50 protein-coding genes and 4 pseudogenes (2 of these 54 only partly in view) are annotated in these 56,021 nt (G+C 73.8%); 36 read left to right on the top strand and 18 right to left on the bottom strand.

Annotated features, from left to right (window positions below; translation table 11 throughout):
• Positions 1–114, bottom strand: the start of a protein-coding gene (locus tag ACQP26_RS27365; RefSeq protein ID WP_433494345.1) for a potassium channel family protein. It extends 555 nt beyond the left edge of the window; 114 of the gene's 669 nt are visible here — the first part of the coding sequence; it begins with the start codon at positions 112–114; the stop codon falls past the left edge of the window.
• A complete protein-coding gene (locus ACQP26_RS27360; protein ID WP_433494344.1) occupies positions 104–1,438 on the bottom strand; it encodes a TrkH family potassium uptake protein in 1,335 nt (444 codons plus the stop codon). The genes ACQP26_RS27365 and ACQP26_RS27360 overlap by 11 nt, the downstream gene beginning before the upstream one ends.
• Positions 1,439–1,544: 106 nt before the next feature.
• Here ACQP26_RS27360 and ACQP26_RS27355 point away from each other — a divergent pair, with 106 nt between their 5' ends.
• Positions 1,545–2,666 carry a glycerophosphodiester phosphodiesterase gene (locus ACQP26_RS27355; protein WP_433494343.1) on the top strand — a complete coding sequence of 374 codons (1,122 nt, stop codon included), beginning with the start codon at positions 1,545–1,547 and terminating at the stop codon, positions 2,664–2,666.
• Positions 2,667–3,096: 430 nt separating this feature from the next.
• Here ACQP26_RS27355 and ACQP26_RS27350 read toward each other — a convergent pair whose 3' ends face one another.
• Complete coding sequence (locus ACQP26_RS27350; RefSeq protein ID WP_433494342.1) at positions 3,097–3,324, bottom strand: GntR family transcriptional regulator; 228 nt, start codon at positions 3,322–3,324, stop codon at positions 3,097–3,099.
• Positions 3,325–3,600: 276 nt separating this feature from the next.
• Here ACQP26_RS27350 and ACQP26_RS27345 point away from each other — a divergent pair, with 276 nt between their 5' ends.
• From ACQP26_RS27345 to ACQP26_RS27320, 6 genes and pseudogenes are all read left to right on the top strand, one after another.
• Positions 3,601–4,803, top strand: a complete 1,203-nt coding sequence (locus tag ACQP26_RS27345) for a substrate-binding domain-containing protein (RefSeq protein ID WP_128136766.1) — start codon at positions 3,601–3,603, stop codon at positions 4,801–4,803.
• 3 nt (positions 4,804–4,806) lie between these two features.
• Positions 4,807–5,550, top strand: a complete 744-nt coding sequence (locus tag ACQP26_RS27340; protein ID WP_269703935.1) for an ABC transporter ATP-binding protein — start codon at positions 4,807–4,809, stop codon at positions 5,548–5,550.
• Complete coding sequence (locus ACQP26_RS27335) at positions 5,551–6,285, top strand: ABC transporter ATP-binding protein (protein ID WP_433494341.1); 735 nt, start codon at positions 5,551–5,553, stop codon at positions 6,283–6,285.
• Entirely contained in the window at positions 6,282–7,172 is an 891-nt protein-coding gene (locus ACQP26_RS27330; RefSeq protein WP_433494340.1) for a branched-chain amino acid ABC transporter permease, read from the top strand. Before ACQP26_RS27335 ends, ACQP26_RS27330 begins: the two co-directional genes overlap by 4 nt.
• Positions 7,169–8,277: pseudogene (locus ACQP26_RS27325) on the top strand (branched-chain amino acid ABC transporter permease). Before ACQP26_RS27330 ends, ACQP26_RS27325 begins: the two are co-directional and overlap by 4 nt.
• A gap of 131 nt (positions 8,278–8,408) precedes the next feature.
• A complete protein-coding gene (locus ACQP26_RS27320) occupies positions 8,409–9,164 on the top strand; it encodes an SDR family NAD(P)-dependent oxidoreductase (protein ID WP_433494339.1) in 756 nt (251 codons plus the stop codon).
• A 57-nt stretch (positions 9,165–9,221) separates the two neighbouring features.
• On the opposite strand, the gene ACQP26_RS27315 is transcribed toward ACQP26_RS27320, so the two are convergent.
• A complete protein-coding gene (locus tag ACQP26_RS27315) occupies positions 9,222–10,040 on the bottom strand; it encodes a hypothetical protein (protein WP_433494338.1) in 819 nt (272 codons plus the stop codon).
• Positions 10,041–10,181: 141 nt separating this feature from the next.
• On the opposite strand from ACQP26_RS27315, the gene ACQP26_RS27310 reads away from it, so the two are divergent.
• The 4 genes from ACQP26_RS27310 (at position 10,182) to ACQP26_RS27295 (ending at position 15,412) form a co-directional block, all read left to right on the top strand.
• Entirely contained in the window at positions 10,182–11,912 is a 1,731-nt protein-coding gene (locus ACQP26_RS27310) for a BTAD domain-containing putative transcriptional regulator (protein ID WP_433494337.1), read from the top strand.
• Positions 11,909–14,029, top strand: a complete 2,121-nt coding sequence (locus tag ACQP26_RS27305; protein WP_433494336.1) for a DEAD/DEAH box helicase — start codon at positions 11,909–11,911, stop codon at positions 14,027–14,029. The genes ACQP26_RS27310 and ACQP26_RS27305 overlap by 4 nt, the downstream gene beginning before the upstream one ends.
• A 107-nt stretch (positions 14,030–14,136) precedes the next feature.
• Positions 14,137–14,367, top strand: coding sequence for a heavy-metal-associated domain-containing protein (locus tag ACQP26_RS27300; RefSeq protein ID WP_269703944.1), 231 nt, complete (start codon positions 14,137–14,139; stop codon positions 14,365–14,367).
• On the top strand, positions 14,360–15,412 hold the full coding sequence (locus ACQP26_RS27295; RefSeq protein ID WP_433494335.1) for a hypothetical protein: 1,053 nt from the start codon (positions 14,360–14,362) through the stop codon (positions 15,410–15,412). The genes ACQP26_RS27300 and ACQP26_RS27295 overlap by 8 nt, the downstream gene beginning before the upstream one ends.
• Before the next feature lie 20 nt (positions 15,413–15,432).
• Here ACQP26_RS27295 and ACQP26_RS27290 read toward each other — a convergent pair whose 3' ends face one another.
• On the bottom strand, positions 15,433–15,852 hold the full coding sequence (locus ACQP26_RS27290) for a helix-turn-helix domain-containing protein (RefSeq protein ID WP_026268433.1): 420 nt from the start codon (positions 15,850–15,852) through the stop codon (positions 15,433–15,435).
• A 189-nt stretch (positions 15,853–16,041) separates the two neighbouring features.
• Here ACQP26_RS27290 and ACQP26_RS27285 point away from each other — a divergent pair, with 189 nt between their 5' ends.
• On the top strand, positions 16,042–16,473 hold the full coding sequence (locus tag ACQP26_RS27285; RefSeq protein ID WP_433494334.1) for a hypothetical protein: 432 nt from the start codon (positions 16,042–16,044) through the stop codon (positions 16,471–16,473).
• 20 nt (positions 16,474–16,493) lie between these two features.
• Here the strand turns inward: ACQP26_RS27285 and ACQP26_RS27280 are convergent, their stop codons facing one another.
• Together ACQP26_RS27280 and ACQP26_RS27275 are read right to left on the bottom strand one after the other, a co-directional pair.
• Entirely contained in the window at positions 16,494–17,642 is a 1,149-nt protein-coding gene (locus tag ACQP26_RS27280; protein WP_433494333.1) for a class I SAM-dependent methyltransferase, read from the bottom strand.
• Positions 17,643–17,829: 187 nt separating this feature from the next.
• Positions 17,830–19,494, bottom strand: coding sequence for a DEAD/DEAH box helicase (locus ACQP26_RS27275; RefSeq protein ID WP_433494332.1), 1,665 nt, complete (start codon positions 19,492–19,494; stop codon positions 17,830–17,832).
• Positions 19,495–19,776: 282 nt separating this feature from the next.
• On the opposite strand from ACQP26_RS27275, the gene ACQP26_RS27270 reads away from it, so the two are divergent.
• The gene (locus ACQP26_RS27270) at positions 19,777–20,442 is read left to right on the top strand and encodes a ferritin-like fold-containing protein (RefSeq protein ID WP_433494331.1); all 666 of its coding nucleotides are present in this window, start codon (positions 19,777–19,779) and stop codon (positions 20,440–20,442) included.
• Between the two features lie 46 nt (positions 20,443–20,488).
• Here the strand turns inward: ACQP26_RS27270 and ACQP26_RS27265 are convergent, their stop codons facing one another.
• The 3 genes from ACQP26_RS27265 to ACQP26_RS27255 all read right to left on the bottom strand — a co-directional run bounded on the left by ACQP26_RS27265 (position 20,489) and on the right by ACQP26_RS27255 (position 22,534).
• Entirely contained in the window at positions 20,489–20,716 is a 228-nt protein-coding gene (locus tag ACQP26_RS27265) for a DUF3107 domain-containing protein (protein WP_013288692.1), read from the bottom strand.
• Between the two features lie 65 nt (positions 20,717–20,781).
• Positions 20,782–21,420: a TetR/AcrR family transcriptional regulator gene (locus ACQP26_RS27260; RefSeq protein ID WP_013288691.1), complete on the bottom strand. Its 639-nt coding sequence runs from the start codon at positions 21,418–21,420 to the stop codon at positions 20,782–20,784.
• Between the two features lie 298 nt (positions 21,421–21,718).
• A complete protein-coding gene (locus ACQP26_RS27255) occupies positions 21,719–22,534 on the bottom strand; it encodes a hypothetical protein (RefSeq protein ID WP_433494330.1) in 816 nt (271 codons plus the stop codon).
• Positions 22,535–22,945: 411 nt separating this feature from the next.
• Here ACQP26_RS27255 and ACQP26_RS27250 point away from each other — a divergent pair.
• The 6 genes and pseudogenes from ACQP26_RS27250 to ACQP26_RS27225 all read left to right on the top strand — a co-directional run.
• Positions 22,946–24,469 (top strand): annotated as a pseudogene (locus tag ACQP26_RS27250) (hypothetical protein); the annotation flags it as partial.
• A 44-nt stretch (positions 24,470–24,513) separates the two neighbouring features.
• Entirely contained in the window at positions 24,514–25,512 is a 999-nt protein-coding gene (locus ACQP26_RS27245) for an alpha/beta fold hydrolase (RefSeq protein WP_269703951.1), read from the top strand.
• Between the two features lie 5 nt (positions 25,513–25,517).
• Complete coding sequence (locus ACQP26_RS27240) at positions 25,518–26,381, top strand: DUF3152 domain-containing protein (protein ID WP_269703952.1); 864 nt, start codon at positions 25,518–25,520, stop codon at positions 26,379–26,381.
• Between the two features lie 78 nt (positions 26,382–26,459).
• Positions 26,460–27,284 carry a DUF3152 domain-containing protein gene (locus ACQP26_RS27235; RefSeq protein WP_433494329.1) on the top strand — a complete coding sequence of 275 codons (825 nt, stop codon included), beginning with the start codon at positions 26,460–26,462 and terminating at the stop codon, positions 27,282–27,284.
• 41 nt (positions 27,285–27,325) lie between these two features.
• Positions 27,326–28,573 (top strand): adenylyltransferase/sulfurtransferase MoeZ, encoded by a 1,248-nt coding sequence (gene moeZ, locus ACQP26_RS27230; protein WP_269703954.1) that lies wholly within the window; start codon positions 27,326–27,328, stop codon positions 28,571–28,573.
• Positions 28,574–28,664: 91 nt separating this feature from the next.
• A pseudogene (locus ACQP26_RS27225) lies at positions 28,665–29,549 on the top strand (hypothetical protein); the annotation flags it as partial.
• Positions 29,550–29,825: 276 nt separating this feature from the next.
• On the opposite strand, the gene ACQP26_RS27220 reads toward ACQP26_RS27225, so the two are convergent.
• The gene (locus tag ACQP26_RS27220) at positions 29,826–31,067 is read right to left on the bottom strand and encodes a glutamate-5-semialdehyde dehydrogenase (RefSeq protein WP_433494328.1); all 1,242 of its coding nucleotides are present in this window, start codon (positions 31,065–31,067) and stop codon (positions 29,826–29,828) included.
• Between the two features lie 43 nt (positions 31,068–31,110).
• Positions 31,111–32,220: a glutamate 5-kinase gene (gene proB, locus ACQP26_RS27215; protein WP_433494327.1), complete on the bottom strand. Its 1,110-nt coding sequence runs from the start codon at positions 32,218–32,220 to the stop codon at positions 31,111–31,113.
• A gap of 193 nt (positions 32,221–32,413) precedes the next feature.
• On the opposite strand from proB, the gene ACQP26_RS27210 reads away from it, so the two are divergent.
• Together ACQP26_RS27210 and ACQP26_RS27205 are read left to right on the top strand one after the other, a co-directional pair.
• A complete protein-coding gene (locus ACQP26_RS27210) occupies positions 32,414–33,856 on the top strand; it encodes a D-glucuronyl C5-epimerase family protein (RefSeq protein WP_433494326.1) in 1,443 nt (480 codons plus the stop codon).
• Positions 33,857–33,877: 21 nt separating this feature from the next.
• Positions 33,878–34,189 carry an MGMT family protein gene (locus ACQP26_RS27205; RefSeq protein WP_433494325.1) on the top strand — a complete coding sequence of 104 codons (312 nt, stop codon included), beginning with the start codon at positions 33,878–33,880 and terminating at the stop codon, positions 34,187–34,189.
• Between the two features lie 57 nt (positions 34,190–34,246).
• Here the strand turns inward: ACQP26_RS27205 and ACQP26_RS27200 are convergent, their stop codons facing one another.
• Together ACQP26_RS27200 and ACQP26_RS27195 are read right to left on the bottom strand one after the other, a co-directional pair.
• Positions 34,247–34,903 (bottom strand): nucleotidyl transferase AbiEii/AbiGii toxin family protein, encoded by a 657-nt coding sequence (locus tag ACQP26_RS27200; RefSeq protein ID WP_281579715.1) that lies wholly within the window; start codon positions 34,901–34,903, stop codon positions 34,247–34,249.
• Entirely contained in the window at positions 34,903–35,259 is a 357-nt protein-coding gene (locus ACQP26_RS27195) for a hypothetical protein (RefSeq protein WP_269703961.1), read from the bottom strand. The genes ACQP26_RS27200 and ACQP26_RS27195 overlap by 1 nt, the downstream gene beginning before the upstream one ends.
• A gap of 124 nt (positions 35,260–35,383) precedes the next feature.
• Here ACQP26_RS27195 and ACQP26_RS27190 point away from each other — a divergent pair, with 124 nt between their 5' ends.
• The 3 genes from ACQP26_RS27190 (at position 35,384) to ACQP26_RS27180 (ending at position 39,944) form a co-directional block, all read left to right on the top strand.
• Complete coding sequence (locus ACQP26_RS27190; RefSeq protein WP_433494324.1) at positions 35,384–36,751, top strand: MFS transporter; 1,368 nt, start codon at positions 35,384–35,386, stop codon at positions 36,749–36,751.
• Positions 36,752–36,782: 31 nt separating this feature from the next.
• Positions 36,783–38,261, top strand: coding sequence for a pyridoxal phosphate-dependent decarboxylase family protein (locus ACQP26_RS27185; protein WP_433494323.1), 1,479 nt, complete (start codon positions 36,783–36,785; stop codon positions 38,259–38,261).
• 105 nt (positions 38,262–38,366) lie between these two features.
• Positions 38,367–39,944 carry a D-glucuronyl C5-epimerase family protein gene (locus ACQP26_RS27180; protein ID WP_433494322.1) on the top strand — a complete coding sequence of 526 codons (1,578 nt, stop codon included), beginning with the start codon at positions 38,367–38,369 and terminating at the stop codon, positions 39,942–39,944.
• A gap of 49 nt (positions 39,945–39,993) precedes the next feature.
• On the opposite strand, the gene ACQP26_RS27175 is transcribed toward ACQP26_RS27180, so the two are convergent.
• Positions 39,994–40,914: a hypothetical protein gene (locus tag ACQP26_RS27175; RefSeq protein WP_433494321.1), complete on the bottom strand. Its 921-nt coding sequence runs from the start codon at positions 40,912–40,914 to the stop codon at positions 39,994–39,996.
• Positions 40,915–41,079: 165 nt separating this feature from the next.
• On the opposite strand from ACQP26_RS27175, the gene ACQP26_RS27170 reads away from it, so the two are divergent.
• Together ACQP26_RS27170 and ACQP26_RS27165 are read left to right on the top strand one after the other, a co-directional pair.
• A complete protein-coding gene (locus ACQP26_RS27170) occupies positions 41,080–41,640 on the top strand; it encodes an NADH-quinone oxidoreductase subunit B (protein WP_269703966.1) in 561 nt (186 codons plus the stop codon).
• A 36-nt stretch (positions 41,641–41,676) separates the two neighbouring features.
• Entirely contained in the window at positions 41,677–42,993 is a 1,317-nt protein-coding gene (locus ACQP26_RS27165) for a DUF2252 domain-containing protein (protein WP_433494320.1), read from the top strand.
• Positions 42,994–43,023: 30 nt separating this feature from the next.
• Here ACQP26_RS27165 and ACQP26_RS27160 read toward each other — a convergent pair whose 3' ends face one another.
• Positions 43,024–44,070 (bottom strand): glucose 1-dehydrogenase, encoded by a 1,047-nt coding sequence (locus ACQP26_RS27160; RefSeq protein ID WP_269703968.1) that lies wholly within the window; start codon positions 44,068–44,070, stop codon positions 43,024–43,026.
• Between the two features lie 103 nt (positions 44,071–44,173).
• Between ACQP26_RS27160 and ACQP26_RS27155 the strand changes: the two are divergent.
• Positions 44,174–44,773 (top strand): annotated as a pseudogene (locus ACQP26_RS27155) (NADH-quinone oxidoreductase subunit C); the annotation flags it as partial.
• 337 nt (positions 44,774–45,110) lie between these two features.
• Positions 45,111–46,073: an NADH-quinone oxidoreductase subunit NuoH gene (gene nuoH / locus ACQP26_RS27150; RefSeq protein WP_433494319.1), complete on the top strand. Its 963-nt coding sequence runs from the start codon at positions 45,111–45,113 to the stop codon at positions 46,071–46,073.
• Positions 46,074–46,201: 128 nt separating this feature from the next.
• On the opposite strand, the gene ACQP26_RS27145 is transcribed toward nuoH, so the two are convergent.
• A complete protein-coding gene (locus ACQP26_RS27145) occupies positions 46,202–47,245 on the bottom strand; it encodes a glutathione S-transferase family protein (protein ID WP_281579722.1) in 1,044 nt (347 codons plus the stop codon).
• Between the two features lie 118 nt (positions 47,246–47,363).
• Between ACQP26_RS27145 and ACQP26_RS27140 the strand changes: the two genes are divergently transcribed.
• The 8 genes from ACQP26_RS27140 (at position 47,364) to htpX (ending at position 55,327) form a co-directional block, all read left to right on the top strand.
• Positions 47,364–47,786 (top strand): ester cyclase, encoded by a 423-nt coding sequence (locus ACQP26_RS27140; RefSeq protein ID WP_269703971.1) that lies wholly within the window; start codon positions 47,364–47,366, stop codon positions 47,784–47,786.
• A 74-nt stretch (positions 47,787–47,860) separates the two neighbouring features.
• Positions 47,861–48,451 carry a NuoI/complex I 23 kDa subunit family protein gene (locus ACQP26_RS27135; protein ID WP_269703973.1) on the top strand — a complete coding sequence of 197 codons (591 nt, stop codon included), beginning with the start codon at positions 47,861–47,863 and terminating at the stop codon, positions 48,449–48,451.
• On the top strand, positions 48,448–49,035 hold the full coding sequence (locus ACQP26_RS27130; protein WP_269703974.1) for an NADH-quinone oxidoreductase subunit J family protein: 588 nt from the start codon (positions 48,448–48,450) through the stop codon (positions 49,033–49,035). Before ACQP26_RS27135 ends, ACQP26_RS27130 begins: the two co-directional genes overlap by 4 nt.
• On the top strand, positions 49,032–49,412 hold the full coding sequence (nuoK, locus tag ACQP26_RS27125; RefSeq protein ID WP_269703975.1) for an NADH-quinone oxidoreductase subunit NuoK: 381 nt from the start codon (positions 49,032–49,034) through the stop codon (positions 49,410–49,412). The genes ACQP26_RS27130 and nuoK overlap by 4 nt, the downstream gene beginning before the upstream one ends.
• The gene (locus ACQP26_RS27120) at positions 49,409–51,334 is read left to right on the top strand and encodes an NADH-quinone oxidoreductase subunit 5 family protein (protein WP_433494318.1); all 1,926 of its coding nucleotides are present in this window, start codon (positions 49,409–49,411) and stop codon (positions 51,332–51,334) included. Before nuoK ends, ACQP26_RS27120 begins: the two co-directional genes overlap by 4 nt.
• Positions 51,331–52,836, top strand: coding sequence for a complex I subunit 4 family protein (locus ACQP26_RS27115; protein WP_433494317.1), 1,506 nt, complete (start codon positions 51,331–51,333; stop codon positions 52,834–52,836). Before ACQP26_RS27120 ends, ACQP26_RS27115 begins: the two co-directional genes overlap by 4 nt.
• Positions 52,833–54,299 (top strand): NADH-quinone oxidoreductase subunit N, encoded by a 1,467-nt coding sequence (locus ACQP26_RS27110; protein WP_433494316.1) that lies wholly within the window; start codon positions 52,833–52,835, stop codon positions 54,297–54,299. Before ACQP26_RS27115 ends, ACQP26_RS27110 begins: the two co-directional genes overlap by 4 nt.
• A 149-nt stretch (positions 54,300–54,448) precedes the next feature.
• Complete coding sequence (gene htpX, locus ACQP26_RS27105; RefSeq protein ID WP_269703979.1) at positions 54,449–55,327, top strand: zinc metalloprotease HtpX; 879 nt, start codon at positions 54,449–54,451, stop codon at positions 55,325–55,327.
• Between the two features lie 103 nt (positions 55,328–55,430).
• On the opposite strand, the gene ACQP26_RS27100 is transcribed toward htpX, so the two are convergent.
• Positions 55,431–56,021, bottom strand: partial view of an MFS transporter gene (locus ACQP26_RS27100; protein WP_269703980.1) — the end only. It continues 600 nt past the right edge of the window; only the last 591 of its 1,191 coding nucleotides appear in the window; its start codon lies off the right edge, out of view; the stop codon is at positions 55,431–55,433.

The following is a 56,021-nucleotide window of genomic DNA, read 5'->3' as shown; positions in this document are numbered from 1 at the left end:
GTCGATCGCCAGCACCTCGTAGCCGAGGCGGGACAGGGAGTCCGCCAGGCGCGAGCCGAACCGGCCCAGGCCGATCACTGCGATGCCGGTCTCCTCCGGATGTCTAGCCGACAATGGGTTGCTCCTCCGGGTAGCGGTACAGCCGTCGACGGGTGTTCAACGCGATGGCCGAGCCGAGGGTGAGCGGCCCGATCCGTCCGATGTACATGAGCGCGGTCAGCACGTACTGGCCCGGTGGCGAGAGCTGCCCGGACACGCCGACGGTCAGGCCGGTGGTGCTGAACGCGGAGGTGACCTCGAACAACGCGGCCGAGAACGATATGTGCGAGGTCAGCGCGATCAGGCCGACCGTCCCGCCGGCCACGAGCGCCACGCTCAGCAGCGCCACCGTCAGTGCCTGCCGCTGGCTCGCCGTCGCCACCCGGCGGTGCCCGACTGTGGTGTCCGGCTCGCCCCGCAGCTCGGCCCAGATGGCGTAGCCGAGCAGGAAGAACGTGGAGACCTTGATGCCGCCCGCGGTGCTGGCGCTGCCGCCACCGATGAACATCAGGCCGATCAGCATGGGGTAGCTCTCGTCGGTGAGCCGCCCGACGTTGACGACGTCGAAGCCGCCGGTACGGCTCAACGCGATCTGGGTGAACGACGCCAGCAACTTGCCCGGCACGTCGAAGGTGCCGATCGTGAACGGGTTGCCCCACTCGGCCAGCAGCAGGTACGCGACGCCGAAGACGGTCAGCACCACGCTGCCCCAGACGGTCAGCTTCGTGGCGACCGCCCAGCGCGCCGGCTGGCGCCACTCGCGTACCGCCTCGAACAGCGCCGGGAAACCCAGCCCGCCGATGATCGCGCCGACGCTGAGCGGCAGCGCCACCCAGCCGTCCCGGGAGAACGCGATCAGGCCGTCCGAGTAGAGCGCGAACCCGCCGTTGTTGAACGCCTGCACCGAGTGGAACACCGCCGACCAGAGCGCCCGGCCCGGCCGGTAGTCGTACGCCAGGAACAGGCGCGCGGCGATCACCGCCGTCATCAGCGCCTCGGTGACGAAGACGGTCGCCGCGATGCGCAGCAGCAGCCGGCGTACGTCCCCGAGGCCGAACTCGGCGGTCTCCGCCTGCACGAGCAGCCGGTTACGCAGACCGAGCTGGCGGGACACCGCCAGGATCACCAGCGACGCCCCGGTCAGGATGCCCAGACCACCGAGCTGCGTCAGCACGGTGATCATCACGAGCCCGAAGCCGTTCCAGTAGTTCGGCGTGTCGGTCACCGCCATCCCGGTCACCGACACCGCCGAGGTGGAGGTGAACAGCGCGGTGACGAACGGGGTGTACCGCTGCTCGCTCGTCGCCCAGGGCAGCATGAGCAGGCCGGTGCCGACCAGGATCACCGCCAGGAACCCCAACGGCACCAGCCGTACGGGCTTCCGGAGCAGGCGGCGCACCCCGTCATCTTCCGTCCGGAGATTCACCGGCAGGTCAGGAACCGACCAACTGGCGGTCAACCACACCCGGTCTGCTGTGCGTACCCATCGACGACAGGAGACGGCGTTGCGACGTACCCTTTCCGCCCTCGGCGTGGCCGGCGCGCTGCTCGCGGCGGCCGCTGTGGTGGTGCCGGCCGTGGCCGCCCAGGCCGGCCCGGACCACCGCGCCGCCGAGCAGGCCCGCTCGGCCCAGCGGCCGATCGTGATCGGCCACCGCGGCGCGAGCGGCTACCGCCCCGAGCACACCCTGGAGGCATACCGGCTCGCCATCCGCCAGGGCGCCGACTTCATCGAACCGGACCTGGTCGCGACCAGGGACGGCGTCCTGGTCGCGCGGCACGAGAACGAGATCTCCGGTACGACGGACGTGGCCGCCCACCCCGAGTTCGCCGCCCGCAAGGCGACGAAGACCATCGACGGGGTGACAGTCACCGGCTGGTTCACCGAGGACTTCACGCTGGCCGAGCTGAAGACGCTGCGGGCCAAGGAGCGGCTGCCGCAGGTGCGGGTCGCCAACACCGCGTTCGACGGCAGGTTCGAGATCCCGACGTTCCAGGAGGTCATCGACCTGGCGCGGACCGAGTCGAAGGCCCGCGGCCGGACCATCGGCGTCTACCCGGAGACCAAGCACCCGACCTTCTTCGCGTCGATCGGCCGTCCACTGGAGGAGCCGCTGGTGGCGGTGCTGCGCCGCAACCGGCTCACCCACCGCGCCGACCCGGTGTTCGTCCAGAGCTTCGAGACCGCCAACCTGCGCAAGCTCGACACGATGATCGACGTACGGCTGGTGCAGCTCATGGACGCGTCCGGCGCGCCCTACGACTTCGTCGCGGGCGGCGACAAGCGGACCTACGCGGACCTGGCGACGCCCGCGGGACTGGCCTGGATCTCCCGGTACGCCGACGGCGTCGGCCTGAACAAGAACCTGATCGTGCCCCGGGACCCGGCCGGACGACTGCTCGCGCCGACAGCGGTGATCCGGGACGCGCACCGGCGGAAGCTGGTGGTGCACGCGTGGACGTTCCGGGCCGAGAACCAGTTCCTGCCGGTGGACTTCCGGATCGGCACCGACCCGAACGCGCGTGGTGACATCACGTCGGAATACGAGCTGTTCTTCGACCTGGGCCTGGACGGCGTGTTCAGCGATCATCCCGATACGGCGGTGGCCGCCCGAGCCGGCCGCTGACCCTGCTCCCCTGTGACGGGGTGCCCGCCGCAAGTGGCGGGCACCCCGTCCGCTTGCCCAGGTCCGTCCCGGGCCCCCCGGCTCCCCGGCTCCGAGAGATCTTGGTACCAAACGGCCCTCATAGGGGCCCTTTCCTACCAAGATCTCCACCGATCCCACCTCGCGGAACGCCAGTCTCGCCCGATGGACGGCGCTCGACGCAGCAACAAGCCGAACGGGGAGCTCCCGCCCGCGCCGCCCCGAAACCTCTGCGATCTTGGAGTTGTGGCGCCTGATAAGTCGGGCTAACCGGGCATCCGAGGCGCCACAACTCCAAGATCGACGGTGGTGGGCGGTGGCGGGCGGGCTTGTCGCGCGGGGCGGGTACCACTTCGGGGAAGTGGCTGATTCCGGGCGGGATGATGCCGCCACTTCGGCGTAGTGGAGTTGATCAGGCCGGAGGGTCGGCTACGTAGGTGCCTCGGCCGGGCTGGCCGGTGATCAACTCGCGATCGTGCAGTAGTGAGAGAGCGCGGGACGCCGTGTTCATGTGGACGCCATAGGCTTCGGCGAGTTCACGGGTCGAGGGCAACTTGTCGCCGGGCTTCAACTCGCCACTCTTGATCTTCGCGGCGATGTCGTTGGCGATACGGCGGAACGGTGCTTCTGCTGTGGGCATGGTGGGACTCCGGTTGGTCCGGCGAATCCGATCCCGTCCTGCCTACACGGGCACTGCAACACGGCGCGCGATGGCGTGGGGCGACATTCCCGGCGAGGTGCGCGTGGTGGGTGTGGCCATCCCGGGTCGGTGCGGTTACGTGTCGATGTCCGCCGTTGTAACGTGCGGCCATCCCGTCACGGGTACTTGTGTGCGCCGACCACATAGCCCGTGGGTGACGTCACTTCTAGCGTGAGCCGACAACTGACATTCCCCCTGTCCTCACCTGGAGTCGCAATGACGATCCGGCACACGCGACGGGTGTTCCTTACCGCCGCCACCTCGGTGGCGGTCGCTCTGGCCGCCACGGCCTGTGGCAGCCCGCAGGACACCGCATCCGGCGGCGGCGACGCCGCCCCGGTCAAGGTCGGTCTGGTCTACTCCCAGTCCGGGCCGCTCGCCAGCTACGGCAAGCAGTACATCGAGGGTTTCAAGGCGGGCCTCGACTTCGCCACGAAGGGCACCGGCAAGGTCGGTGACCGCACGATCGAGGTGACCGAGGCCGACGACGCGGGCGACCCGGCCAAGGCCGTGTCCGCCGCGAAGGACCTGATCGGCAAGGGTACGAAGATCATCGCCGGGTCCACCTCCTCCGGGGTGGCGCTCCAGGTCGCGCCGATCGCCGCGCAGAACAAGGTGCTGTTCATCTCCGGCCCGGCCGCCACGGACGCGGTGACCGGCGCGAACAAGTACACGTTCCGCTCCGGCCGGCAGTCGTGGCAGGACGTGGTGACCGCCCGGTCGTTCATCGGCGACGCGGGCGGCAAGAAGGTCGTGGTGTTCGCGCAGGACGGCGCGTTCGGTGACGCGAACGAGGCCGCCGTCAAGGCCGTCATCGGCGGCGCCGGTGCGAACGTGAGCAGCGTACGGGCCCCGGCCAGCGCCACCGAGTTCACGCCGTTCGCCAGCCAGATCAAGGCCGCCAAGCCGGACCTGCTCTTCGTCGCCTGGGCCGGCACCACCGCCGGCGCCATGTGGCAGACGCTCGACCAGCAGGGCGTCCTCGCCTCCACCACCGTCGTCACCGGCCTGGACATCCGCGCCTCGTGGCCGACGTTCGGCGCGGCCGGCAGCAAGATCTCGTTCCTGTCGCACTACTTCGACGGCGCCAGCGACACCGAGGCCGCCAAGGCCGCGAAGGCGAAGGTGCCGGGCGGCACGCTCGACCTGTTCCACCCGGACGGGTTCGCCGCCGCGCAGATGGTCGTCCGTGCCGTGCAGGAGGGCGGCGACGACGTGGAGAAGATGGTCAAGGCGCTGGAGGGCTGGGAGTTCGAGGGCGTCAAGGGCACCATGAAGATCCGCGCCGAGGACCACGCCCTGCTCCAGCCGATGTACCAGGCGAAGCTCTCCGGCAGCGGAACCGCCTTCACGGCGACCGCGCAGAAGTCGCTCACCGGTGACGAGAGCGCGCCGCCGGTCGCGCAGATGAAGGGCTGACCCGTGCTCGCCACCCGCGGTCTGACCTGGCGGATCGGTGAGGTCGCCATCGTCGACTCCGTCTACCTCGATCTGGCGCCGGGGGAGTTCCTCGGCGTGATCGGGCCCAACGGCGCCGGCAAGACCTCCCTGTTCAACCTGATCACCGGCCTGCGCCGGCCCACCGAGGGCACGGTCCTGCTGGACGGCGCGGACATCACCGCGCTTCCGCCGTACCGGCGTGCCCGGCTCGGCCTGGGGCGTACCTTCCAGGCGTCCTCGGTCTTCGGCTCGCTGAGCGTGCGGGAGAACGTCCGGCTCGCCGTCCAGGCACACCGGGGTGGCTCGATGAAGCTGTGGCGGCGGGCGGCGGCCGACCGGGAGGTGGCCGCCGCCGCCGACGCGGCGCTCGACCGGGTCGGCCTGCACCACAGGGGTACGGCGCTCGCCGGCACCCTGGCCCACGGCGAGAAGCGCAAGCTGGAGATCGCGCTGCTGCTCGCCGGTGAGCCCCGGGTGATGCTGCTGGACGAGCCGATGGCCGGGGTGAGCGCCGAGGACGTACCCGAGCTGGTCAGCGTGATCAAGTCGTTGACCGGCGACAGCGGCCGGGCGGTGCTCATGGTGGAACACCACATGGACGTGATCCTGGAGCTGGCCGACCGGATCGCCGTGATGCACCACGGCGCGCTGCTGGCGTGCGACACCCCGGACACGGTGATGGCGAACGCCACCGTGCAGGAGGCGTACCTGGGGGAGGCGCTCTAAATGACCGAACCTGTCCTGTCCGTGGCGGACCTGTCCGTGCGGATCGCCGGACTGCACATCCTCCAGGGGGTGTCGTTCGAGGTCGCGCCCACAGGCGTGACGGTGCTGCTCGGGCGCAACGGCGTCGGCAAGACCACCACGCTGCGCGCGATCGTCGGGCTGACGCCGCGCGGCGGCGAGGTGCGCGGCAGCGTACGCATGGGTGCCCGCAGCCTGCTCGCCCGCCCCACCCACCGGCTGGTCCGCGACGGCCTCGGCTACGTGCCGGAGGACCGCTGCGTCTTCGCCGGGCTCACCGTCGCGGAGAACCTGCGGCTTGCCGAACGGCGGGGCGTCGCGCCCGCGTACGACAAGGTCTTCGCGCTTTTCCCGGAGCTGGAGCGGCGCGGACGGCAACGGGCCGGTTCGCTGTCCGGCGGGCAGCAGCAGATGCTCGCGATCGGCCGGGTGCTGCTGAACGACAACCGGCTGCTGCTGGTCGACGAGCCGACGAAAGGGCTGGCGCCGAAGGTGGTGACCGAGGTGGCCGAGGTGCTGGAACGGGTGGCGGAATCCGTGCCGGTGCTGCTGGTCGAGCAGAACCTGGCGGTGGTGCGGCGGCTGGCGACCGACGCGGTGGTGCTCTCCGCCGGCAAGGTCGCCTGGACCGGCGACGCCCGGGAGCTGCTGCTGGAGACGGCGCTGACGAAGTCGTTGCTCGGTGTGGGTTCTGGCTCCGGGGAGGTGCACGCGTGAACACCGTGGTCCTGCTGACGCTGACCGGGCTCGGCCTGGCGGCGCTGTACTTCCTCGTGGCCTCCGGCCTGTCCCTCGTGTTCGGCCTCGCCGACGTGCTCAACTTCGCGCACGGCCTGTTCCTCGGCGTCGGCGCGTACGCGACCTGGTGGGCCTCGGGCAACCTGCCCGGCGCCGGACCGGACGGGTTCGGGTTCGTGCTCGCCGTCGTCATCGGTGTGCTGGCCGGTTCGCTCGTCGCGGTGCTGGTGGAGCTGGTGCTGATCCGGCCGCTCTACTCCCGCACCATCGAGCAGGTGCTCGTCACCGTCGGCCTGTCGCTCGCCGGGGTGGCGCTGCTCCAGGCCACCTGGGGCGCCGACCCGCGACCGTTCCCGCGTCCGGACTGGAGCCGGGGCGTCACATCGGTGCTCGGCGCGCAGGTGCCGAACGCCGGGCTGCTGCTGATCGTCGCCGCCGCGGTGGTGCTCGGCGCGCTGCTGGCGTTCCTGCGCTGGACCCGGTACGGCCTGATCATCCGGGCCGGCGTGGAGAACCGGGAGATGGTGACGGCGCTCGGCATCGACGTGCGCAAGGCGTTCACGCTGGTCTTCGCGATCGGCGGGGCCGCCGCCGCGCTGGCCGGTGCGCTCGGCGGCGTCTACTTCGGCACCGTGTCGCCGGGCCAGGGCGGGTCGCTGCTGATCTTCGCCTTCATCGTGGTGGTGATCGGCGGGATGGGCTCGGTGGTCGGGTCCGCGTACGCGGCGGTCGCGGTGGGGCTGCTGCAACAGTTCGTCAACTACTACGGCACGTCCGGGCTGGGCGACCTGTGCGTGGTCGGTCTGCTCGCCGTGGTGCTGCTGCTGCGTCCGCAGGGCCTGGCCGGAAAGGTGGCTCACGCATGACCAACTCGGTGGTCGACGCGCCTCCGGCGCAGGTGCCCGACGAACTGACCCCCGGGCGTTCCCGCTGGCACGGCCTGCGTCCGTACCTGCCGTTGGTGGCCCTGGTGGTGGCGGCGATCCTGCCGTACTCGACGCTGAACCTGCCCGGGATCTTCGAGGGGCCGCTGAACTCGCCGGGCACGCTGCAACTGCTCGCCATCTGCCTGGTGTTCGGCGGGCTCGCGGCCGGATACGACCTGCTGTTCGGGCGGACCGGGATGCTCTCCTTCGGCCACGCCCTCTACTTCGCCGCCGGGGTGTACGGCACCGACATCCTGGTCACCAAGGCCGGGCTGCCGCTGTGGCAGGCGGCCGTGCTCACGGTGATCGGCGGAACCACGCTCGCCGCGCTGCTCGGCGCGGTGGCGCTGCGCACCGTCGGTATCGCGTTCGCCATGGTGACGCTGGCGTTCGCGCAGGTCGGGGCGATCCTGGTGGCCCGCGACTTCGGTGGCCTCACCGGCGGCGAGGAGGGCCTGCCGCTGGACGTGTCGGGGCTGCCGGCTGCCTTGGTGGGCGTCACCAACACGGTGAACCTGTACTGGCTGGCGCTGGCGTACCTGGCCATAGTGGTCCTGGTCGTGCACCGGGTCAGCGCCTCGCCGACCGGACGGGTGCTGGCCGGGCTGCGCGACGACGAGCGGCGGATCGGGGTGCTCGGGCTCGACCCGTACCGGTTCAAGCTGGTCGCGTTCACGCTCGCGGGCGGGCTCGCGTCGGCCGGTGGGGTGGTCTACGTGCTGATCGTCGGCGGCGCCAGCCCGCACATCACCTCGTCGGAGCTGACGCTGTCGCTGCTGGTCATGGTGGTGCTCGGCGGTCCCGGTACGCGGTGGGGGCCGGTGCTGGGCGGCGTCCTCTACATGTACCTGGACCACCGGCTCACCGCGTTCGGCAGCAGCGAGGCGGTGAACAGCCTGCCCGCGTTCCTCAGCCACCCGCTGAGCCAGCCCCTGTTCGTCCTGGGCACGGTGTTCATCCTGGCCGTCTACTTCTTCCCCGGCGGCCTGGCCAGCCTGCGAACCCGCCTGACCCCGTCCTGACGGCCCTCCGCCGCCCCCGCTGACCCGCTCCCGCCCCGCCCACCTCTGCTCCGGCGATCATGAAGTTAACGCCGCGACACGCCGTGTCCGATGGCGCTAACTTCATGATCGCGCGGGACAGGGCCCGGGCGGGGATGCGGGAAGGGGAGCGGACATGGGGGAGCGGGAGCAGCGGCTGGCTGTGGTCAGCGGGGGTGGGACCGGGATCGGGGCTGCGGTGACGCGCGGGCTCGTCGAGGACGGGTTCGACGTTCTCGTGGTGGGGCGGCGGGGGGACGTGCTCGACGCCGCCGCGCGGCGGATCTCTGACGAGAGCGGGCGGGACGGGGCGGTCACCGCCGTCGCCGCCGACCTGACCGATCCGGGGCAGGTCGGCGCGGTGGTGGAGGCGGTCGGGGACCGTGCCGTGGACGCCGTCGTCAACAACGCCGGGGGTTACCTCCACGGGGCGACCGACTCGCTCGGCGGGGTGGCGGACTGGTGGCGGGCCAACCTGGACGCCAACGTGCTCACCGCCGTCCTGCTCACCGAGGCGCTGCTGCCGGCCCTGCGCCGTCCCGGCGGCCGGGTGGTCCTGCTCGGCTCGATTGCCGCGCAGCGCGGCGGCGCCGGGCCGTACTCGGCCGCGAAGGCCGCGTTGCACGGCTGGGCGTACGACCTCGCCGCCCAGCTCGGACCCGACGGGATCACCGTCAACGTGGTCAGCCCCGGCTACGTGGCCGAGACCGAGTTCTTCGGCGACCGGATGACGCCCGAGGGCCACGCCAAGCGGGTCGCCGCCACGCTCGTCGGCCGGGCCGGAGTGCCGGACGACATCGCGGCGGCAGTGCGCTACCTGGTCGGACCGTCCGCCGGATACGTCACCGGGCAGGTGCTCGGCGTCAACGGCGGTTCCGTGCTCGGCCGCTGACACGCGGAAGGGGCGGCGGCCCCCCGTGTGGCCACCGCCCCTTCGCGTACGTCGTCCTCAGCCGTTGAGCATCTCGTACGCCGACGCCGGCGCCTTCTGCACCTGCGAACCCGTCGGCGCGGTGAGCTTCGGCGCCTTGCCGAAGTCGTAGTACTTGGCGACCAGCTTCATCGCCTTCGTCTTGCCGGCGGCCGGCACGTCAAGGGTCAGCGACGTGAGGTTCCCGTCCGGCCCGACCACGGCCGTGAACGGCACCTTCTTCGCCGCCTCACCCAGCGCGGCCACGTCCACTGTGCTGAAGTTCTCGCGGATGTCGGCGTTGGCGGTCAGGTCGGCGAACCCGCCGTACGTGCCGTTGCCCCGATCCTCGACCGTCTCGGCGGTCCGGATGACAGCGGCCGTGTTGGCCGGGTCGGCGTTCTGGTAGACCGGCACCTCCGAGGCGTCGTCGAGCTTCGTGCGGTCCAGGAGCATCCAGCGCTTCGGCAGCTTCATCGCCTCCTGCAGGCCGGGCATACCGGTGATCTTGACGCGCACCCAGATGTCGTCCTCGATCACGCGGAAGGTCATTCCCATGGTGAACTCGGGGTCCTTCTCCGACACGGTCAGCTCCACGCCGCGCGCCGCCGGGTCGACCAGCCCGTCGAACTTCTCGGTGCCCTCGACGGTGGAGAACCGGAAGGCCGGGTCCTTCTCGTCCGGCACGGCGGCCAGCAGCGCGGCCTTCGGGTCGGCCGACGGGCTCGGCGCCGGTCCGGCGCCCTCGGAGGCGTCCCCGGTCCCGCACCCCGCGGACAGGACGGTGGTGGCCAGCACGGCCGTCGCGAGAGCCGCGATCCGCCGGAGGTTGCCGGCGGAACCGAATCGCTGCGTCATGGTGTTCGACTCACTTTCCCAGGTGATTGTTGCCGGGTAAGTATCGTCAGACGTCACGGCGGCATCGCTGCCGATATGCTGCCGTCCGACTGCCGTCGGCCACAGTGGGTGCCGGCAGGCGACACGGGGGCGGAAACTCGCATGTCAGAGGCGCTGCGCTTCGAAGTGCTCGGCCCGCAGCGGGCCTGGTACGCCGACCGTCAGCTCGATCTGGGGCCGGCCAAGCAGCGGGCCGTACTGGCCGTGCTGCTGCTCGCCGCCGGCCGTCCCGTGCCGAGCGGGCAGATCGTCGAGGCGGTGTGGCCGGACGAGGCACCGGTGAACGGCCTCAACGTGGTGCAGAAGCACGTCGCCGGTCTGCGCCGGGTGCTGGAACCCGACCGGTCACCGCGTACGCCGGCCCGGGTGCTCACCCTCACCGACGCGGGATATCTGCTGCGGGTGCCGCCCGAGGCGGTGGACGTGGTGCGCTTCGAGCGCGGCGTACGGAGCGCGCGGTCGGCCCAGGCGGCCGGGCGTACGGAGGAGGCGCTCGCCGAGGTGAGCGCCGCCCTGGAGCTGTGGCAGGGGGAGCCGTTCACCGGGTTCGCCGGGCCGTACTTCGACGCGGCCCGGCACCGGCTGGTGGAGCTGCGCGCGGTCGCCCTGGAGACGCGTGTCGACCTGGAGCTGGCCGACGGCCGGCACGGCGAGCTGGTCGGCCGGCTGGTCGAGCTGGTCGCCGAGTTCCCCGTCCGGGAGCGGCTGCGCCACCAGCTCATGCTGGCGTTGCACCGCAGTGGACGGCAGGCCGAGGCGCTGGCCGCCTACCGCGACTACGCCGGGCTGCTCCGCGACGAGTACGGCATCGAGCCGGGCGGGGCGCTCCAGGATCTGCACCGGCGCATCCTGCGCGCCGACCCGGACCTCCTGGCACCGGCCCAGCCGCCGCCGGCGAACCCGGCCGAGAACCCGCCTCCGCCCACCGCTGCGCCCCGGTCCGCGGTCTCGGCGCAGCTCACCGTTCCGGTCCAGTTCACCGTCTCCGCGCAGCCGGACGGTCCGGTCCGGCCGCCACCGTCCGCCGAGTCGCCGACCGGCGTGCCGGCTTGGGTTCCGTCCCCTGTCGCGCCGCCTTTCGGTGCCGTGCCGCCGACCAGGCGTCCGGCCGGTGTGCCCGGATGGCTCAGCGTCGTCGCGACTGTGGGCGGCGCGCTCACCGCCCTGCTCTCGTTCGGCATGCTCACCTGGCTGGTGGTGCTGCTGTACGGGATCTGGCGACGCGGCCTGGGCAGCGTCGTCGCCGCGGTCTGCTACCTGACCGTGGCCGTGACGTTCGTGGCGGTCCTCGGCAGCAGCGAGTCGGAGGAACCCACCGCGTTCGAGATCGGCCTCCTGATGGTCTGGCTGACCGCCTGGCTGGGTGGCGTCCCGCACGTGGTGCTGCTCAACGGCCGGCTGCACGCCTGGCTGCGTGGCCTCTGGCGTGGGCGGCCGTACGCCAACCGCAACCGGCTGCGCCGGGAGTACGCCCGCTACCTGCTCTACCAGTACCCGTCGGCCCGCAACGACCTGCGCATCGGGCGCCCCGACCTGCCCCGCGCCTACGACGACGGCGGACTGGTGGACGTCAACTCGGTGCCGGACCAGGTGATCGCCGGGCTGCCGGGACTGACCCGGTCGCAGGCGCAGCACGTGGTGGTCGACAGGCGGCTGCGCGGTCCGTACACCTCGATGGAGGAGCTGGCCGCCCGGTGCCTGCTGCCGGCGGCGGCGACCGACTCGCTGCGCGAGCTGCTGGTCTTCCTGCCGCCCGTGGCGCCGCAGCAGCCGCTCGCGCCGCCGTCCGGGCCGCCGGAGTCGTCCGCCCTCCCTGGTAGAAATGCCGGATGAGCCAGGATCGGATGGCCGTCCGGGAGCGCGCCGAGGCGGTACTGCGGCGGCTGGCGGGTGACCACGCCCGGCTGCGCGAGGACCAGTGGCGGGCCATCGAGGCGCTGGTGGTCGACCGCCGGCGGGTGCTGTGCGTGCAGCGCACCGGCTGGGGCAAGTCGGCCGTCTACTTCGTGGCCACCGCGCTGCTGCGCGAGGGCAACCGGCACGGGCCGACGGTGATCGTCTCGCCGCTGCTGGCGCTGATGCGCAACCAGGTCGAGGCCGCGGCCCGGGCCGGCATCCGGGCGCGCACCATCAACTCGGCGAACCTGGACGAGTGGGACGAGATCACCGCCGAGATCCACGCGGGTGCCGTCGACGTGCTGCTGATCAGCCCGGAGCGCTTGAACAATCCGGACTTCCGCGACGGCGTCCTGCCGAAGCTCGCCGCCACCACCGGGCTGCTCGTGGTGGACGAGGCGCACTGCGTCTCCGACTGGGGGCACGACTTCCGCCCCGACTACCGGCGGCTGCGCACGTTCCTGGCCAACCTGCCCGAGCGCACGCCGGTGCTCGCCACCACGGCCACCGCCAACGCCCGGGTCACCCAGGACGTGGCCGAGCAACTCGGTGACGCGCTGGTGCTGCGCGGCACGCTGGACCGCGAGTCGCTGCGTCTCGGCGTCCTCGATCTGCCGAGCCCGGCGCACCGCCTGGCCTGGCTGGCCGACCACCTGGACCGGCTCCCCGGCTCGGGCATCGTCTACACGCTCACCGTGGCGGCGGCGACCGAGACGGCGGAGTTCCTGCGCGGGCGGGGCTGGTCGGTCGCGTCGTACACCGGGCAGGCCGAGGACGCCGACCGGCGGGCCGCCGAGCAGGACCTGCTGGACAACAAGATCAAGGCGCTGGTCGCCACGAGCGCGCTCGGCATGGGCTTCGACAAGCCCGACCTCGGCTTCGTCGTGCACCTGGGCGCGCCGCCCTCGCCGATCGCCTACTACCAGCAGGTCGGCCGCGCGGGCCGGGCCGTCGAGCACGCCGAGGTGCTGCTGCTGCCCGGCGCGGAGGACGCGGCCATCTGGCGGTACTTCGCCTCGCTCGCCTTCCCGCCCGAGGAACAGGTCCGGGCCATGCTCGCCGCGCTGGACACCGAACGGCCGATCTCCACCCAGGCCCTCGAACCGGTGGTCGACCTGCGCCGGGCCCGGCTGGAGCTGATGCTCAAGGTGCTCGACGTGGACGGCGCGGTCCGCCGGGTGCGCGGCGGCTGGCTCGCCACCGGCGAGCCGTGGGTCTACGACGAGGCCCGGTTGCGGCGCGTCGCCGACGCGCGCTCCGCCGAGCAGCGGGCCATGCGGGAGTATGCCTCGACGTCCGGCTGCCGGATGCGCTACCTGCGGGAAGGGCTGGACGACACCGGGGCGGCCGACTGCGGGCGGTGCGACAACTGCGCCGGCCCGCTGTTCGACGCCGAGGTCTCCGAGGCGGCGCTGACCGCCGCGCAGACGTTCCTCGGGCGCCCCGGCGTGCCGATCCCGCCCAAGAAGCTCTGGCCGACCGGGCTGGAGTCTGTCGGCGTACCCCTGAAGGGCCGCATCCCCCCGGCGGAGCAGGCGCTGCCCGGCCGGGCCGTGGGGCGACTGTCCGACCTGGGGTGGGGCGGGCGGCTGCGCGGGCTGGCCGGGCCGGAGGCGCCGGACGGCCCGGTGCCCGACGACGTGGTGGCCGCCGTGGTCGAGGTGCTGAAGGCGTGGGCGCACGGCGACGACCCGTGGCCCCGGCGGCCGGCGGGTGTGGTGGCCGTCGGCTCCCGGACGCGACCGGTGCTGGTCGGCTCGCTGGCCGAGCGGATCGCCGCCGTGGGCCGGCTGCCGCTGCTCGGCCAGGTCGTCCCGGACGGTCCGTCCGGCGGTGGCGGGCCGCGCGGCAACAGCGCCCAGCGGGTACGCGCGCTGCACGACGCCTTCCACCTGCCCGACGAACTGGCCGGCGCGCTGCCGGGGCTGAACGGGCCGGTGCTGCTGGTGGACGACCTGGTCGACTCGGGCTGGACGATGGCCATGGCGGCGCGGCTGCTGCGCCGGGCCGGTGCTCCGGACGTGCTGCCGCTGGCGCTCGCGGTGGCCGGCTGACGGTTCCCGGCCGACGCGGAAAGTTCCCGCGCCGGGCGGAATGCGAGCGTCGCCACCGTCGGCGGACCGTCGTCGGGCCGGCACCCGGGCGGCGGTACCGTGGGGTCATGACCGAGCAGCGACCCGTCGTCCAGACCTACACCGTGACCGGGATGACCTGCGAACACTGCGTCAAGGCGGTGACCGAGGAGCTGTCCGCGCTGCCCGGCGTCGACGAGGTCCGGATCGATCTGACCGGCGGCACCGCCACCGTCACCAGCGCGGCGCCGCTGTCTGTCGAGTCCGTGCGTGCCGCCGTGGACGAGGCGGGTTACGAGCTGGTCGGCGGCGGTGCCTGAGTCGTCGTCCGGCACGTCCGGCACCGGCGTCGTCCCCGACGATCCCGAGGCCGGCTCCGACGCTCCCGCGGCACGGCCCGGGAGCGCTGCGCGGTCCGGTGACGCTGCTCCCGCTGTGGTGGACCGGGAGACGCTGCGGCTGGCCCTGGTGGTGGGCGGCCTGGTGCTCGCCGTCCTGCTCGGCTTCGGCCTCGGGCGGATGAACGCGCCGGCTGGCCCGGCCCGGCCCGCGACGGCAGGCGGGGTCGCCACGGGCGGCGCCGACGGCGGCGCGCACGCCCACTCACCCGGAACCGGCGCGCACACGCACGACGGCGCCACCGTCACCCAGGGCGGCGGCGATGGCGCGACCGGGCTGTCGATCACCTCGGCCGGCTACACGCTGGTGCCGTCGACCGAACTGGTCGCGGACCGCGCCGGTGAGCTGCGCTTCCAGATCCGCGACGACCAGCGCCGGGCGGTCACCCGGTTCGCCGTCGTGCACGACAAGCCGATGCACGTGATCATGGTCCGTCGTGACCTCAGCGGTTACCGGCACCTCCACCCGACGATGGCCGCCGACGGGACCTGGTCGGTGCCGATCGCGTCACCGGAGGCGGGCCCCTGGCGGATGTACGCGGACTTCACCGCCGTCGCCGACGACGGCCGCCAGGTCGCCGTGGTGCTCGGCGCCGACCTGACCGCATCCGGCGCGTACGGGCCACGGCCGCTGCCCGCCGCCGCCACGTCGGCGACAGTCGACGGATTCACCGTCGCGTACGCGGGCACGCCGGAGGTGGGGAAGTCGGTGCCGCTGCGGTTCCGGGTCACCGGCGCGGATGGAGCGGCGGCGTCGCTGGAGCCGTACCTCGGGGCGTACGGGCACCTGGTGGCGTTGCGCGAGGGCGACCTCGGCTACCTGCACGTGCACCCGGAGCCGGTGCGCGACGGCGACGACGTGACGTTCTGGCTGAGCGCGCCGGGGCCTGGTAGCTACCGGATGTTCCTGGACTTCCAGGTCGGGGGCGTGGTGCGGACCGCCGAGTTCACGCTGACGGTGGCCTGAGTCCCGCGCGGGCCGGGCGGTCAGCCGGCCCGGCGCACCGGGCGGCGGGCCAGGTAGCGGAGCAGATCGCGGATGTGGTGCTTCTCCTCCGCGGGCACGTTCGGGTCGGCGAGCCGGTCCAGGATGACCCGCACGTCGGCCTCGACCGGGCCGTCCTCGGCGCCCCGGCGGCGGGGCACCGGCCCGGCGTCGGGCAGGCCCAGCGCGCGGAACGCGGCCGCCACGGGCAGGTCGAGGGCGGCGCAGAAGCCGCGGACCTTCGCGAGTTCGGGGTAGTCCTGCCAGTCGCCGGCCAGCCAGCGGAACACCGTGGAACGGCCGACACCGGTGTGGGTGGCGAGGTCGGTCACCGTCCAGCCGCGCTCCTCGCGCGCGGCGTCGATGGCCCGTCGTACGAAGCGCGCGAAGGCCATCTGAGGCGAAACGTCTGCGGAACCCATCCCTGGTGGATCTGTCCCCTTCCTCCGGTGGCCCGGCTCGCGCATCGAGCCTAGTACGCCGAACCGGAGAAGTAACTGACTGATCGGTCCGGAGGTCTCGTCGGCGGGACTCAACTACGGAAGCCTGCTTCGGGTAATGCACTTCGGGTAATAGGCTGAGGAAACCCTGGGAGTCGATGGAGGAGAAGCATGGCCGAGCCGGACCGTCCCGTACCGCATCGCCCCGGCGCGGTGAGCGCCTTCTTCGTGGCCAAAGCCGCCGTGTTCGCGCTCGGCTTCTGGATCTGGCTGCTGGTGCTGGCGGTACGCGGCAGCGAGGCGACCGGCGTACACCTGATCGCCGCGACCGGTGCGATCTGCACGACGCTGGCCTCGGTGGTGCTCGGTGCGCGCCTGGCGTTGCAGCGCAACGCCGCCGACCGGCACGCGGAGCTGAAGCGGCTGCTCGTGGACATCTCGTGGAACGCCTTCGCCGCCGCCGGGAACGCCGAGCATGCCGGGAAGGTGGTGCCGTTCCCGAGCGCGTCGCACGACGGCGAGCGGGGGCCGAACCGTGGCGCCGGTGAGCGGGTGTCGGTGCTGGACCGGGGCGACCGCAACCGGGGCGACCGGGGGCGGTAGGGCCGCCCCGCTGCCTCGGCTCAGCCGGCCTCGGCCAGCAGCGTCTCCAGCCGGGGCGTGACACCCCACTGGCCGACCAGCTTGCGGTACTCGGCCCGCTGCCCGTCGGTCGGCGCGCCCGCCGTGCGCCGCGCCCGGATGAGCAGGTTGCGCGGCGTGTGCCGGGAGTCGACGAACTCCACCACCTCGGCGCGGTAGCCGTGCAGGCGCAGCAGCGCGGCCCGAAGCGAGTCGGTGAGCACGTCGGCGAACCGCTCCCGCAGGATGCCCTGCCGGGTCAGCAGCTCGTACGGCGCCGGCGCCTGACCGGCCCGGAGCTGGGCGGCCAGGTCGTGGTGGCAGCAGGGCGCTGCGAGGACCCAGCGGGCGTTCCACCGCACCGCCCGGGCCAGCGCCTCGTCGGTGGCGGTGTCGCAGGCGTGCAGCGCCAGCACCAGGTCGGGCGCCGGTTCGACGGACGCGTCGGCGATGGTGCCGGCCACGAAGCCGACCCGGTCGGCCCAGCCGAGCCGCTCGGCCAGTTCGGTGTTGCGGCGGCGCTGGTCCTCGCGGACGTCCACCCCGACGAGCGTCACGTCCAGGCCGCGCTGGACCAGGTAGCGGTAGGCGGCGAAGGTCAGGTACGCGTTGCCGCAGCCCAGGTCCACCACCCGCAACGGGCCGGCGAGGTCGTCGGGCAGCGTTGCCGCGAGCGCGCGCAGGAACGCGTCGACCTGGCGCCGCTTGGCCGCCGATCCGCCGATCTCCCGGAACAGGGGGTCGCCCGGGTCCAGCAGCCACTCCTTGGCCCGGTCGTGCCCGCCCGGCTCGGCGGCCGGACGGCTGGCCGCCGCGCGGTGCACCTGGGCCTCGCCGGACTTGGTCACCCGGAGCTGGAGCGTGGCGTCGGCGGTCTCCACGTGCCAGTTGCCGAACGGCTCGGCGAGCAGTTCGTCGACCGCCGCGCCGGCCTCCGTACCGGGTGCCACGTTGCGGGTGTGCGGCCGCGACCCGTCGGAGACGGCGATCTGCAGGCGAGGACCGGCCTTGAGCGTGACCGGGCGCAGTTCCGCGCGTACCACCGAGGGGCGCTGCCCCCGACGGCGCCCGGCGGCGACCGCGCGGGTCAGCCCGGGCGCGAGCAGCAACGCCCGCACCTCGGCCAGCGCCGAGTCCAGCGCTTCCGGCATCAGTTCCTACCTTTCCTGGCCGCCCCCGCCGCCGCCGTCGACCGCCACCGACTGGTTGATCATGAAGTTGGCGGCCGTGAGCACGGCGTGTCGCGCCGTCAACTTCATGATCGTCGCAATGAGGGGGGCGGGGATGGGGACGGCCTCCGGGACCGGGGTCCGGGAGGCCGTATCCGTTTGGTGTTCGTCAGTCGGCGTTCGTGGCCTCGGCGGGCGCACCGGTGCTGCCGCTGCGGCGCCGGCGACGACGACGGGGCTTGGTGCTCGCGGCGTCGCCCTCCGTGGGCTGCGGTGCGGCGGCGGTCTCGGCCGCGCCCTCGGTGCCGATCACCGCTGTCGGCTCACCGGCCACCGTCTCGCCGGCCCGGCGGCGACGCCGACGACGCGGCGTACGCGAGGTCTCGTCGTCCCCGGTGTCGGCCTGTGCGGAGGACGAACCGGCGGACGAGCCGCCCTCGCCGCCCCGGCCGCGACCGCGGTCGCGGTCGCCGCGCTCGCGGCCCCGGCTGTCGCCACGCCGCGCGCCCCGGCGCGACCGGCTGCCGCCGCCGCCCAGGTCCTCCTCGACCTCGGCGGACAGGCCGGCGCGGGTGCGCTCGGCGGTCGGCAGCGTGCCGCTGACGTCCGTCGGGATGCCCAGGTCGGTGTAGAGGTGCGCGGAGGTGTGGTACGTCTCCGGCGGCTCGGGCATGTCCAGCCCGAGCGTCTTGTCGATGATCCGCCAGCGGGGCATGTCGTCCCAGTCGACGAACGTCACGGCGGAACCCGTGGCCCCGGCCCGGCCGGTACGGCCGATGCGGTGGGTGTAGGTGTCCTGGTCCTCGGGACAGTCGTAGTTGATCACGTGCGTGACGCCCGTGACGTCGATGCCCCGCGCCGCCACGTCGGTGGCGACAAGCGTGTCGATCTTGCCGGCCCGGAACGCCCGCAGTGCCCGCTCGCGCGCGCCCTGCCCGAGGTCGCCGTGCACGGCGGCCACGGCGAAGCCGCGGAAGTCGAGATCCTCGGCGACCCGGTCGGCGGCCCGCTTGGTACGGGTGAAGATCATGGTCAGCCCGCGGCCCTCGGCCTGCAGGATGCGCGCCACGATCTCGACCTTGTTCAGCGAGTGCGTCCGGTACGCGAGCTGCTTGGTCTGCGGCGACGGACCGGTCTCGGCGGTGTGCCCGGCGTGGATGGTCACCGGCCGGCGCAGGAAGCGCCGGGACAGCGCGACGATCGGGTCCGGCATGGTGGCCGAGAACAGCATGGTCTGCCGGTCCTCCGGCAGCATCGCCAGGATCTTCTCGACGTCGTCCAGGAAGCCCAGGTCGAGCATGCGGTCGGCCTCGTCGAGGACGAGCGCGCGGACCCGGTCGAGCCGCAGGTGCTTCTGCTTCTGCAGGTCCAGCAGGCGGCCGGGGGTGCCGACCAGGATCTCGACGCCCTTGCGGAGCGCCTCGATCTGCGGCTCGTACGCCACGCCGCCGTAGATCGGCAGCACCCGGACGCCCCGGGTGCGGCCCGCGGCGTCGAGGTCCTTGGCTACCTGGATGCCCAGCTCACGGGTGGGTACGACGACGAGCGCCTGCGGGACGCCGTCGCTGCCCTCGGACGGGGCGAACACCCGCTCCAGCAGCGGGATGCCGAAGCCGAGGGTCTTGCCGGTGCCGGTCGGCGCCTGGCCGATCAGGTCGACGCCGCGCAGCGCGATCGGCAGCGCGTACTCCTGGATGGCGAAGGCGCGGGTGATGCCGGCGGCGGCCAGCGCCTCGACGGTTTCCTGCCGCGCGCCGAGCGCGGCGAACGTGGGTGCCTCCGGGGGGACCGGAGCGGTGGGGGCCAGTGGCTGGCCGGAAATCTGCTCGCTCATATGGATTTGGGGGTGCCCTCTCGTGGTGCGCCCCTCAGGTCCTCAGGGCGCGATCGGTGTGGCGCGGGCCACGCGGTCACTGGCGATTTCGCCGAGCCGGACCGGGCCGCACGCGCGTCGGGGACCGGTCTTGATCAGCAAGTGACCGAATCGGTGCCCACGGCAACTGTCTCATCCTACCTGAACGGCCCCTGAGTCGTCCCGATTCCCAGGTGGTGGCCGTGCGCGCGGGGCGGCTCGCTGTGACTTGAGTCACAGCGGGGCCGCCGGTAGCCTGCGCTGATGTCCGCCCCCGCCGCCTCCGGACCCGCCGCCCCCGACCCCGCCGCGATCGACCTGTTCGGGCTCGTCGCCTACGGCGAACTGCTCGCCTTCGACCGCCTCGCCGCCGACGCGCGCCTCGCGCCCGACCTGCGTCGCCGCGCCGCGCTCAGCGAGATGGCCGCCGCCGAGATCGCGCACTACCGGTGGCTCACCGACCGGCTCGGCGCGTGGGGGGTCACGCCGGAGGAGGCGATGGCCCCCTACGTCGAGGCGCTGCGGGCGTACCACGACTCGACCGAGCCGCGGGACTGGGCCGAGGCGGTGACGAAGGCGTACGTGGGGGACGCGATCACCGACGACTTCCTGCGCGGGATCGCCGACGGCCTGACCGGGCCGGACCGGGCGCTGCTGCTCGACGTGCTGCACGACTCGCGGTACGCCGAGTTCGCCGGAGCCGAGATCCGGGCCGCGATCGAGGCCGATCCCCGGGCCGCCGGGCGGCTGTCGATGTGGGCGCGCCGGCTGCTCGGTGAGGCGCTGTCCCAGGCGGGCCGGGTGGCCGCCGCCGACCGGGGCGCGTTCGTCGCGTTGATCGGGCGGACCGGCGGGGACGTACCGGGGCTGCTGCGCCGGCTGACCGAGGCGCACACCGCGCGGATGACTGCGGCCGGGTTGAACAACTGAGCCGCCGTGGCGGGGAGGCCCGCCACGGCGGCCGGTGCCGCGGGACTCAGCGGACGGTGAACCCGACCGCGCGAGGCGACGCCTCGGCGATCTCGACGTAGGCGACCTTGCCGACCGGCACGATCACACGCCGGCCCTTCTCGTCGGTCAGGGAGAGCGTGCCCTCGCTCTTGGCGAAGGCGTCGGTCACGATCTGCTCGATCTCGGCCGGCGACTGCGCGCTCTCCAGGACCAGCTCCCGCGGCGCGTACTGCACGCCGATCTTGACCTCCACTGTGCCTCCTCAACTGGGGCGAAAAAGCCACCGTGGGAAGGCTATCCGATCCGGCGGCCCGATGTTCAGGCTGACTCACCTTGCAGCGGGAAGCTGGCGATGCCGCGCCAGGACAGGGCCGCGACCAGCGCCTCGGCCTCCGCCTTGGGCACCTGGCGGCCACCGGCCAGCCAGAACTGGGCGGCCGTCTCGGCGGCGCCGACCAGGCCCGAGGCGAGCAGCTCGGCGTGCGACCGGCTGACCCCGGTGTCCGAGATGATCGTGTCGGTGATGGCGGCGATGCAGCCCTGCTCGACCCGCTCCACCCGCTGCCGCACCGCCGGGTCGTTGCGCAGGTCCGACTCGAAGACGAGCCGGAACGCCTCGCTCTCGTGGTCGACGAAGTCGAAGTACGCGCGCACCGCGGCCCCGACCCGCTCCTTGTTGTCGTTGGTGCCGCTCATCGCGTCCTGCACGTTGGCCACTATCGCGTCACAGTGCGTGTCCAACAGCGCCAGGTAGAGCTCCATCTTCCCGGGGAAGTGTTGGTAGAGCACCGGCTTGGAGACGCCGGCCCGCTCGGCGATGTCGTCCATAGCGGCGGCGTGGTAGCCCTGCGCGACGAACACCTCCTGAGCGGCGGCGAGCAGCTGCTTACGGCGCGCCGAGCGGGGCAGGCGGGTGGGCCGACCGGCGGTCTGTGCACCGTTCCCCACTGCGGTCATCGGATCCTCCGAGTATCTGCGTACGAGCCGGCACGTATCACCCGAACCGGTCCGGGTTCGTGAACCCGTCGCGGAATTGGCCCGCCGCTGTAACTTATCGCCACTGTCACCACACGGTAGCCTCAGCGGGGGCGACCAAGGAGCGCGCGGTGAGTGAAACAGGGCAACCCGGAGCCGCCACCCCGGGAGAGCACGGCGACGGGACGGGCCAGCAGGACGAGCCAGCCCGTACCGGCGGCGGTTGGGCGCCCCCGGCGAACGGCTGGTCCCGCGGCGCTCCGGCGCCCGGCGGCTGGCCCTACGGCGACCTCGGCGGCTGGGCCGCCTCCTCGCCCCGGCACGGCGACCTGCCGGCCCCGCTGCCCGGCCACTCCGCGCCGGAACCGGGCCGCGTCAACGGCCGCCACGTCAACGGCGTGCACCACGCCGGGGAGGAGTCGCCAGTGACCCGCCAGGCGCCGGTCAGTGCCCCGCCCGCGGACGAGCCGCCCCGGTCCGCCGACGGCGAGCGGCTGGCCGTACCGGCCCCGCGCCCGGCGCCCACGATCGAGCAGCCGAACGACCCGGGGGACGCCCCCGGCTCCCGGCACGCCGCCGACGACCCGTCCGCCCGCGCGCCGCGCTGGGCCGAGAGCGGGCCGACCTCCGCGCCCCCGGCGCTCCAGGTCCCGCCGGTCGGCGCCGCCGCCTCCGGTTTCGAGGTGCCGCCGGGCTTCCACGCCCCGAACACCGAATCCACCCCGTCGCTGTCCCGGGGCTGGGCCGACCGCCCCGCCACCCCGCCACCGGCCACCAGCCGGCCGGAGCACGCGGCGGGCGAGGCGCACCCGCCCGAGGGCCGGGCGGCCGCCGCCGAGCCGCGGGCCGCCGCCGAGTCCCGGGAGCCGGCCGGCGACGACCCGAGGGCCGCCGAGCCGGACTGGTCGGGGCCGTCCTGGAACCGCCCCAGCTGGGGTGACGGCTGGGCCCCGCCCTGGGCCCGCACCGACGAGCCGCCGGCCCGCCGGCCCGAGGAGCCCACGGCCCGGGGGCCGGAGGAGCCACCCGCCCGCCGCGCCGAGGAGCCCGCCGCCGAGCGGCGGGAGTGGGAGGACGACAGCGCCGCCCACCGCACCGCCCGCGACGACCGCGCGGCCGAGTGGGCGCCCGAACCGGTGCGGCCGTACGAGCCGGCCCGCGTCGAGCCGCCCGCCGCCTACGAGCCGCCACGCGCCGAGCCGGTACGGCCGTACGAGCCGCTGCGCGCCGAGGCGGCACCGGGCCCCGAGGCGACGCGGTCGTACCCGCCGCCCGCCGAGTCCGAGGTGTCCCGGCCGTACGAGCCGGGGGCCGGGCCCGAGCAGGCGCGCCGTTTCGAGCCGCCGGCCGCGCCCGAGCCGACGCCCGAGGCGACCCGGCCGTTCCGGCTGCCCCGGGGCGACGCCGAGCCGCCGCACGGCTACGAGCGGCCCTCCTGGGCCGGGCCGCCGGTGCCGGTCGCCCCGCTGATCACGCCCCCGGGTCCGCCGCCGACGAGTGCCCCGCCCGCGCCCGGCGCGCCGCTGGTGTCCAGTGCCCCGCCCGCGCCGCCCGGCGGATTCCCCCGGCGCCGCCCGTCGAAGCGGCCGCCCTCGCCCCGCCGACCTCAGGCGTGCCCGCCACGAGCGGCCCGCCGCGCCTCGATCGCCCACCCGCGCCCCACCCGACGAGCGCCCCTCCCTACGCGGCCCGCCGGTCCGCACCGGAACCGGTGCCGGCCGCCGACGCGGTCGCCGAGCCCCGACCGGAGGAACCGTCCCCCGTGCTGCCGCAGCGCGTCCCCTCGGAACCGGACGTGCCCGTCGTGCCGGAGCCACCGGCAGTGGAACCGTCCGCCGAGACCCCCGAACTCGCCCGCATCGCCACCCACCTGCGCCGCGACGACGAACCCGCGCCGCTGCGGGAACGGCCGGAGGGCTTCGACGTCAACGCGATCCTCGACGCGGTCCGCGAGGTGGCGGGCGTCCGCGACGCCGCGCTGCGCCGGACCCCGGCCGGCGCGCACAGCCTCCGGCTCGACCTGGCCGACGGCGCGGACCCGGCCGAGGTGAGCCGCGTGGTGGCCCGGCTGCTCCAGGAACGGATGGGCCTGGCCGCCGCACCGCAGAACCTGCCCGGTGCGCCCGCCGTACCGCCACCGGCACCGCTGCGCCGCCGGTCGGCCCGGCTGGACCGCTCCGGCGAGACCCGGGCACCCGGGGCGCAGTCCGCGCCGGGCCTGTCCCGCACCGCACCGGGCGAGGCCCACGCCGCGCCGTCCGAGCCGGGCGACGCGCGTACCCAGGTGCCGGCGGCTCGCGGCGACGAACCCGGACCGGCCGGCGACGAGACGCCGGCGCGGACCGGTGTGGCGCGCCCGGCTGCGAACCGCTCCGGCGACGCGCGGTTCGGTGCGGACCGCGCCGCGCGCCCGGCCGAGGCGCCGGCCGACGGCGACGAGCCGCCGCGCCGCCGCCGGCAGGCCACCCACCGCGGCCGGGCCACCGTCGACGAGACGTCGCTGGCCGCCGCGCCGACCGGCATGTCCACCGGCAGCCCGGTCACGCTCGGTACGTCGTACTCCGCTGGCCAGATGACCACGACGGAGACCGCGCCGTCGCGACCGCTGGACACCGGCGGCGTGCCGGGGCCCCGGGTGGTGATCGAGCACGTCCTGGTCAGCACGTTCGGCCTGGACGCCACCACCGAGGTCCGCCTGGTCGCGGGCGACCGCACGGCCGAGGGACACGCGACCGGGCCGGCTGTCGACGGGTACGTGCTGCGGCTCTGCGCGGTGGCCGCCGCCGCCGCGGTGGACGAGTTGCTCGGCCGGGGCGTCCCGGCCGGCGAGCGGGGCCGGTGCTTCGTGGAGCACGCCGCCGTGGTGCCGTTCGGCAACTGCGAGGTCGCCACGGTCGTGGTGCTGCTGGTCTGCGACGGCTGGGTGGAGCAGCTGGCCGGCTCGGCCCTGGTGGCCGGGGATCCCCGGCAGGCGGTCGTGCGGGCCACGCTCGCGGCGGTGAACCGGCGGCTGGAGGCGCTGCTCTCCTGAGCGCCGGTGTGCGGTACGGCCCCCGCCCGGGGAAGACTGGAGACATGAAACGCGCCGCACTGTGGCCGGAGCACAGCCTTCCCGCACACCACGTCCCGCCGCCCTGGCCCGGCCGGCACGTACGCCTCGACGGCACGCTCGTGCACGTCCGCGACACCCCGGCCACCGGTCCCGGGGCGGAGCCCGCGCTGTACGTGCACGGCCTCGGCGGGTCCGCGCAGAACTGGACCGACCTGGCCGGGCTGCTCGCGGACCGGCTCGACGGCCAGGCGATCGACCTGCCCGGGTTCGGCCGCAGTGAGCCCGGGCCGCGCTACACGATCCCGGCTTTCGCCGAGCGGGTGATCCGCTGGATCGAGCACAGCGACAGGGGGCCGGTGCACCTGTTCGGCAACTCCCTCGGCGGCGCGATCTCGGTCCGGGTGGCGGCGCTGCGCCCGGACCTGGTCCGCACGCTCACCCTGGTCTCGCCCGCGCTGCCGTTCCTGGACTTCCGGCGCTCGTTGCAGGGGCGGATGCTCCCGCTGCTGGCGATCCCCCGGGGCGAACGGCTGGCCGCCTGGCGGCTGGCCCAGTTCAGCCCGGAGGTGACGGCGCAGCAGGTGATGGAGGCGTGCGTGGCGGACCTGACCCGGATCAGCGAGCAGCGCCGGCAGGAGGCGATCGACGAGATCCGGGTCCGGTACGAGGCGGCCCACTACGCCGCCGCGTACGTGCGGACGTTCCGGGGCCTGGTCGGCACCTTCCTGCGGTCGTACCTGCCGGGGGAGGGGGCGCTGTGGCGGCAGGCGGCGGCGGTACGGGCGCCCACGCTCGTGGTGGGCGGGCGGCAGGACCGGCTGGTCGACGTGCGGGTGGCGCCGCAGGCGGCCCGGGTCATCCCGGACAGCCGGCTGCTGATGCTCGACGGTGTCGGGCACGTGGCCCAGCTGGAGGTGCCCCGGACCGTGGCGCGGGCGGTGCTCGGGCTGCTCGCCGAGGCGACACCGTCGTTCAGCACCGGCATGGGGGAGAGCGGAACGGGGCGTGACATGGCAGGCTGAGCCGGATGCCCAGCTCCCGCCGTCCTCGTGCCGCCCGTACCCGTTCCTCGTTTCGTCACTGGCGTACCGCGCTCGTGGTCTGCGCCTTCGTCGCCGCCGCCGCGGTCGGGGTCGGCGTGGCGGTGCAACTGCCGTCGGCGGGCGCGGGGACGCGGGTCACCGACGGGTTCGTCGCCCAGCCGCCGGCGCCCACGCGGGAGCCGTCCACGCCGAGCGTCCCGCCGTCGCCTCCGGTGGTGCCCAGTTCGCCGGCCGCGCCGGTGCTGACGCTGTCCGACCCCGGCCCGGCGAAGGGCCGGGGCAGCTTCGCGTACGACGACCGGACCAGCGGCGTGCTCGGCCGCTCGGGGACGCTGCGCCGCTACCGGGTGGCGGTGGAGAACGGTTCCGGCGAGGAGGTCCGCGCGTTCGGCGAGGCGGTGCAGCGCGCGCTGGCCGGCCCGGGCAGTTGGGTCGACGGCGGCACGCTGCGGTTGCAGCGGGTCGGTCCGGGCGACCGGTACGACTTCACGATCTACCTGGCCACCCGGGACACGGCCGGGCGGCTGTGCGGGGCGGGCGGGATCGACATCCGGGTGGGCGGGGTGCCGTACACGTCGTGCCGGGTGCCGGGCAAGGTGGTGATCAACCTGGCCCGGTGGCGGACGTCGGCGCCGCACCTGGTCGACGCCGGGATGCCGCTGGACGCGTACCGGCTCTACGTGGTCAACCACGAGGTGGGCCACCAGCTCGGGCACCGGCACGAGGGGTGCCCGGGTGCGGGCCGGGCGGCGCCGGTGATGCAGCAGCAGACGCTGTTCCTCAAGGGCTGCCGGCCGAATCCGTGGCCCTACGTGGGCGGGAAGCGGTACACCGGGCCGTCGCTCTGAGCGGCAAATGGTGAAGAAGATTCGCGGCATAGGCGGCAAAAGCAGCTAAATGCCCGAATTGCATGGGACGCTGGAGGCATGACCTCGTCGTCCCCCTACGACAGACTCGCGGCGCCGCCACCCGAGCGTCCCACGCTGCGCCGGATGCGCCGTCGCCGCCGTCGCTCGGTCCTGCTGCTGGCGATGCTGCTGGCGGCGAGCAGCGGCGCGTTCGGCATCACCCGGCTGAACGCGCCGCCGGCCGGACACACGGGGACGCCACTCGCCGCCGAACCGTCGCTGGCGCGCGGCGCCGAGGCCGACGTCCCGGCCGCGGCGCCGACCGGCTACCCCACCGCCGGTCCCGGCACGTTCGCGGTGGTGCAGGGCCGCTCCCCGGTACGCGGACAGGAGGGCCCGCTGCGCCGCTACCGGGTCGAGGTCGAGCACGGTACGGGGCAGGACGCCGACGGGTTCGCCGCCACCGTGGACGCGGTACTCGGCGACCCGCGCAGCTGGATCGCATCGGGGGACCTGCGGGTGCAGCGGGTGCCCGAGGCGGCCGCGGCCGACTTCACCGTCTACCTCGCCACCCCCGTCACCTCCGAGCGGATGTGCGCCGAGGGGGGCCTGCGCACCGACCGGTACACCTCCTGCCGGCTGCCCGGCCGGGTCGTGCTCAACCTGGCCCGGTGGATGACGGCGGTGCCCGACTACGGCGCCCCGCTGGAGGTCTACCGCACCTACGTGATCAACCACGAGGTCGGGCACGAGTTCGGCGAACTGCACCAGGCGTGTCCCGAGCCCGGCGCGCCCGCCCCGGTGATGCAGCAGCAGACGTACGGGCTGGACGGCTGCCTGCCGAACGCCTGGCCGTACGTCGGCGGGATCCGGTACGAAGGCGAGCCCACGGACGGCGTCTGAGTTATTCCCGGTCCCGCAGTTCGGGCCGAGTGTCCCTCATCATGGCCGATCCCCCTCCCGGCGAGCGACAATGGCGCGGTCACACCGCCGATCCCGGGGAGTCCACCGTGTCGTTGCCCCCGCTCGTCGAACCCGCCGCCGAGCTGACCGTAGACGAGATCCGCCGCTACTCACGCCACCTGATCATCCCGGACGTCGGGGTCGAGGGGCAGAAGCGGCTGAAGAACGCCCGGGTGCTCTGTGTGGGCGCCGGTGGCCTCGGCTCGCCGGCGCTGCTCTACCTCGCCGCGGCCGGTGTCGGCACGCTCGGCATCATCGACTTCGACACCGTCGACGAGTCGAACCTGCAGCGCCAGGTCATCCACGGCGTCTCCGACGTGGGCCGGTCCAAGGCCGAGTCCGCCGCGGCGTCGATCCGCGAGATCAACCCGCTGGTCAACGTGGAGATCCACAACACCGCGCTGGACCGGGAGAACGTCCGGGACATCTTCTCCCGGTACGACCTGATCGTCGACGGCACCGACAACTTCGCCACCCGGTACATGGTCAACGACGCGGCGGTGCTGCTCGGCAAGCCGTACGTCTGGGGTTCGATCTACCGGTTCGACGGCCAGGCGTCGGTGTTCTGGGCCGAGCACGGCCCCTGCTACCGCTGCCTCTACCCGGAGCCCCCGCCGCCCGGCATGGTCCCCTCCTGCGCCGAGGGTGGCGTGCTCGGCGTGCTCTGCGCGTCCATCGGGTCGATCCAGGTCAACGAGGCGATCAAGCTGCTCGCCGGCATCGGTGAGCCGCTCGTCGGCCGCCTGATGGTGTACGACGCCCTGGAGATGAGCTACCGCAAGATCAAGGTCCGCAAGGACCCGAACTGCGTGCTCTGCGGTGAGAACCCGACCCTCACCGACCTGATGGAGGACTACGAGGACTTCTGCGGCGCCGTCTCCGACGAGGCGCAGGAGGCGGTGGTCGACTCGACCATCACCGCGCTGGAGCTGAAGGACTGGCAGGACTCCGGCAAGGACATCTTCCTGGTCGACGTGCGCGAGCCCGCCGAGTACGAGATCGTCCGGATTCCCGGCGCGACGCTCATCCCCAAGGGCGAGATCCTCTCCGGCGAGGCGCTGGCGAAGTTCCCGCAGGACCGGCAGATCGTGCTGCACTGCAAGTCCGGCGTCCGCTCCGCCGAGGCGCTGGCCGCGCTGAAGGCGGCCGGCTTCTCCGACGCGGTGCACCTCCAGGGCGGTGTGCTCTCCTGGGTCAAGCAGGTCGACCCGTCGCTGCCCGCGTACTGAGTCGTGTCGATGGGCCCGCCCGGCGCTCCGGGCGGGCCCATCGTGCTCTCCGGGGCACCTGGCGTGGGCAAACGATCGATCGCGGCGACCGCTGGGCCGGGTGGTCCTGACCGAGCTACCGAGGCGTAACCGCGGCCGCGCCAGTACCGTCAGTGCCGTGGTGGACTTGGACGCGGCGATCGGATTCGTCGTCGCTCACGGTGACGCGGTGGACCGCGCCCGTCTCTCCCGGCTGCGCACCGGCGCTCCGGTGCCGCCCGACGTGCTCGACGCCGCCGAGTCCGGGCAGGCGCCGGGTGGCGGCTGGCCCGCCGTCCTCGACGGCGAGGTCGCCTCGATCGACGCGACCTGCTTCCGCCTGGCCGAGCTGGACGACCTCGGCGCGCTGGGCCGCCCGGCCGCCCGGCACGCGCTGGACTGGCTGGCCGCCCGGCAACTGCCCGACGGTGGCTGGGACGAGGATCCCTCGCTGGCCGGGCTCGCCCCCGAGTGGGCCACCCCCGGCGATCCCGAGGCACGGCTCTACCAGACCGCGAACGCCGGATTCTGGCTCACCGTGGCCGGGCTGGACGCGCGGGCCGCCGGTCCGCTCGACCACCGGGTCGGCGGCGCGTACGCCGGTGTGGTGCAGGCGGCGGCGCAGGCGCTCGCCGCCCAGCTCGCGCCGGACGGCAGCTGGCCGTCCTTCCTGCCCGCCGGCTGGCTCGCCGCCGCGGTGCTGCACCGCCAGCAGATGTACTACGAGTCGGCGCGCATCCAGGCGGTGCTGGCCGACCGGATCCCGCAGATGTCCCCGGCCGACGTGGCCTGGCTGGCCGCCACGCTGCGCCGGGTCGACGTGGGCGAGGAGCAGTGGCTGCTGGTCTCCGCGCGCAGGCGGCTCGCCGAGACCCAGCGCAGCGACGGCGGCTGGGACAGCGACGACGGCCACCAGTTCGACGTGCACACCACGCTGCGGGCGATCCGCGCGTGCCGCCCGAACGCGCCGGAGGCCCCGGTCTCCGGAGCGCCGTTCGTGGTGCCGCAGACCGCCGAGCTGCCCGCGCCGCCGGCCGTACCGATTCCGCGCCGGCCGGCGGGCCCGCGCCGTGGTCGGCCTGGACGGTCCTGCCCGACCTGGGCGTGGACGACGGCTCGTCCGTGCCGGTGTCCCCGGGCCTGCCCCCGCTCGTCGTACCGCCCACGGCGCCGGGTGCCCCGTCCACCCCGGCGGACGGGGACCCACTCCAGCTCACGTAGCCGACCGGGCGGATCAGCGCAGGTGACCGTCCCCGGTGACCACGTACTTGGTGCTGGTCAGCTCCGGCAGACCCATCGGGCCGCGCGCGTGGAGCTTCTGCGTCGAGATGCCGATCTCCGCGCCGAAGCCGAACTCGCCACCGTCGGTGAAACGGGTGGACGCGTTGACCATGACCGCGGCCGAGTCCACCCGGGCCACGAACTCCCGGGCCGCCCGCTGCGAGTCGGTGACGATCGCCTCGGTGTGGCCGGTGCCGTACTGGCGGATCTGCGCGACCGCCGCGTCGAGCGAGTCGACCACGGCGACGGAGATGTCGGCGGAGAGGTACTCGGTGCCGAAGTCCTCCTCGGTGGCCGGCACCACGGCGTCGGAGTGGGCGGCGACCTCGGGCGTGCCGTGCACCGTCACCCCGGCCTCGGCGAACGCGGCCAGCACGGCCGGCAGGAACGCGTCCGCGATGTCACGGTGCACCAGCAGCGACTCGGCAGTGTTGCAGGTGGACAGGCGCTGGGTCTTGGCGTTCAGCGTGACCGCCAGGGCCTTGCCGAGGTCGGCGGCGGCGTCCACGTAGACGTGGCAGTTGCCCACGCCGGTCTCGATCACCGGCACCGTCGACTCCTCGACCACGGCGCGGATCAGCGACGCGCCGCCGCGCGGGATCAGCACGTCGACCAGGCCGCGGGCGCGCATCAGCTCCTTCACCGAGTCGCGCGTGCTGGAGTCGAGCAGCTGCACCGCGTCGGCCGGCAGCCCGGAGCCGGAGACCGCGTCGCGCAGCACCGCGACCAGTGCCGCGTTGGAGTTGGCGGCCGACGAGGAGCCGCGCAGCAGCGCCGCGTTGCCCGACTTCAGGCAGATCCCGGCCGCGTCGACTGTCACGTTGGGTCGGCCCTCGTAGACGATGCCGACCACACCGAACGGCACCCGGATCTGGCGCAGCTCCAGGCCGTTGGGCAGCGTCGAACCGCGTACCACCTCGCCGACCGGGTCGGGCAGCGCGGCCATCTGGCGCAGCGCGTCGGCGATGGCGGCCACCCGGCCCTCGTCGAGCGCGAGCCGGTCCAGCACGGCCGCCGACAGCCCGGCCTCGCGCCCGGCCGCCAGGTCCGCCGCGTTCGCCGTCAGGATCTCCGGGGTACGCGCCACGAGCGCGTCGGCCATCGCGTGCAGCGCGGCGTCCTTGACGGTACGGGTGGCCGTGGCCAGGGCTTCCGCCGCGTCCCGGGCTCGCCGGGCCTGCTCGACGACGCTCATCGTGCGTACTCCTTCGGAGGTGTTTTCAAGAAGGGGCCCTTGCTTACAGCAGGACCAGGTCGTCGCGGTGGACGACCTCACGTTCGTACGCCGGGCCGAGCGCCGCGGCGAGTTCGGAGGTGGAGCGGCCGAGGAGGCCCGGCAGCTCCACCGCGTCGTAGTTGACCAGCCCTCGGGCCACCGGCGCGCCGGCGGTGTCGACCAGGTCCACCGGGTCCCCGGCGGTGAACGCGCCGTCGACGGCGGTGATGCCGGCGGGCAGCAGCGACTTGCGCCGGCCGACCACCGCCTGCACCGCACCGGGATCGAGGTGCAGCCGGCCGCGGGGGGCGGTGGCGTGCGCCAGCCAGAACAGCCGGGCCGCGGGGCGGCGGCTGCTCGGGTGGAAGTACGTGCCGACCGGCTCACCGGCCAGCGCCGGTGCGGCCAGCGGCGCGGCGGTCAGGACCACCGGAATGCCGAAGCCGGTGGCGATCCGGGCCGCCTCGACCTTCGTCACCATGCCGCCGGTGCCCACCCCGGCCCGACCGGCCCCGCCGACGTCCACGCCCGCGAGGTCGCCCTCGCCGTGCACCTCCGTGATCCGGGTGCTGCCCGGCCGGGCCGGGTCGCCGGTCCAGAGCGCGTCGACGTCGGAGAGCAGCACCAGCAGGTCGGCGTCGACGAGCGCGGCGACGAGCGCGGCCAGGCGGTCGTTGTCGCCGAACCGGATCTCCTCGGTGGCCACCGTGTCGTTCTCGTTGACGATCGGCACGGCGCGCAGGTCGAGCAGCTTGCGCAGCGTCCGGTACGCGTTGCGGTAGTGCGCCCGCCGGGTCACGTCGTCCACGGTGAGCAGCACCTGCCCGACGGTGCGGCCGTGCCGGGCGAACGCCGCGGCGTACCGGCCGATGAGCAGGCCCTGACCGACGCTGGCGGCGGCCTGCTGGGTGGCCAGGTCGCGCGGGCGCCGGGTCAGCCGCAGCGGGGCGAGCCCGGCGGCGATCGCGCCGGAGGAGACAAGCACCACCTCGCGTCCGTCGGCGGCGAGCCCGCCGAGCGTGTCGACGAGCGCGTCGACCCGGGCGTCGTCGAGGCCGCCCGTCGCGGTGGTCAGCGAGGACGAACCGATCTTGACCACGATCCGACGGGCCGAGGTGACTGCTTCGCGCACCGGACCATTCTGCGCGCTGCGGTCCGCGGTGCCGCGGCGCGTTCCCAAATCGTGGCAGCTCGCGGCCGGTGCCCGACGTAACCGATGCGAAAACGGTTGCTCGACGACCGACCAATTTTGATCACCCGGTTGGCGGCACACGCCTGCGGATTCCGCTGCATAACGTCTCGTTCATCACGAACGGGGGTTCACAGTGATAATTCCGAGGGCTCATCGTGCCTGGTGGCTGGCGCTGCTCGTCACCGTCGGCCTGGTCGCCGGGCTGACACCGGTGCTTGCCGGTCTCCGCGACGAGAAGGCGCCGGCCGTCCGGCGGGACGGCTACCGGCCGCACACGGTGCCACTCCCGGCGATTCCGTCGCGCGAGGGAGTCGCGCCGCTGGTGGACGCCGGGCTGCACGATGCCGAGAACGTCCGGATGTTCCGGATGCACGATCAGACCTGGGACCATCCGGTGGCCCAGGCCCAGTGGGGTCTGCAGAATCTGGCCGGCTGGCGGGCCACCCACAAGCGGATCTACCTGGACCGGGCGATCGCGAACGCGCAGCGCAACGTCGACCGCCGGGTCGAGTCGCGCGGTGCCTGGTGGTATCCGTACGACTTCGAGCTCACCAGGTGCAAGAAGCGTCCACTGCTGAAGCCCAAGTGGTACAGCGGCATGTCGCAGGGGCAACTGCTGAGCCTCTTTGTCGGGCTGTACGAGGAGACGCGCGACGAGAGGTGGCGGACCGCCGCGGACCGGACGTTCCAGAGCCTTACCCTGCCCGTCCAGCCCGGCGAGCCGTGGGCCACCTGGACCGACCGCGGCGGCTACCTGTGGCTGGAGGAGTACCCGGAGAACGACGACCCGCGCGGCGAACAGGTGCTCAACGGGCACATCTTCTCCCTGTACGGCGTCTACGACTACTGGCGGCTGACCAGCGACGAGCGGGCGGCGGAGATCTTCGACGCCGCGGCCACCACCGTGCGCCGCTACCTGCCGACCAGGTTCCGGGTGGAGAACTGGGCCAGCCGGTACTCCATGAACTGCCGGCACTTCCACCCGAAGTACCACCAGGTCCACACCCGGCAGACCCTCAAGCTGTACGAGGTGACCCACGCGACGGTCTTCGCCGAGTACGCCGACACGCTGCGGGCGGACTACCCGGTGCCGGATCTGACGGGCACCGTGCAGTTCGAGCCCGGGAGGCACGTCGGATACACGTACGACGCCAAGGGCACCGTCACCGCGCAGCGCGCCGTCACCCTGAACCGGACGAGCCGGTTCGCGGCCGACGAACGCATCCGGGTACGCGGTGGCGGCATCCACTACCGGATCACCAAGGGCCCGCTGGCCGGCTACCTGGTGCCCGAGGAACCCGGCCGGCGGGTCCTGCTCGGGGTGGCGGCCGAGCACCGCTACCACCCCGCACGCGTGCTGACCGCCCAGCCCGGCACCTACACCGGCTACACCTTCGACCGCAACGGCGCGGTGCTCGACTCCCGGAAGGTCACCTTCGCCGCCGTGACGGAGCTGACGCTGGGCGGCACCGCCTGGGTCAACGGTGAACTCAGCTACCAGGTGACCGGCGGTGAGCTGGACGGCTACTGGCTGGCGGCCCGGGGAGACCTCGCCATCGGGTCATCCGCCGGCTGAGGTCCCCTATGGTGGCTTTCCGTGACACCTGACGAGTACGTCGAGGCGGTGCTGGCGCTGGTCGAGCGGATCCCGCCGGGGCGGGTGATGTCGTACGGGGCGGTGGCCGACGCGCTGGCCGAGCGTTCGGGGCGGGCGTCGCCGCGGCTGGTCGGCTCGATCATGGCGCGGCACGGTGGCGGGGTGCCGTGGCACCGGGTGGTGAACGCGGCCGGCCGGATGCCGCCGGGGCACGAGCGCAAGGCCCGGGAACGGCTGCTCGCCGAGGGGTGCCCGCTGCGCGGCGACCGGGTGGACCTGGCGGCGGCGTCCTGGTCGCCGGACGAGGTGTGACCCGGCCGCGTCGGAGGCAGCCAGGCGTTCAGTCGCGGCGGCGCTGGACCCGGCCCGTCATCGCGGCCAGTCCGAGAACGTCTGGCGGAGGTCGCGGATCTCGGCCGGGGTGAGGCGGTAGAGCGTGAAGACGGTGTCGGCCAGGCGGTCGAGGCGCTGTAGCGCGTCCTGGAACTCCTCGTCGGTGAGCGCCGGGTCGGCCCTCCGCGCGAGGCGGACCAGGTCGTCTCTGCTGTAGCGGCCGAGGGCGGCGGCAACGTCGATGTAGTCGCGGGGTTGGGCGCGAGTGACCATCGCCGCGACCTTGGTGCCGATCACGTCGTCGAGGTGCAGCACCGGACCGACGTCGAGCACGATCGGGCTGGTGTTGCGCGCGAAGCGTACGAGCTGCAGCCGCACGGTCCGGTCGTCGCGGCGAACCTCGAACTCGGTCATGTCGTGTTCGAAGCCGTAGAAGACGTCGTCCAGCTCGGTGGGCTCGGCGATGGTGTCGACCTGAAAACCGGCATCGAGCAGGGTGGCGTGTACCAGCTCGGCGGCGGCGGTGACCCCGCCGTCGACATCGGTGAACAGGTCGACGTCCTCGGTGGGACGGGCGCCGATGCCGTGGGCGATGAGGGCTTGGCCGCCGGCGAGGGCGAAGCCGTGCCGACCGGCCACGGCGAGCGCGACACGGGCGACCTCGTGCTGGAACGGGTCCGGCGCCGGTGGCATCAGGCGGCGACGTCCCGGGAGCGCAGCACCGGGTGGCTCTCTTCCCAGGCGCGGCGGACACCGCGGGGCACGTACAGCTCGGGCCACAGCCGGACCAGGGTCGGACCGTGCAGCCACGCGCGCAACTCGTCGGGATGAACGGCTTCGGTGAGCACCGTCTCGTACATCCAGGCGAGCAGACCCGGTACGTCGAGGTCGACGTGCCGGTCGGGTTGCCAGAACAGCCGATGGGGCAGCTCGACCACGCCGGAGACAGGGCCCTGCAACTCGTTCAGGTCGCGAACCACCACCGCACGACGGCCGGGGCGGGCCTCGTACGGTGCCCGCGAGCTGCGGACGGATCGGGCCGGGTCCATGCCCTCCAGGGTAACGGTGCCGGCCTGTGGCTTCCCGCGACTCGCGAGCGCCTGGCGGCATCGCACGAGCAGCGCCGGACGAGGGGATGTGACGCGGGCCATAACGTGAGTAGCATTCGGCTCCATGACAGCTTCGGGCCTGCCCCGCCGGGTGCACCTCGGATACGCGCTCGGTTCCTTGGTCACCGGCGCGTTCGGCACCGTACCCGGGCTGCTCCTGCTGCCGTACCTCACCGACACGCTCGGCGTCGCCGCCGGGCTGGCCGCGCTGCTGGTGCTGCTGCCGAAGGCGTGGGACGTGCTGGTCAACCCGGTCGCCGGGCGGATCTCCGACCGGACCCGCTCCCGCTGGGGCGCGCGCCGGCCGTACCTGCTCGGTGGCGGGCTGGCGCTCGCGGTGCTGTTCGCCTCGATCTTCGCCGCGCCGTTCGCGAACGGTTCGGCCGCCGCCGCGTACGTGGCACTGGCGTTCCTGGCCACCGCGACCGCGTTCGCGTTCTTCCAGGTGCCCTACGTCGCCATGCCGGCCGAGCTGACCGCCGACCCGGCGGAGCGTACCCGGTTGATGACCTGGCGGATCGCGGTGCTGGCGCTGGCCATCCTGGTCTCCGGCGCGGTGGCCCCGGCGGTGGTGAGCGCGGGCGGCGACGGCGTGCCCGGCCACCGGTGGATGGGCCTGTTCGTGGCCGCGCTCATCGTCGCCGGCACGGTCGGCGTCTTCCTGGGCACCCGGTCGGCGCCGACCGGGACGGTGGGGGAGAGCGAGCCGAGCCTGCGGGCGCAGCTCGCCGTCGCCACCGGCAACCGGCCGTTCCGGGTGCTGCTGATCTGCTTCGTGATCCAGTCCGCCGGGGTGGCCACCGTGCTGGCCGGCGTGAAGTACTTCGCCGACCAGGTGCTGCGCGAGCCGGACAGCGGCCCCACGCTGCTGTTCGCCTGCTTCGTCGCGCCCGCGCTGCTGGTCATGCCGCTGTGGTCCCGGGCCGGCGCCCGGCTGGGCAAGCGGACGTCGCTGGTCGCCGCGTCGGTGATCTTCGCGGTGGGCGCGCTGGCCCTGGTCGCCGCGCCCGCGCTGCCCGCCGCCGCGGCCTACGCCGTGGTCGCGGTGATCGGCGTCGGGTACGCGGGACAGCAGGTGTTCGCGCTGGCCATGCTGCCGGACTGCATCGCGTACGACACGGCGCGCACCGGGCGGCGGCAGGCCGGGGTGTTCACCGGGCTGTGGACCGCGGGGGAGACGTTCGGGCTGGCGCTGGGGCCCGGCATCTACGGGCTGGTGCTCCAGCTCTCCGGTTACGTCTCGTCGTCCACCGGGACCGCCGCCGTCCAGTCCGACACGGCCCGGCTCGGCGTGCTCCTCGGGTTCACGGTGCTGCCCGCCCTGCTGGTGGCGATCCCGCTGGTGCTGCTGCGCGGCTACACACTGACCCCGGCCCAGCTGGCCACCGCCGCACCCGAGGCCGACGGCGCCGCCTCGGCCGTGCGGACGTGAGCACCGGCCCGTCCAGGAGAGGAACCACCCGATGACCGACACGGCAGGCGGAGGCGCGCTGCCCGCGCGGGGGATGCCCGCGGCGGACGTACTCGGCGAGATCCGCGCGCTGCGGGCCGCCGACCGGCCGACGCACGGCGGGCGGCTGTTCGCGTACGTCTACGACCCCGGCGTGGCCGGGCTGGACGACCTGGCGCAGGCCGCGTACGCGCAGAGCGCCCACGTCAACGGCCTCGACCCGACCGCGTTCCCGTCGTTGCTGGCGATGGAGAACGCGCTCGTCGGCGCCGCCGCCCGGCTGCTCGGCGGCGGGCCCGGCACCGGCGCGCCGGACGCGGTCGGCAGCGTCACCAGCGGCGGCACCGAGTCGCTGCTGCTCGCCGTCAAGGCGGCCCGGGACGCCCGCCCCGATCTGACCGAGCCGCGGATCGTGGTGCCGGCCACCGCGCACGCCGCGTTCGCGAAGGCGGCGCACTACCTGCGGGTCGCGCTGGACACTGTGCCTGTCGACCCGGTGACGCTGCGGCCGGACGTCGCGGCGGTGGCCGCCGCGATCCGCCCGGAGACCGTGCTGGTGGTGGCGTCCGCGCCGTCGTACGCGCACGGGGTCGTCGACCCGGTGTCCGAGATCGCCGCCGTCGCGCGGGCCGCCGGGGTGCGCTGCCACGTGGACGCCTGCTTCGGCGGCTGGGCGCTGCCCTGGCTGCGCCGGCTCGGCGCGCCGGTGCCGCCGTTCGACTTCGCCGTACCGGGGGTCACCTCGATCTCGGTCGACCTGCACAAGTACGCGTACGCGCCGAAGGGCGTCTCGGTGCTGCTGCACCGCGATCCGGCGCTGCGCGCCCCGCAGTTCTTCGCGTACGCGGACTGGCCCGGGTACACGATGGTCAACCCGGTGATCGCCTCCACCCGCTCCGGTGGGCCGATCGCCGCGGCATACGCCACGCTTCGTCACCTCGGCGAGGACGGCTACCTGCGGCTGGCCGCCGCGACCCGGGACGCGGTCGCCGGGCTGGCCGACGCGGTACGGGCCACCGGCGGGCTGCGGCTGATGGCCGAACCGGAGACCACTGTGGTCTGCTTCACCGCCGAAGACCCGGGGCTCGACCTGTTCGTGCTCGTCGACGAGCTGACCGCGCGTGGCTGGCACACCCAGCCCCAGCTCACGTACGCCGATCTGCCGGCCAGCGTGCACCTCACGGTGACCGCGGCGGTGGCGCCCCGGGTGCCCGAGTTCGGTCCGGCGCTGGCCGAGGCGGTCGCGGCGGCCCGCGCCGCCGGGCCGGTCGTGCTGCCGCCGGAGCTGCTGGCGCTGGCCGGCAGCCTCACGCCGGAGGCACTCACCCCCGATCTGGTGGCCGGGCTCGCGGGCGGGCTCGGCCTGGCCGGCGGCGCCGGTGTGCCGGACCGGATGGCGGCGGTCAACACGCTGCTCGACGCCGCGCCGGCGCGGTTGCGGGAACGGCTGCTCGCCGAGTTCGTCGGGTTGCTCCAGCGCCCCGCCTGGTGACACCCGAGTTCGTCCGTTCGGCGGAGAAGTCGGGCGTTTCGGTGCCGGACCCGGTGCCTGTCCCTGCCTAGCATCAGGGCACATCGATGACACGGGGAGTGTTGCATGATCACCGCAAAGTCACCACCTGTCCGCCGGTTCGTGGCAGTGGTCGCGGCCGGCGCGATGGTCGGCCTGGCGCCGGCCGGTACCGCCCCCGCCGCGCCACCCGGCCCGGACCGCAGCGCCGACGTCTCCGTCGTGGACCCTGGGTGGGCGCCCGACCCGCTGACCGACGGGGTGCCGCAGCTGCCCTCGCGGGACGTGGCGAAGACCAAGGAACAGCAGCGGCGGGAGCGGGCGAGCGGGGCCACCGCCGCCGCCACGTACGCCCGCGACGGGCACCTGCCGAAGCCGCTGCCGCTGGCCGCCCAGCCCACGAACAGCAACCCGGCGCCGCTCGTCGACAAGGGACTGCACGACGCGCAGGGCGTCCGCATGTTCAGCTTCGCCGGGAAGACCTGGAACCACCCGGTCGGCCAGGCGCAGTGGGGCCTGAGCAACCTGGCCGCCTACCGGATCAGCGGCGACAAGCGGTTCCTCGACCGGGCCGTCGCCAACGCCCAGCGCAACATCGACCGCCGGGTCGAGTCGCGGGGCGCCTGGTGGTATCCGTACGACTTCGACCTGAGCCGCTGCACGGGCCGTCCGCTGCTGCGCGCGCCCTGGTACAGCGGGATGGCGCAGGGCGAGATGCTGAGCCTCTTCGTCGGCCTGGCCGAGATCACCGGCGAGGCCAAGTGGCGGACGGCGGCGGACAACACGTTCCTGAGCCTGACGCTGCCGGTCGTCGCCAACGCGCCCTGGGCGAGTTGGGTCGACCCCAACGGCTACCTGTGGCTGGAGGAGTACCCGGTGACCTTCGGCACCACCGGGGAACGGGTGCTCAACGGGCACACCTTCGCCCTCTACGGCGTGTACGACTACTGGCGGCTGACCGGTGACGAGCGGGCGGTCGCCGTCTTCGACGGCGCGGCGAGCACCGTCCGGCGGTACCTGCCGACCCACTTCCGGGTCACCCGGTGGGCCAGCAACTACTCGATGGGCTGCGCGCAGCCGCACGTGAAGTACCACCAGGTCCACACCGCGCAGAACCTCAAGCTGTACGAGATGACCACGTCGGCCACCTTCGCCACGTACGCGTACCTGCTGCGCTCGGACTACCCGGCGCCCGCCGTCAACGGCGCCGTGTCGTTCGCCGCCGGCACCCACGTCGGCTACACCTTCTCCAGCACCGGGGCCGTCCGGAGCCAGAAGACGCTCAAGCTCGCCCGCGCCTCCGGGGCCCAGGCGAGCCAGCGGGTCCGCGTGTACGGGCGGGGCATCTACTACCTGATCGCCAACGGCGCGCTCGCCGGTTACCTCGTCCCCGAGGCGTACGGGCAGCGCGTCCTGCTCGGCAAGGCGGTCGAGCACCGCTACAGCCCGGCCCGGACGCTCTCCTTCCAGCCGGGCACCTACACCGGGTACGCCTACGACGCGGCGGGCAACGTGACCGGCTCCAAGCGGCTCACGTTCTCGGCCGCCTCGATCGCGCCGCTGGGCGCCACCGCCTGGGTCAACGGCCGGCTCAGCTACCAGGTCACCGCCGGGGCGTACGTCGGCTACTGGCTGCCCCACACCACCGGACTGGCCTTCACCTGAGCGACGAGCGGCCCGCCCGGAGTCCGGGCGGGCCGCTCTGTCAGCTGTCTCAGCCGGTCGCGCTGATGTCGAACGACGTGGTGTTGTCCGCCGGGTCGACGTCCACGACCGGCTCGCTCTCGTAGACGGCCGCCACGGTGAACGAGCCGCTGCCCAGCGCGCCGGCCGGGGTTCCGGCCGGAGCCCGCAGGACGACGTCGAACGTGCGCTCCTCGCCCGGCATGAACCGGCCGCCGGGAACGTCGAACCAGTCCGGGAAGCTGGGCAGGTCCTGCGGGTCGGTGGCCCACACCTCGACCCCGGCGGGCAGGCCCGCCCGCACGTCGAGCCGGAACGACGGGGCGTCGTTGCCGTAGCGCACGGTGACCGGCATCCGGCCCAGCAGAGCCCCGTCGGCCTGGCGGGTGAGCGTCACGTCGCCACCCCTGATGGTCAGGTCCGTCTCGGTGGCCTGCCGGTAGACGCGGGGGTTGCGGACGCTGCCCGAGGTGGACCGGAACACGGTCCGGAAGGAGTCCCGGTCCGACACCCCACCGTCCGGCACCACCGCGACCGAGCCGCCCAGGGCGGTCATCGGGTAGGCGCGCGCAGTCGTCCACACCTGGAAGTCGAGGCGGACGGTCACGCTCGCGCCGGCCGCGACCCGGCCGCCGTAGCTCTCGACGACCCGGCGGTTCTGCTCCATCCCCACGGTGAACCAGGGCGAGCCGTTGTCGAGGCCGGTGAAGGAGCCACCGGCCGGCTCGGTGATGCGCAGGCCGGCGGTGGCGTCCGCCCGGCCCCGGTTGCTGATCGTCGTGGTCAGCGTCCCGACGTACCCCTTGTCGGTCGGCGTCAGCACCAGCGTCCCGGTGTCGACGGTCAGCCGCGCCGTGGTGCCGCCGGCCGCGGCGGCGGGCGCGGCCGGCGCGAACAGCGCCGCCGCCCCGGCGAGCAGCGCGGCGGCCACCCGTGTGGTCCGTGTGGTCATGACAGGTCCTCCGTGATCCCCGTGGTGGGCGGCGGTGGTTCCGTCCGCCCGACAGTGGTGACACACGCCGGCACGGCTGACCGTTGCGCGGGTGCCCTGTCGGGGGTACGACACCGGACCGCTGTGGTTGACTGGCACCTCGGGGAACTGCGAGGGAGGCCAGAGATGCAGGTGCCGGCCGTGCTCGGCGAGCCGATCCGGTTCGTGCTGAACTGGGGCCGCCGCTACTCGCTCTGGGTGTTCAACTTCGGCCTGGCCTGCTGCGCCATCGAGTTCATCGCGACCAGCATGGGCCGGCACGACTTCATGCGGCTCGGCGTGATCCCGTTCGCCCACGGGCCCCGGCAGGCCGACCTCATGGTGGTCAGCGGCACCGTCACCGACAAGATGGCCCCGGCGATCAAGCGGCTCTACGACCAGATGCCCGAACCGAAGTACGTGATCTCGTTCGGGGCCTGCTCCAACTGCGGCGGCCCGTACTGGGACTCCTACTCGGTGACGAAGGGCGTCGACCAGCTCATCCCGGTCGACGTGTACGTGCCCGGCTGCCCGCCGCGCCCGGAGGCGCTGCTGCACGGCATCCTCCGCCTCCAGGAGAAGATCGCCGCCGAGCAGTCCGGCGTCGGCGGCGTACCCCGCCCGGACGCGCTCACCTCCCCGGCGGACGCGGTGGCACGGCCCGTCGAGGCGCTGACCGCACCCCCGGTACGTCCGCCGGTCGGCTGAACCGCCAGGTGGCGGCGCGGGGCTAGCCTGCGGGCCATGACCGACCTCGCGGAGAAGCGCTCCGCATTCATCATCGACGTGCTGACCGAGGAGTTCGGCGCGTCCATGGCGATCGACCCGGCGGCGTTCCGCCGCAAGTTCCGCAAGATGGCGGCGTCACCGTTCGCCTTCTACCGGGGCAGTGCCGCGTTGTTCTACGCCGACCAGCGCGGCGACTTCGGCAGCGACCGGTTCCTCGACGACCGGACGAGCCGGGTGTGGATCCACGGCGACCTGCACGCCGAGAACTTCGGCACCTACATGAACGCCTCCGGGCAGCTCGTGTTCAACGTCAACGACTTCGACGAGGCGTACGTCGGGCCGTTCACCTGGGACCTGAAACGCTTCGCCGCCAGCGTGGCGCTGCTCGGCTACGCCAAGGCGCTCTCCGACCGGGTGATCGGCGAGCTGGTGTCCGGCTTCGCCCGGTCGTACCTGGCGGAACTGCGGGCCATCGCCGCGGGCGGGGACGACGCGATCGGCTCGATCACGCTCGACAACGCCGACGGTGTGCTGCGCCGGGTGCTCCAGCAGGCGCGGCTGAACACCCGGGTGGACCTGCTCGCCGCGCAGACCACCATCGACAACTACGAGCGCCGGTTCTCCCTCGGCGACGGCGTGCACGAGATCGACGACGCCACCCGGGAGAAGGTGTGCGCGGCGTTCGCCGACTACCTGCACACGGTGCCGGACTCGACCACCCGGATGCGCCCGGTCGCTGCGGGCATCAAGGACGTGGTGCTGCGCAAGGGCGTCGGCATCGGGTCGGCCGGGTTGCCGTCGTACAACCTGTTGCTGGAGGGGCACACCCAGGCGCTGGAGAACGACGTCGTCATCTACATGAAGCAGGCGCAGGTGCCGGCCGTGGCGCGGTACGTCGACGACGAGCGGGTCCGCTCGTACTTCCGGCACCAGGGGCACCGCACCGCCGAGTCGCAGCGCGCGTTGCAGGCGCACGCCGACCCGTGGCTGGGCTTCACCGAGCTGGACGGCGTCGGGCAGCTCGTCGCCGAGGTCTCCCCGTACGCGGCGGACCTGGACTGGGCCGACGTGAACGAGCCGGAGGAACTCGCCGGCGTGCTCGCCGACCTGGGCCGGGCGGTGGCCCGGATGCACTCGGTCGCCGACGACGAGTCCAGCCACGACCTGGTCGACTACTCCACCGAGGAGGCGATCGTCGCCGTGGTCGACGCCGAACCGCAGGCGTTCGTGGACTACCTGGTCGACTTCGGGCACCGGTACGGGATCCGGGCGCGCGCGGACCACCAGCTCTTCGTGGACCTGTTCCGCAACGGCCGGCTGCCCGGCATCTGAGGGCCGGGGCGCCGGATCCGGCGCCCCGCCTCACTGCGTGAAGTCCAGCACCGCCTTGATGTCCTCGCCGGCCGTGGCGTACGCCTCCCGGTAGTTCGACAGCGGCACCCGGCGGGTGATCAGCGACGTCAGCCACGACCGGTCGGCCTGGGCGAGCGCCTCGGCGGCCATCTCCCAGTGCCGCCGCCCGGCGTTCACCGAGCCGAACACCACGTTGTTCTCCAGCACCAGCTCCCGGTTGAGCGCACCGGCGTCGAAGTTGATGGTCCGGCCGCCGCTGGACACGCCGGTCAGGCAGACGATGCCGGTGGGCGCGGCCTTGCACATCGCGTCCAGCACCACGGTGGGCGCACCGGTGCACTCGATCACCACGTCCGGCTTGACGTCCAGCTCCGGCACGGTCGCCGTGTGGTACGTCGCCCCGAGCGCACGGACCAGGTCCGGCTTCGGGCCGGTGGTGTTGCGGTCCAGCACGTGCACCGACAGTCCTCGCTGGCTGGCCAGCAGCGCGGCCAGCAGCCCGATCGGCCCGGCGCCGGTGACCAGCACCGTCATCGGTTTCCACTCGGCCCGGCGGCCGATCCGCTCGATGTGGTCCCACGCCTTCGCCACCACGCTCGTCGGCTCCAGCAGCACCCCCACGGACTCGAGCGCCGGGTCCAGGCCGACGGCGAACTTGGGCTGCAACCGCCAGCGTTCCCGGGCGAAACCGGGCAGCGCCTTGATGCCGTGCTCGGTGTACCGCCCGTTGCGGCACATGTCCCACTCGTCCACCGCGCAGTTCGCGCACGGCACCGGGTCGGGGTGGCGGACCACGCCGGCGACCAGGTCGCCGGTCTGCAACGTGCCGGTCGGGTCCTCCAGCACGCGGCCCAGCGACTCGTGCCCGAGCACCAGCCGCTCCTGGCCCGGCGGCGCCTCGCCGTACTCGCCCGCCACGATCTCGTGGTCGGTGCCGCAGACACCCACCGCCAGCGCCTCGACCAGGATCGCGCCCTCCTCGGGCGGTGGCTCGGGCCAGTCCTCGGCGAGCCGCAGCGAATCCGGGACACCGGGGGTCACAGTCACAGCGCGCACGGACCTCATCTTTCCGCGCGCTTCCGCCGCCCGTCCGGCAAAGCGGCGATCCCGGCACGGACGGCCCGACCCGGCCGGCAGCCGTCCACCATAGGATCAGCGCATGACTCCGGAAGAGGTCGGCCGGCGAGTGGTCGCGCTGCTCGCGCCCGTCGAGGCCACCGCGTCGGTCTCCGGCGGTCAGGGGTACGCCCGCGCCACCGTCGACGTACCCCCGGCGAGCTGGGCGGACGCGGTGCGTGCGGCACGCGACGACGCCGAACTGGAACTCGACTTCCTGGACTGGCTGTCGGCGGTGGACGAGCTGGCCGACGGCTTCGACGTGGTGCTGCACCTCTGGTCGGTCCGGCACCGGCACGGGCTGCTGCTGCGCACCCGGGTGCCCCGGGACGCGCCCGTCGTCGCGTCGGTGGTCGACCTGTTCCCCGGCGCCGCGTGGCACGAGCGCGAGACGCACGAGATGTTCGGCATCGACTTCGTCGGCCACGGCGAGCTGCGTCCGCTGCTGCTGCCGCCGGAGTTCGAGGGGCACCCGCTGCGCAAGGAGTTCGTTCTCGCCTCCCGGGTCGCCAAGCCGTGGCCCGGCGCGAAGGAGCCGGGCGAGTCGGAGGCGGGCGGCGGCCGCCGGCCGGTCCGGCCGCCGGGCGTGCCCGCGCCGGGTGAGTGGGGCACGACGCCCACGCCGGCGGGTGCGGCCGGCGCGGGTGAGGGCCCCCGAGGGGTACGCCGGCGCGCCCGGCCCGCGAACGTCCGGCGCGGCCCGCTCCGGGGGAGCGTCCGGCTCGGCCTGCTGCTGCTGAGCGTCCGGCTCGGCCTGCTGCTCCCGGCGAGGGGGCAGCGCGGCCGGTCGTCGGGCAGGGTGAGGCGCGGCCTGCTGGCGGGGAGGCTCCGGCGCGGCCTGCTGCCGGAGAGGCCGGGTCGGGGGCCGGTGCTGCTCCGGCGGCCGACGAGGCGGGGCCGCTCGGGCGGCCGCTGCCAGGGGAACGGCCGACCGGCCCGCCCCGCCAGGAGCCGGAGCCCGACGCGGCGGAGGAGAGCTGATGCCGGACTGGTTGGAGCTGGTCCTGCGGGTGGCGGGGGTGCTCGTCGCGTTCCTCACGCTGCCGCTGATCGTGGGCCAGGCCGAGCACAAGGTGATGGCGCACATGCAGGGCCGGCTGGGCCCGATGTACGCGGGCGGCTTCCACGGCTGGGCGCAACTGGTGGCGGACGGCATCAAGTTCGTGCAGAAGGAGGACGTCACCCCGCGCGACGCGGACCGTCCGGTGTTCCGGCTGGCGCCCGCGGTGGCGCTGGTGCCGTACCTGCTGGTGCTGCTCGTCATCCCGCTCGGGCCGGGTGACCTGGTCGCCCAGCCGCTGGACATCGGCCTGTTCTTCGTGCTCGCCGTGGTGGGCGTCGGGGTGCTGGCGGTGCTCATGTCGGCGTGGGCGTCGGCGAACAAGTACAGCCTGCTCGGCGGGCTGCGCGGCGCGGCCCAGCTGCTCGGGTACGAGCTGCCGCTGGTGCTGGCCGCCGCCTCGGTGGCGATGGCGGCGGGCACGCTCAGCCTGTCGGGCATCGTGGAGGCGTGGCAGCCGTGGTGGCTGCTGTGGCAGGCGCCGGCCATGGTGATCTTCTTCGTGGCCGGGCTGGCGGAGATCCGCCGCCCGCCGTTCGACATGCCGGTGGCCGACTCCGAGCTGGTCTTCGGCTACATGACCGAGTACACCGGCCTGCGGTTCGCGTTCTTCCTGCTCGCCGAGTACGTGGGCATCGTGGTGATCGCGGCGCTGACCACTGTGCTGTTCCTCGGTGGCTGGCAGGGCCCGTTCGCGGACGCGCAGCTCGGCTGGCTGTGGACGCTGCTCAAGGTCTTCGCCGTCGCCTTCGTGATCATCTGGCTGCGGGTGAGCTACCCGAGGCTGCGCGAGGACCAGCTCCAGCGCCTCTGCTGGCTGGTCCTGGTCCCCCTGGCCCTGGCCCAGCTGGTCCTGACCGCCGCAGTCCGCCTGGCCCTGTAACCCGCCCGCACCCGCCCCACCCTTGTTTCCGGCGATCTTGCACTTTCTGCCTCGACAAAAGGGGCAAGGCGCCCAGGTTTGGGGCCCAAAGTGCAAGATCGCCGGGCCGGGCCGGGGCGGGGCGGGGGTCAGCGCAAGGGGGTGTGGGACGGGTCTACCCGCTCGGACTCGGGTGGGGGCGGGGGTGGGGTGCCGTCGCCGAAGGGGCGGCCGCCCAACTCCTCCCGGCCGTGCGGGGTGAGCCAGTTGCTCAGGTCGGGGCCGAGCGGCACGATCCCGGTCGGGTTGATGTCCCGGTGGACCTCGTAGTAGTGCCGCTTGATGTGGTCGAAGTCGATCGTGTCGCCGAACCCGGGCGTGGTGAACAGGTCCCGGGCGTACGCCCACAGCACCGGCATCTCGCTGAGCTTCTGCCTGTTGCACTTGAAGTGCCCGTGGTAGACCGGGTCGAAGCGGACGAGCGTGGTGAACAGCCGAACGTCCGCCTCGGTGATCGTGTCACCGACCAGGTACCGCTGACCGGCCAGCCGCTCGCTCAGCCAGTCCAGCCGGTCGAACAGCCTGTGGTACGCCTTGTCGTACGCCTCCTGGCTGCCGGCGAAGCCGCACCGGTAGACGCCGTTGTTGACGTCGGCGAAGACGACAGCGTTCACCTCGTCGATCTCGGCGCGCAGCGGTTCCGGGTAGAGGTCCGGCGCGCCCGGCCGGTGGTACGCCGTCCACTCGGTGGTCAGGTCGAGGCTCATCTGCGCGTAGTCGTTCGTCACGACCTGCCCGGTGGGCACGTCGACGAGCGCCGGGACGGTGATGCCGCGCTCGTAGCCGGGGAAGCGGGCGAAGTACGCGTCGGCCAGCCGCTCGATGCCGAGTACCGGGTCCTTGCCGTCCGGGTCGAGGTCGAACGTCCAGCTCCGCTTGTCGTGGGTGGGCCCGGCCACGGCCATCGAGATGGCGTCCTCCAGCCCGAGCAGGCGCCGGACGATGATCAGCCGGTTGGCCCACGGGCAGGCCCGGCTGACCGCCAGCCGGTAGCGGCCCGGCTCCACCGGCCAGCCGTCCCGCTCGTCCGCGGTGATCCGGGTGGCGATGTAGCGCTGGTCGCGGGTGAACTCGCCACCCGGTTCCACGTACTTGCCGCCGGTCCGGTCCAGGACTTCGTCGTCGCTGCCCACGCCCACCTCCGAGTTCGCCTTTCGCTCCCATCATGGTCGCTCCGGCCGCTCCCGGCAGGGCGAGTACCCCGGAGACCGGCAGGGCGAGTGCTCCGGAGAGGGGAATAGGCTGCCCGCCGTGACCGATGTGGAGGCGGCAGCCCGGCGTTTCGTCGCCGACGTGTGGAACGCGGGGCGCGAGGAGAGCGCGTACGAGCTGGTGGCGGCGGAGTGCCCGGGCCTCGGCGGCACCGGCCCGGCGGCGACGCTGGCGTGGCACCGGGACCGGCGGGCGTCGTTCCCCGACCTGCGTTACAAGATCGTCGACGTGGTGGCGACAGGTACGCGGGTGGCGGTGCGCTGGCGGGCCGCCGGCACCCAGGCCGGGCAGTTCGGGCCGGTGCCGCCGACCGGCCGCGTGGTCAGTTACTCCGGTGCCACGTTCCTGCGCTTCGACGACGACGGGCGGATCGTGGACGTGTGGAGCGTCAACGAGCTGTTCCAGCTGCTCCAGCAGCTCGGGGTGGAGATGCTGCCCCCGCTCACACCCGGCGAGGCGTGATCCGGCCGCACGCCGGGGGCCAAAGCGCCGGGTGGTGGTCGCGCGCGCCCGGGCCACAGGGCAGGATGGGCGGCATGAGCGAGCACGGTGGAGTGCCCGGTGCCGGATTGGTGAAGGGCCTGGCGGTCACGTTGAAGACGATGACCCGCCGCTCGACCACCCAGCAGTACCCGGACGTGGCGCCCGAGCTGCCGCCCCGCTCCCGCGGCGTGATCGCGCTGCTGGAGGAGAACTGCACGGTCTGCATGCTCTGCGCCCGCGAGTGCCCGGACTGGTGCATCTACATCGACTCGCACAAGGAGGAGGTGGCGGTGCCCGGCGCCGCCCGCCCTCGCCAGCGCAACGTGCTCGACAAGTTCGACATCGACTTCTCGCTCTGCATGTACTGCGGCATCTGCGTCGAGGTCTGCCCGTTCGACGCGCTCTACTGGTCGCCGGAGTTCGAGTACGCCGAGTACGACATCAAGAACCTGCTGCACGACAAGGACCACCTGGGCGAGTGGATGGCCACCGTGCCGCCGCCGCCGGCTCACGACCCGCTCGGCGACCCCTCCAAGGAGGAGACCACCGCCGCCCGGAAGGCGGCGGGTCCGTCGGCCCGTCCGGCTCCTTCCCGGGTACGCCCCGACGCCGCCACCGATCCGGGCGGAGGCACTGCCTCATGACCGGTGCGGACGTCCTGCTGCTGGCGCTGGGCGCGGTGGCGGTGGGCGCGGGTGCGCTGGTGGTCGCCACCCGTCACCTGGTCCGGGCCGGGCTGTGGCTGGTGGTCTGCCTGGGCGCGCTCGCGGGTGACTACCTGGTGCTGACCGCCGAGCTGGTGGCCTGGGTGCAGGTGCTCATCTACGTGGGCGCGGTGGTGGTGCTGCTGTTGTTCGCGGTGATGCTGACCCGCGCGCCGATCGGCCCGTCGGACGACCTGGACCGGCCGGGCTGGGCCGCCGCGCTGGTCGGCGCCGGCAGCGGCCTCGGCTTGGCGGTGCTGCTGATCGACGCGTTCCGCTGGTCCCGGGTGGACCTGCCCGCCGCGGGCACCGCCGAGCGCCTCGGCGAGCAGATCTTCCGTTCCTGGGTGCTGCCGTTCGAGGTGCTGTCGGTGCTGCTGCTGGCCGCGCTGGTCGGCGCGATCGTGCTGTCCCGCCCCGACATCGGCCGCCCGAAGGCGCCCAGCCCGGCCGACGGCGACCGGCCCGGCGGGGACGCCCCGCTCGGCGCCGCGCGACCCGCCGACGAGGGCGGGCGCCCGTGAGGCCGGTCATCCCGTACGTCACCGCCGCGCTGCTGTTCGGCCTCGGCGTGTACGGCGTGCTGCGCCGCCGCAACGCCGTCCTGGTGCTGATGGCGGTGGAGCTGATGCTGAACGCGGTGAACCTGGTGCTGGTCACCGCCGACACCACAGTCAAGGCCGTGCTGCCGCACTCCGGTCAGGTGTTCGCGCTGTTCGTGATCGTGCTCGCCGCCGCCGAGATCGGTGTCGGGCTGGCGATCGTGCTCCAGCTCTACCGGCTGCGCGCCGGCGTCACAGTCGACGACGTCCCGCTGGCCGAGCCGGCTCCAGCGGTCGCGGCGGCCCCAGGCGGGCTGCCGACGCCGGGGGCACCGGGCACGGAAGGAGCGGTCCGGTGAGTACGCCGACGCTGTGGCTCGCGGCGGTGCTGCCGGCTGCCCCGCTCGTCGCCGGGCTGCTCGGCCTGCTGCTGCCGCCCGCCCCGCACCAGGACCGGGCGTCGGCACGGCGGTCGGCGGTCGCGCTGGGTGTGGCCGGGGCGGCGGTGTCGCTGCTGGCCGCGCTGGCGCTGCTGGTCCGCGTGGACGCCCCGGTCGAGGCGTCCACCACCTGGATCGACCTGGGTGGGCTGCGGGTCACGCTGGGCCTGCGCCTGGACGGCGTGGCGGTGCTCGTCGCCACCGCCGTCGCGGCTGTCGCGCTGGCCGTGCAGGTCTACTCGATCGGCTACCTGCGCCGGGGCCCGCACGACGACGTGGACGTCGACCACCGCTACCCGCCGTACGCGGCGCAGTTGAGCCTCTTCACCGCCGCCATGCTCACTGTGGTGGTGTCCGGTGACCTGATCATGCTGCTGGTCGGCTGGGAGGTGATGGGCATCTGCTCGTACCTGCTCATCGCCCACGACCGGCGGCTGCCCGAGGCGCCCGGCGCGGCGGTGAAGGCGTTCCTGGTCACCCGCGTGGGTGACGTCGGCTTCCTGCTCGGCATCGCGCTGCTCGGCGTGGGCGCGGGCAGTTTCCGGATCGCCGACGTGCTGGCCCACGACTACGGCACCGGCACGCTCACCGCCGCCTGCCTGCTGCTGCTCGCCGGGGTGGCGGGCAAGAGCGCCCAGTTCCCGCTGCACACCTGGTTGCCCGACGCGATGGCCGGCCCGACGCCGGTGTCCGCGCTGATCCACGCCGCCACCATGGTCGCCGCCGGGGTGTACGCGGTGGCCCGACTGTTCCCGCTGTTCGAGCGCGCCCCGGCCGCGCTCGCCGTGCTGGGCGTGATGGCCGCGATCACGATGCTGCTCGGCGCGTTCGCCGCCACCGCCCAGGACGACATCAAGCGGGTGCTCGCCTGGTCCACGGTCTCGCAGATCGGCTACATGACCGGCGCGCTGGCGGTCGGCGCACCCGCTGCCGCGCTGTTCCACCTGCTCACCCACGCCGCGTTCAAGGCGCTGCTGTTCCTCGCCGCCGGTGCGGTGATCCACGCCGTGGGCACCACGCTGATGTCCCGGATGGGCGGCCTGCGTACCGCCATGCCGGTGACGTTCTGGTGCATGGTGGTCGGCCTGGGCGCGCTCGCCGGCGTACCCCCGCTCTCGGGTTTCTGGAGCAAGGACGGCGTGCTCGCGGCCGCAGAGGCGGCCGCGCTCGACGGTGCCGGGCCGAGCGCGGCCTGGGTGGGCTGGCTGGTCTGGCTGGCCGGGCTGGTCGGCGTCGCGGTGACCGCCTGGTACGCGACCCGCCTGCTGCTGCGCACCTTCCTCGGCGCCACCCGCACGCCGCTGCTGCGCCCGCACGACCCGCCCGCGCTGCTGCGCTGGCCGGTGCTGCTGCTCACGGTCCCGGCCGCGCTGCTCGGCCTGGCCGCGTTCGCGCCGTGGTTCGCCGACCGGCTGCGCGTGCCGGGTGACGACACCGGTGAAGCGGTCGAGCTGGTCCACCTCGCGCCGAATCTGATCCTGCCGTTCCTGCTGCTGCTGGTCGGCGCGGGTGTCGCCTGGGCGGGCTGGCGCCGCGACCCGGCCGCCGACCCGGCCCGCTTCCTGGGTCCGCTGCGGCCGGTGTTCGCCCGGGCGTTCCGGCTCGACGACGTCCAGCACGCCCTCGTCGTACGCCCGGCGGGCGCGCTCGCGCGGGTCGTGCGTACCGGCGACGAGCTGGGCGTGGACGGCCTGGTCGAGGGCAGCGGCCGGGCGGCGGTCGAGGTGGGCGGCGGCCTGGCCGCGCTGCACCGGGCGGCGCTGCCCCGCGCGGCGGCCGGGGTGCTGGCCGGCGCGTTGCTGATCGGCCTGGCGGTCGCCCTGATCGGAGTCACCTCATGACGTTCGGGCAGGTCCTGCTGGTCGCCGTGGTCGCGGTGCCGGCGCTCGGCGCGCTGGCCGCGGCGGTCGTGCCCGGTGACCGGGCCGGCCGGGTGGTCGGCACCGTCGCCGCCGCGCTGACGCTGCTGGCGACGCTGCCGCTGGTCGGCGGCGACCACGGCTGGTTCGGGTACGGGCCGCGCCCGGCGGTGCAGCCGTGGCACCAGCTCGACCTGCAGTGGGTGCCCGGGCTCGACCTGCGCTTCCACCTGGGCGTGGACGGGATCTCCTGGCCGCTGGTGGTGCTGACCGCGCTGCTCACGCTGCTGTGCTGCGCGTACACGCTGTGGCGAGTGCCGCCCGGCGGCGGCAGCGGGCGGGCGCTGGTGGCGCTGCTGCTGGTGGTCGAGGTGGGCATCCTCGGCACGTTCCTCGCGCTCGACCTGGTGTTGTTCTTCCTGTTCTTCGAGGTCGTCCTGCTGCCGATGTACGCGGTCATCGCCGGCTGGGGCGGTGCGGACCGTCGCCGGGCGGCCCGCAAGTTCGCGCTCTACACGCTGTTCGGCTCGGTGCTGCTGCTCGTCGGCGTCTACTTGGTGGTGGCCGCCGCGGGCACCGCCGACCTGGTCGCGCTCACCGGCGGCGCCGGGCTGTCCCGGGGCACCCAGCTCGCCGCGTTCACGCTGCTGGCGCTCGCGTTCGCGGTGAAGAGCCCGCTCTGGCCGCTGCACTCGTGGCTGCCCGACGCGCACACCCAGGCGCCCACAGTCGGCAGCGTGATCCTCGCCGGGGTGCTGCTCAAGATGGGCACGTACGGGCTGATCCGGGTCGCGGTGGGGGTGGCCCCGGAAGGGGCCCGCTGGGCCGCGCCCGTGCTCGGCGTGCTCGCCGTCGCGGCCATCCTGATCGGTGGCCTGGTCTGCCTGGCGCAGGACGACCTGAAGCGGCTGATCGCGTACTCGAGCGTCGGGCACATGGGCTTCGTGCTGCTCGGGGTCGCCACGCTCACCGCCACCGGGATCCAGGCCGCGCTGATCGGCAACATCGCCCACGGTGTCATCACCGCCCTGCTGTTCTTCCTGGCCGGTGCGGTCAAGGACCGCGCCCACACCGGGTCGCTGGCCGAGCTGTCCGGGCTGCGGGAGACCGCGCCCCGGCTGGCCGGGCTGCTCGGCTTCGCGGCGGTGGCCTCGCTAGGGCTGCCCGGCCTGGCCGGGTTCTGGGGGGAGGCGTTCGCCGTGGTGGCCGCGGTGCAGCGGGGCGGGCCGCTCTGGCTGACGCTCGCCGTGCTCGCGGCGCTGGGCGGGGCGCTGACCGCCGCGTACTTCCTGCGGCTGCTGCGCCGGGTCACGCACGGGCGGCCCAGCCCGGCGGTGGCGGGGCTCGCACCCGGGCTGGCGAAGGCGGAACTGACCGCCTGGGCACCGCTGGTGCTGCTCGCGCTCGCAGTCGGCCTGGCCCCCGCGCTCGTGCTGTCGTACGCCTCCGGTCCGGTGGAGGCGCTGCTGGGGGTCGTCCCATGAGCCTGGTACAGAGCGTCGACAACGTGGCGATGCTGCCCGCGTACCTGGCCGCCGGCACGGCCGTGCTGGTGTTGCTGGTCGACCTGCTGGCGGCGCGGCCCGCCGTCACGGTCGCCGTGGCGGCGCTCGGCGCGGCCGGCACCGCGGCCGGCGCGGCACTGGTCGGGGCGGCCGGTGAGCGGCGCACGTTCTGCGTCGGCGACGACTGCTCCTGGGTGTGGAACGGCCGGGCCGCCGTGGTCGGGGCCGTGATCGCCCTGCTCACGCTCGGCGTGCTGGCGCTGTCCGGTCCGCTGCTGCGCGCCGGGCGTACCCCGGTCGGCGAGTACTGCTTCCTGCTCGCCTGCGCGATGACAGGTGGCGTGGTGCTCGGCGCGGCGGGTGACCTGATCACGCTGATCGTGGCGCTGGAGACGCTGACGCTGCCGCTGTACGTGCTGGTCGGCCTGCGCCGGGGCAGCCTCGCCGGTGCCGAGGCGGCGGTGACGTTCTTCGTGGTGAGCGTGGTCGCGACCACTGTCACGCTGCTCGGCGCGGCGCTGCTCTACGCGGTCACCGGCACGCTGCACCTGGACCGGCTCGGCGCCACCCTGGCCGACCGCACCGACCTGACCGATCTGCCGCTGACCGGCGTCGCGGTGGCGCTCGTGGTGGCCGGGCTGGCGTTCAAGGTCGCCGCCGTGCCGTTCCACGCGTGGGCCCCCGCCACGTACGACGGCGCGCCGCTGCCGGTGGCCGCGTACCTGTCGACCGCCTCGAAGCTCGGTGGCGTGGTGGCGCTGCTGGCGGTGGTGCAGCGCGCGCTGCCCGGGGACATGACCGGCCCGGTGCTGGCGGCGCTGGCGGTGCTGACCATGACCGTCGGCAACCTGGTGGCGCTGCGTCAGCGGCGTACCGTGCGGTTGCTCGCCTGGTCGTCGGTGGCCCAGGCGGGGTACATCCTGGCCCCGCTGGGCGCGCTGGCGCTGACCGCTGGCCGCACCGGCGACGCGCGGACGGCCGCGTACGCGGCAGCCGTGGCGTACGCGATCTTCTTCGTGCTGCTGGAGCTCGCCGCGTTCGCCGCGGTGGTGGCGTTGCGCCCGGCGGACGGCGACGGCGGCACGCTGGCCGACCTGCGCGGCGCGGCGCGACGGCACCCGTGGGTGGGCGGCGCGTTCGCGCTGGCGCTGATCGGGCTGGCCGGGCTGCCGCCGGGTCTGGCCGGGCTGTTCGCCAAGGTGACAGTGGTACGCGCGCTGCTGGCCGGGCACGCGGGATGGCTGGCGCTGGTGGTGGCCTTGAACGCGGTGATCGGCCTGGCGTACTACCTGCGGGTCACCGCGTCGCTCTACGCGACGCCGACCGGCGCGGCGACGATCCGGCCCGCGCGGACCGTGGTGCTGGCGCTCGGCGTGGCCACCGCCGTGGCGGTGGTGATCGGTTTCGCACCGCAGCTCGTGCTGGACGTCGCGGCGCGCTGACCGGTTCGTGCCCGGATGGGCGACCGCTTCAGCCCGCGCACAGCAACATCCAGCCAACTTTCAGCCATGAGCCGGATGGTTGACGGGTACCGGTGTGTTGAACCGGTCAGCGGGCCTCCCGCAAGGGCCCGTGCACCGAAGGAGAGATCGTGCATCACAACCGTCTCAAGACCGCAGCGCTGCTCGGCCTGTTGACCTCGCTGATCCTCGCGATCGGCTACTGGTTCGGCGGTAGCAGCGGTCTCGTCATCGCCGTCGTCGTCTCGTTGCTGATGAACGGCGTCACCTACTTCTTCTCCGACAAGCTCGCCCTGCGCTCGATGAAGGCGCAACCGGTCAGCGAGGCACAGTTCCCCGAGCTCTACCAGATGGTGCGGGAGCTCTCCACGCTGGCCGGCAAGCCGATGCCCCGGCTCTACGTGAGCCCGACCTCGCAGCCCAACGCGTTCGCCACCGGTCGTAACCCGGAGAACGCGGCGGTCTGCGTCACCCAGGGCATCGTGGAGATCCTGGACTACCGGGAGCTGCGTGGCGTGATCGGCCACGAGCTGTCGCACGTCTACAACCGGGACATCCTGATCTCCAGCGTCGCGGCCGGCCTGGCCGGCATCATCACCATGCTGGCGAACCTCGCCTGGTTCATCCCGCTGGGCTCGTCCGACGACGAGGACGGCCCGAACCCGGCGGTGCTGCTGCTCACGCTGATCCTCGGCCCGATCGCCGCCACGGTGATCCAGCTCGCGATCAGCCGGAGCCGGGAGTACCAGGCCGACCAGTCCGGCGCCGAGCTGAGCCGGGACCCGCTGGCCCTGGCCAGCGCCCTCCGCAAGATCCACATGGGGACGCAGGCGCGCCCGCTGGCGCCGCAGGGCCAGCTCGCCAGCACCGCGCACCTGATGATCGACAACCCGTTCAAGCGGGGCGGCGGCATCGCCGCGATGTTCGCCACCCACCCGCCGATGGAGCAGCGGGTGGCCCGCCTGGAGCAGATGGCCCGCAACTCCGGGCCGGTGCAGTTCCAGCGCTGACCCGCGTGACCCGAACGCCGCCCGCGTCCACCCGGACGCGGGCGGCGTCGTGTCTGCGCCCTTCCGTCAGGCCCGGCCGGCCCCGGGGCAGCTCCGGCCGGGCTCAGGACGCGGCCGGCTCGGGCAGCCGGTCCGGCCGGGCGACCAGCACCACGGCGAGCAGCACCACCCCCGCCGCCAGATAGGCGGCGGCCGGGCCGAGCAGCACCGCCACGCCGCCGAGCAGGAAGATCCCGACGCCGGAGAGCATGATGTTGCCGGCCACGATCGTCGCCTCCACCTGCCCCATCCGCTCCCGCGGGGCCAGCCGCGCGAACGTGGCCTGGGCCCCGATCAGCCACCCGCCGCCCGCTCCGACGAGCGCGTTCGCCCCGGCGATCGCCCACGCCGGGGCGTCGAGCGCCACCAGCAGACCGGCCAGCAACAGCGCGGCGGCGAGCGCGCCCGCCGCCACCACCTGACCGGTCACGCGGGCCAGCCAGCCCCGCCGCCCCACGACGAGCACGAACACCGCCCCGCCGAACGACGACGCCGCCAGCACGACCGGCCGCCATCCGCCGGCAGCCAGATCCGGCGCGAGCGTCTCCGGCAGCCCGCCGGACAGGACGGTGGCGAGGGTCAGCAGCGCCACGCCCCGCAACACCGGATGAGCGGCGATGATCCGGATCCCCGCGGTGGCGGGCGGCCGTGGCCC

The sequence above is a fragment of the Micromonospora sp. CA-248089 genome, assembly GCF_050948515.1.
Classification (GTDB): domain Bacteria; phylum Actinomycetota; class Actinomycetes; order Mycobacteriales; family Micromonosporaceae; genus Micromonospora.
Note: the sequence above shows the minus strand (reverse complement) of the source record. Positions and strands in the feature narration are given on the sequence as shown.

Bases quoted from the DNA above. Each gene is read 5' to 3' on its own strand.
- ACQP26_RS27190 (WP_433494324.1), top strand. From the start codon at position 35,384: ATGACAGCTTCGGGCCTGCCCCGCCGGGTGCACCTCGGATACGCGCTC.
- ACQP26_RS27130 (WP_269703974.1), top strand. From the start codon at position 48,448: ATGACCGGTGCGGACGTCCTGCTGCTGGCGCTGGGCGCGGTGGCGGTG.
- ACQP26_RS27300 (WP_269703944.1), top strand. From the start codon at position 14,137: ATGACCGAGCAGCGACCCGTCGTCCAGACCTACACCGTGACCGGGATG.
- ACQP26_RS27195 (WP_269703961.1), bottom strand. From the start codon at position 35,259: ATGGACCCGGCCCGATCCGTCCGCAGCTCGCGGGCACCGTACGAGGCC.
- ACQP26_RS27170 (WP_269703966.1), top strand. From the start codon at position 41,080: ATGCAGGTGCCGGCCGTGCTCGGCGAGCCGATCCGGTTCGTGCTGAAC.
- ACQP26_RS27235 (WP_433494329.1), top strand. From the start codon at position 26,460: ATGACCTCGTCGTCCCCCTACGACAGACTCGCGGCGCCGCCACCCGAG.
- moeZ (WP_269703954.1), top strand. From the start codon at position 27,326: ATGGCCGATCCCCCTCCCGGCGAGCGACAATGGCGCGGTCACACCGCC.
- ACQP26_RS27220 (WP_433494328.1), bottom strand. From the start codon at position 31,067: ATGAGCGTCGTCGAGCAGGCCCGGCGAGCCCGGGACGCGGCGGAAGCC.
- ACQP26_RS27310 (WP_433494337.1), top strand. From the start codon at position 10,182: ATGTCAGAGGCGCTGCGCTTCGAAGTGCTCGGCCCGCAGCGGGCCTGG.
- ACQP26_RS27280 (WP_433494333.1), bottom strand. From the start codon at position 17,642: ATGCCGGAAGCGCTGGACTCGGCGCTGGCCGAGGTGCGGGCGTTGCTG.
- ACQP26_RS27350 (WP_433494342.1), bottom strand. From the start codon at position 3,324: ATGCCCACAGCAGAAGCACCGTTCCGCCGTATCGCCAACGACATCGCC.
- ACQP26_RS27175 (WP_433494321.1), bottom strand. From the start codon at position 40,914: ATGACCACACGGACCACACGGGTGGCCGCCGCGCTGCTCGCCGGGGCG.
- ACQP26_RS27260 (WP_013288691.1), bottom strand. From the start codon at position 21,420: ATGACCGCAGTGGGGAACGGTGCACAGACCGCCGGTCGGCCCACCCGC.
- ACQP26_RS27245 (WP_269703951.1), top strand. From the start codon at position 24,514: ATGAAACGCGCCGCACTGTGGCCGGAGCACAGCCTTCCCGCACACCAC.
- ACQP26_RS27315 (WP_433494338.1), bottom strand. From the start codon at position 10,040: ATGACGCAGCGATTCGGTTCCGCCGGCAACCTCCGGCGGATCGCGGCT.
- ACQP26_RS27290 (WP_026268433.1), bottom strand. From the start codon at position 15,852: ATGGGTTCCGCAGACGTTTCGCCTCAGATGGCCTTCGCGCGCTTCGTA.
- ACQP26_RS27185 (WP_433494323.1), top strand. From the start codon at position 36,783: ATGACCGACACGGCAGGCGGAGGCGCGCTGCCCGCGCGGGGGATGCCC.
- ACQP26_RS27240 (WP_269703952.1), top strand. From the start codon at position 25,518: ATGCCCAGCTCCCGCCGTCCTCGTGCCGCCCGTACCCGTTCCTCGTTT.
- ACQP26_RS27115 (WP_433494317.1), top strand. From the start codon at position 51,331: ATGACGTTCGGGCAGGTCCTGCTGGTCGCCGTGGTCGCGGTGCCGGCG.
- ACQP26_RS27305 (WP_433494336.1), top strand. From the start codon at position 11,909: ATGAGCCAGGATCGGATGGCCGTCCGGGAGCGCGCCGAGGCGGTACTG.
- ACQP26_RS27345 (WP_128136766.1), top strand. From the start codon at position 3,601: ATGACGATCCGGCACACGCGACGGGTGTTCCTTACCGCCGCCACCTCG.
- ACQP26_RS27335 (WP_433494341.1), top strand. From the start codon at position 5,551: ATGACCGAACCTGTCCTGTCCGTGGCGGACCTGTCCGTGCGGATCGCC.
- ACQP26_RS27200 (WP_281579715.1), bottom strand. From the start codon at position 34,903: ATGCCACCGGCGCCGGACCCGTTCCAGCACGAGGTCGCCCGTGTCGCG.
- ACQP26_RS27275 (WP_433494332.1), bottom strand. From the start codon at position 19,494: ATGAGCGAGCAGATTTCCGGCCAGCCACTGGCCCCCACCGCTCCGGTC.
- ACQP26_RS27135 (WP_269703973.1), top strand. From the start codon at position 47,861: ATGAGCGAGCACGGTGGAGTGCCCGGTGCCGGATTGGTGAAGGGCCTG.
- ACQP26_RS27165 (WP_433494320.1), top strand. From the start codon at position 41,677: ATGACCGACCTCGCGGAGAAGCGCTCCGCATTCATCATCGACGTGCTG.
- ACQP26_RS27110 (WP_433494316.1), top strand. From the start codon at position 52,833: ATGAGCCTGGTACAGAGCGTCGACAACGTGGCGATGCTGCCCGCGTAC.
- ACQP26_RS27320 (WP_433494339.1), top strand. From the start codon at position 8,409: ATGGGGGAGCGGGAGCAGCGGCTGGCTGTGGTCAGCGGGGGTGGGACC.
- ACQP26_RS27270 (WP_433494331.1), top strand. From the start codon at position 19,777: ATGTCCGCCCCCGCCGCCTCCGGACCCGCCGCCCCCGACCCCGCCGCG.
- ACQP26_RS27285 (WP_433494334.1), top strand. From the start codon at position 16,042: ATGGCCGAGCCGGACCGTCCCGTACCGCATCGCCCCGGCGCGGTGAGC.
- nuoH (WP_433494319.1), top strand. From the start codon at position 45,111: ATGCCGGACTGGTTGGAGCTGGTCCTGCGGGTGGCGGGGGTGCTCGTC.
- ACQP26_RS27180 (WP_433494322.1), top strand. From the start codon at position 38,367: ATGATCACCGCAAAGTCACCACCTGTCCGCCGGTTCGTGGCAGTGGTC.